The organism is Rhizobium sp. 05N49 (genome assembly GCF_056396805.1).
This window is the reverse complement of the sequence record NZ_JBFTME010000009.1, coordinates 55,258-111,127: the sequence shown is the minus strand read 5'-3', so window position 1 is coordinate 111,127 and position 55,870 is coordinate 55,258. Positions and strand designations below refer to the sequence as shown.

Annotated in this window: 54 protein-coding genes (1 of these 54 cut by a window edge); 17 read left to right on the top strand and 37 right to left on the bottom strand. The window is 60.5% G+C overall.

Translation table 11 applies throughout. The features are described 5' to 3' along the window. Positions 1-789, bottom strand: the 5' portion of a protein-coding gene (locus AC1DF8_RS19320; RefSeq protein ID WP_183890137.1) for a bile acid:sodium symporter family protein. It extends 216 nt beyond the left edge of the window; only the first 789 of its 1,005 coding nucleotides appear in the window; the start codon lies at positions 787-789; its stop codon lies off the left edge, out of view. Between the two features lie 94 nt (positions 790-883). On the opposite strand from AC1DF8_RS19320, the gene AC1DF8_RS19315 reads away from it, so the two are divergent. Further along, a complete protein-coding gene (locus AC1DF8_RS19315) occupies positions 884-1,738 on the top strand; it encodes a LysR family transcriptional regulator (protein ID WP_112544146.1) in 855 nt (284 codons plus the stop codon). A 67-nt stretch (positions 1,739-1,805) separates the two neighbouring features. Here the strand turns inward: AC1DF8_RS19315 and AC1DF8_RS19310 are convergent, their stop codons facing one another. Further along, on the bottom strand, positions 1,806-2,858 hold the full coding sequence (locus tag AC1DF8_RS19310) for a threonine aldolase family protein (protein WP_478154472.1): 1,053 nt from the start codon (positions 2,856-2,858) through the stop codon (positions 1,806-1,808). Positions 2,859-3,404: 546 nt separating this feature from the next. On the opposite strand from AC1DF8_RS19310, the gene gltB reads away from it, so the two are divergent. The 3 genes from gltB (at position 3,405) to AC1DF8_RS19295 (ending at position 10,703) form a co-directional block, all read left to right on the top strand. Continuing rightward, positions 3,405-8,129 carry a glutamate synthase large subunit gene (gene gltB, locus AC1DF8_RS19305; protein WP_478154471.1) on the top strand — a complete coding sequence of 1,575 codons (4,725 nt, stop codon included), beginning with the start codon at positions 3,405-3,407 and terminating at the stop codon, positions 8,127-8,129. Between the two features lie 225 nt (positions 8,130-8,354). After that, entirely contained in the window at positions 8,355-9,809 is a 1,455-nt protein-coding gene (locus AC1DF8_RS19300; RefSeq protein WP_112544481.1) for a glutamate synthase subunit beta, read from the top strand. Positions 9,810-10,064: 255 nt separating this feature from the next. Next, on the top strand, positions 10,065-10,703 hold the full coding sequence (locus tag AC1DF8_RS19295; protein ID WP_478154470.1) for a hypothetical protein: 639 nt from the start codon (positions 10,065-10,067) through the stop codon (positions 10,701-10,703). 39 nt (positions 10,704-10,742) lie between these two features. On the opposite strand, the gene AC1DF8_RS19290 is transcribed toward AC1DF8_RS19295, so the two are convergent. Together AC1DF8_RS19290 and AC1DF8_RS19285 are read right to left on the bottom strand one after the other, a co-directional pair. Further along, on the bottom strand, positions 10,743-11,954 hold the full coding sequence (locus AC1DF8_RS19290) for a DUF459 domain-containing protein (RefSeq protein ID WP_183890129.1): 1,212 nt from the start codon (positions 11,952-11,954) through the stop codon (positions 10,743-10,745). 189 nt (positions 11,955-12,143) lie between these two features. Continuing rightward, positions 12,144-13,367: a lytic murein transglycosylase gene (locus AC1DF8_RS19285; protein WP_478154469.1), complete on the bottom strand. Its 1,224-nt coding sequence runs from the start codon at positions 13,365-13,367 to the stop codon at positions 12,144-12,146. A 204-nt stretch (positions 13,368-13,571) separates the two neighbouring features. Here AC1DF8_RS19285 and galU point away from each other — a divergent pair, with 204 nt between their 5' ends. Beyond that, positions 13,572-14,459 carry a UTP--glucose-1-phosphate uridylyltransferase GalU gene (gene galU, locus AC1DF8_RS19280; protein WP_112544136.1) on the top strand — a complete coding sequence of 296 codons (888 nt, stop codon included), beginning with the start codon at positions 13,572-13,574 and terminating at the stop codon, positions 14,457-14,459. Positions 14,460-14,465: 6 nt separating this feature from the next. Here galU and AC1DF8_RS19275 read toward each other — a convergent pair whose 3' ends face one another. Continuing rightward, positions 14,466-16,010 (bottom strand): outer membrane beta-barrel protein, encoded by a 1,545-nt coding sequence (locus AC1DF8_RS19275; RefSeq protein WP_478154468.1) that lies wholly within the window; start codon positions 16,008-16,010, stop codon positions 14,466-14,468. 143 nt (positions 16,011-16,153) lie between these two features. Between AC1DF8_RS19275 and AC1DF8_RS19270 the strand changes: the two genes are divergently transcribed. After that, positions 16,154-17,149, top strand: coding sequence for a KpsF/GutQ family sugar-phosphate isomerase (locus tag AC1DF8_RS19270; protein WP_478154467.1), 996 nt, complete (start codon positions 16,154-16,156; stop codon positions 17,147-17,149). On the opposite strand, the gene AC1DF8_RS19265 is transcribed toward AC1DF8_RS19270, so the two are convergent. The 13 genes from AC1DF8_RS19265 to AC1DF8_RS19205 all read right to left on the bottom strand — a co-directional run bounded on the left by AC1DF8_RS19265 (position 17,150) and on the right by AC1DF8_RS19205 (position 29,725). After that, positions 17,150-17,605: an NfeD family protein gene (locus AC1DF8_RS19265; RefSeq protein ID WP_112544131.1), complete on the bottom strand. Its 456-nt coding sequence runs from the start codon at positions 17,603-17,605 to the stop codon at positions 17,150-17,152. Between the two features lie 3 nt (positions 17,606-17,608). After that, entirely contained in the window at positions 17,609-18,631 is a 1,023-nt protein-coding gene (locus tag AC1DF8_RS19260; RefSeq protein WP_112544129.1) for an SPFH domain-containing protein, read from the bottom strand. Positions 18,632-18,714: 83 nt separating this feature from the next. Further along, positions 18,715-18,978: a hypothetical protein gene (locus tag AC1DF8_RS19255; protein WP_162728559.1), complete on the bottom strand. Its 264-nt coding sequence runs from the start codon at positions 18,976-18,978 to the stop codon at positions 18,715-18,717. Between the two features lie 156 nt (positions 18,979-19,134). Continuing rightward, positions 19,135-20,166: a ferrochelatase gene (gene hemH, locus AC1DF8_RS19250; RefSeq protein ID WP_478154466.1), complete on the bottom strand. Its 1,032-nt coding sequence runs from the start codon at positions 20,164-20,166 to the stop codon at positions 19,135-19,137. A gap of 126 nt (positions 20,167-20,292) precedes the next feature. Then, positions 20,293-22,203, bottom strand: coding sequence for a 5'-nucleotidase C-terminal domain-containing protein (locus tag AC1DF8_RS19245; RefSeq protein WP_478154465.1), 1,911 nt, complete (start codon positions 22,201-22,203; stop codon positions 20,293-20,295). Positions 22,204-22,377: 174 nt separating this feature from the next. Then, complete coding sequence (locus AC1DF8_RS19240) at positions 22,378-22,698, bottom strand: hypothetical protein (RefSeq protein WP_478154464.1); 321 nt, start codon at positions 22,696-22,698, stop codon at positions 22,378-22,380. Positions 22,699-22,727: 29 nt separating this feature from the next. Next, the gene (gene omp10 / locus AC1DF8_RS19235) at positions 22,728-23,096 is read right to left on the bottom strand and encodes an outer membrane lipoprotein Omp10 (RefSeq protein ID WP_112544120.1); all 369 of its coding nucleotides are present in this window, start codon (positions 23,094-23,096) and stop codon (positions 22,728-22,730) included. A 171-nt stretch (positions 23,097-23,267) separates the two neighbouring features. Next, entirely contained in the window at positions 23,268-24,713 is a 1,446-nt protein-coding gene (locus tag AC1DF8_RS19230; protein WP_112544118.1) for a homospermidine synthase, read from the bottom strand. 132 nt (positions 24,714-24,845) lie between these two features. After that, positions 24,846-25,718: a heme-dependent oxidative N-demethylase family protein gene (locus AC1DF8_RS19225; protein WP_478154463.1), complete on the bottom strand. Its 873-nt coding sequence runs from the start codon at positions 25,716-25,718 to the stop codon at positions 24,846-24,848. Positions 25,719-25,762: 44 nt separating this feature from the next. After that, complete coding sequence (locus AC1DF8_RS19220) at positions 25,763-26,047, bottom strand: YciI family protein (protein WP_478154462.1); 285 nt, start codon at positions 26,045-26,047, stop codon at positions 25,763-25,765. 2 nt (positions 26,048-26,049) lie between these two features. Next, entirely contained in the window at positions 26,050-26,679 is a 630-nt protein-coding gene (locus AC1DF8_RS19215; protein ID WP_478154461.1) for an aminotransferase class IV family protein, read from the bottom strand. Then, complete coding sequence (locus tag AC1DF8_RS19210) at positions 26,676-27,836, bottom strand: aminodeoxychorismate synthase component I (RefSeq protein ID WP_478154460.1); 1,161 nt, start codon at positions 27,834-27,836, stop codon at positions 26,676-26,678. Before AC1DF8_RS19210 ends, AC1DF8_RS19215 begins: the two co-directional genes overlap by 4 nt. A gap of 35 nt (positions 27,837-27,871) precedes the next feature. After that, positions 27,872-29,725, bottom strand: coding sequence for a M3 family oligoendopeptidase (locus AC1DF8_RS19205; protein ID WP_478154459.1), 1,854 nt, complete (start codon positions 29,723-29,725; stop codon positions 27,872-27,874). Between the two features lie 208 nt (positions 29,726-29,933). Here AC1DF8_RS19205 and AC1DF8_RS19200 point away from each other — a divergent pair, with 208 nt between their 5' ends. Both AC1DF8_RS19200 and AC1DF8_RS19195 read left to right on the top strand, forming a co-directional pair. Next, positions 29,934-31,478, top strand: coding sequence for a sigma-54-dependent transcriptional regulator (locus AC1DF8_RS19200; RefSeq protein WP_478154458.1), 1,545 nt, complete (start codon positions 29,934-29,936; stop codon positions 31,476-31,478). Positions 31,479-31,657: 179 nt separating this feature from the next. After that, positions 31,658-33,535, top strand: coding sequence for a peptidoglycan L,D-endopeptidase MepK (locus AC1DF8_RS19195; protein WP_112968801.1), 1,878 nt, complete (start codon positions 31,658-31,660; stop codon positions 33,533-33,535). Positions 33,536-33,688: 153 nt separating this feature from the next. Here AC1DF8_RS19195 and AC1DF8_RS19190 read toward each other — a convergent pair whose 3' ends face one another. The 3 genes from AC1DF8_RS19190 to AC1DF8_RS19180 all read right to left on the bottom strand — a co-directional run bounded on the left by AC1DF8_RS19190 (position 33,689) and on the right by AC1DF8_RS19180 (position 35,152). After that, a complete protein-coding gene (locus AC1DF8_RS19190; protein ID WP_007822869.1) occupies positions 33,689-33,952 on the bottom strand; it encodes a DUF2312 domain-containing protein in 264 nt (87 codons plus the stop codon). Between the two features lie 89 nt (positions 33,953-34,041). Further along, the gene (locus AC1DF8_RS19185; protein WP_112968802.1) at positions 34,042-34,347 is read right to left on the bottom strand and encodes a DUF1244 domain-containing protein; all 306 of its coding nucleotides are present in this window, start codon (positions 34,345-34,347) and stop codon (positions 34,042-34,044) included. Positions 34,348-34,363: 16 nt separating this feature from the next. Continuing rightward, complete coding sequence (locus AC1DF8_RS19180; protein WP_112968855.1) at positions 34,364-35,152, bottom strand: N-formylglutamate amidohydrolase; 789 nt, start codon at positions 35,150-35,152, stop codon at positions 34,364-34,366. 256 nt (positions 35,153-35,408) lie between these two features. Between AC1DF8_RS19180 and AC1DF8_RS19175 the strand changes: the two genes are divergently transcribed. Then, positions 35,409-35,840 (top strand): DUF1036 domain-containing protein, encoded by a 432-nt coding sequence (locus AC1DF8_RS19175; protein WP_246715690.1) that lies wholly within the window; start codon positions 35,409-35,411, stop codon positions 35,838-35,840. Beyond that, a complete protein-coding gene (gene pyk / locus AC1DF8_RS19170; RefSeq protein ID WP_112968803.1) occupies positions 35,840-37,279 on the top strand; it encodes a pyruvate kinase in 1,440 nt (479 codons plus the stop codon). The genes AC1DF8_RS19175 and pyk overlap by 1 nt, the downstream gene beginning before the upstream one ends. 75 nt (positions 37,280-37,354) lie before the next feature. Here the strand turns inward: pyk and AC1DF8_RS19165 are convergent, their stop codons facing one another. From AC1DF8_RS19165 to AC1DF8_RS19155, 3 genes are read right to left on the bottom strand one after another with little or no spacing between them, the layout of a single operon-like run. Beyond that, the gene (locus AC1DF8_RS19165) at positions 37,355-37,906 is read right to left on the bottom strand and encodes a DUF4865 family protein (protein ID WP_478154457.1); all 552 of its coding nucleotides are present in this window, start codon (positions 37,904-37,906) and stop codon (positions 37,355-37,357) included. Continuing rightward, positions 37,903-38,307: a cupin domain-containing protein gene (locus tag AC1DF8_RS19160; RefSeq protein ID WP_478154456.1), complete on the bottom strand. Its 405-nt coding sequence runs from the start codon at positions 38,305-38,307 to the stop codon at positions 37,903-37,905. Before AC1DF8_RS19160 ends, AC1DF8_RS19165 begins: the two co-directional genes overlap by 4 nt. Further along, positions 38,304-38,723 (bottom strand): tautomerase family protein, encoded by a 420-nt coding sequence (locus AC1DF8_RS19155; protein WP_112544478.1) that lies wholly within the window; start codon positions 38,721-38,723, stop codon positions 38,304-38,306. The genes AC1DF8_RS19160 and AC1DF8_RS19155 overlap by 4 nt, the downstream gene beginning before the upstream one ends. Before the next feature lie 106 nt (positions 38,724-38,829). On the opposite strand from AC1DF8_RS19155, the gene AC1DF8_RS19150 reads away from it, so the two are divergent. Beyond that, complete coding sequence (locus AC1DF8_RS19150; protein ID WP_478154455.1) at positions 38,830-39,762, top strand: LysR substrate-binding domain-containing protein; 933 nt, start codon at positions 38,830-38,832, stop codon at positions 39,760-39,762. Between the two features lie 225 nt (positions 39,763-39,987). Then, positions 39,988-40,794: a phytanoyl-CoA dioxygenase family protein gene (locus AC1DF8_RS19145; RefSeq protein ID WP_478154454.1), complete on the top strand. Its 807-nt coding sequence runs from the start codon at positions 39,988-39,990 to the stop codon at positions 40,792-40,794. A gap of 34 nt (positions 40,795-40,828) precedes the next feature. On the opposite strand, the gene AC1DF8_RS19140 is transcribed toward AC1DF8_RS19145, so the two are convergent. Next, entirely contained in the window at positions 40,829-41,773 is a 945-nt protein-coding gene (locus AC1DF8_RS19140; protein WP_113205864.1) for a GlxA family transcriptional regulator, read from the bottom strand. A 129-nt stretch (positions 41,774-41,902) separates the two neighbouring features. Between AC1DF8_RS19140 and AC1DF8_RS19135 the strand changes: the two genes are divergently transcribed. Then, positions 41,903-42,700 carry an SDR family NAD(P)-dependent oxidoreductase gene (locus AC1DF8_RS19135; RefSeq protein ID WP_478154453.1) on the top strand — a complete coding sequence of 266 codons (798 nt, stop codon included), beginning with the start codon at positions 41,903-41,905 and terminating at the stop codon, positions 42,698-42,700. Positions 42,701-42,752: 52 nt separating this feature from the next. Here AC1DF8_RS19135 and AC1DF8_RS19130 read toward each other — a convergent pair whose 3' ends face one another. The 3 genes from AC1DF8_RS19130 to AC1DF8_RS19120 form a co-directional block, all read right to left on the bottom strand. Beyond that, positions 42,753-43,781 carry an alpha/beta hydrolase family protein gene (locus AC1DF8_RS19130; RefSeq protein ID WP_478154452.1) on the bottom strand — a complete coding sequence of 343 codons (1,029 nt, stop codon included), beginning with the start codon at positions 43,779-43,781 and terminating at the stop codon, positions 42,753-42,755. Positions 43,782-43,912: 131 nt separating this feature from the next. Further along, positions 43,913-44,887, bottom strand: coding sequence for a threonine ammonia-lyase (locus AC1DF8_RS19125; RefSeq protein WP_112544084.1), 975 nt, complete (start codon positions 44,885-44,887; stop codon positions 43,913-43,915). Positions 44,888-44,956: 69 nt separating this feature from the next. Then, complete coding sequence (locus AC1DF8_RS19120; protein WP_478154451.1) at positions 44,957-46,018, bottom strand: helix-turn-helix domain-containing protein; 1,062 nt, start codon at positions 46,016-46,018, stop codon at positions 44,957-44,959. A 157-nt stretch (positions 46,019-46,175) separates the two neighbouring features. On the opposite strand from AC1DF8_RS19120, the gene AC1DF8_RS19115 reads away from it, so the two are divergent. Further along, positions 46,176-46,883: a hypothetical protein gene (locus AC1DF8_RS19115; RefSeq protein WP_113117290.1), complete on the top strand. Its 708-nt coding sequence runs from the start codon at positions 46,176-46,178 to the stop codon at positions 46,881-46,883. Positions 46,884-46,892: 9 nt separating this feature from the next. Here the strand turns inward: AC1DF8_RS19115 and ggt are convergent, their stop codons facing one another. Then, positions 46,893-48,635, bottom strand: coding sequence for a gamma-glutamyltransferase (ggt, locus tag AC1DF8_RS19110; protein ID WP_478154450.1), 1,743 nt, complete (start codon positions 48,633-48,635; stop codon positions 46,893-46,895). A gap of 62 nt (positions 48,636-48,697) precedes the next feature. Next, complete coding sequence (locus tag AC1DF8_RS19105) at positions 48,698-49,540, bottom strand: helix-turn-helix transcriptional regulator (protein WP_478154449.1); 843 nt, start codon at positions 49,538-49,540, stop codon at positions 48,698-48,700. Positions 49,541-49,665: 125 nt separating this feature from the next. Between AC1DF8_RS19105 and AC1DF8_RS19100 the strand changes: the two genes are divergently transcribed. Then, positions 49,666-50,382, top strand: a complete 717-nt coding sequence (locus AC1DF8_RS19100) for an SDR family oxidoreductase (protein WP_478154448.1) — start codon at positions 49,666-49,668, stop codon at positions 50,380-50,382. A 5-nt stretch (positions 50,383-50,387) separates the two neighbouring features. Here the strand turns inward: AC1DF8_RS19100 and AC1DF8_RS19095 are convergent, their stop codons facing one another. Next, positions 50,388-50,753, bottom strand: coding sequence for a winged helix-turn-helix transcriptional regulator (locus tag AC1DF8_RS19095; RefSeq protein WP_029868743.1), 366 nt, complete (start codon positions 50,751-50,753; stop codon positions 50,388-50,390). Positions 50,754-50,859: 106 nt separating this feature from the next. Between AC1DF8_RS19095 and AC1DF8_RS19090 the strand changes: the two genes are divergently transcribed. Together AC1DF8_RS19090 and AC1DF8_RS19085 are read left to right on the top strand one after the other, a co-directional pair. Further along, the gene (locus AC1DF8_RS19090) at positions 50,860-51,189 is read left to right on the top strand and encodes a nuclear transport factor 2 family protein (RefSeq protein WP_478154447.1); all 330 of its coding nucleotides are present in this window, start codon (positions 50,860-50,862) and stop codon (positions 51,187-51,189) included. Continuing rightward, on the top strand, positions 51,186-51,989 hold the full coding sequence (locus AC1DF8_RS19085) for an SDR family oxidoreductase (RefSeq protein ID WP_478154446.1): 804 nt from the start codon (positions 51,186-51,188) through the stop codon (positions 51,987-51,989). Before AC1DF8_RS19090 ends, AC1DF8_RS19085 begins: the two co-directional genes overlap by 4 nt. On the opposite strand, the gene AC1DF8_RS19080 is transcribed toward AC1DF8_RS19085, so the two are convergent. The 6 genes from AC1DF8_RS19080 to AC1DF8_RS19055 all read right to left on the bottom strand — a co-directional run bounded on the left by AC1DF8_RS19080 (position 51,941) and on the right by AC1DF8_RS19055 (position 55,866). Continuing rightward, positions 51,941-52,990 (bottom strand): alpha/beta fold hydrolase, encoded by a 1,050-nt coding sequence (locus tag AC1DF8_RS19080; protein ID WP_478154445.1) that lies wholly within the window; start codon positions 52,988-52,990, stop codon positions 51,941-51,943. The genes AC1DF8_RS19085 and AC1DF8_RS19080 overlap by 49 nt on opposite strands. Before the next feature lie 78 nt (positions 52,991-53,068). Then, positions 53,069-53,686: a tetratricopeptide repeat protein gene (locus AC1DF8_RS19075; protein WP_112544069.1), complete on the bottom strand. Its 618-nt coding sequence runs from the start codon at positions 53,684-53,686 to the stop codon at positions 53,069-53,071. Positions 53,687-53,786: 100 nt separating this feature from the next. Continuing rightward, positions 53,787-53,912, bottom strand: a complete 126-nt coding sequence (ykgO, locus tag AC1DF8_RS19070) for a type B 50S ribosomal protein L36 (RefSeq protein ID WP_007826467.1) — start codon at positions 53,910-53,912, stop codon at positions 53,787-53,789. Between the two features lie 175 nt (positions 53,913-54,087). Further along, positions 54,088-55,155, bottom strand: coding sequence for a 5-(carboxyamino)imidazole ribonucleotide synthase (locus AC1DF8_RS19065; RefSeq protein WP_478154628.1), 1,068 nt, complete (start codon positions 55,153-55,155; stop codon positions 54,088-54,090). Beyond that, positions 55,152-55,646, bottom strand: coding sequence for a 5-(carboxyamino)imidazole ribonucleotide mutase (gene purE / locus AC1DF8_RS19060; RefSeq protein WP_112544476.1), 495 nt, complete (start codon positions 55,644-55,646; stop codon positions 55,152-55,154). The genes AC1DF8_RS19065 and purE overlap by 4 nt, the downstream gene beginning before the upstream one ends. A gap of 16 nt (positions 55,647-55,662) precedes the next feature. Next, the gene (locus AC1DF8_RS19055; protein ID WP_029868736.1) at positions 55,663-55,866 is read right to left on the bottom strand and encodes a YdcH family protein; all 204 of its coding nucleotides are present in this window, start codon (positions 55,864-55,866) and stop codon (positions 55,663-55,665) included. Between the last annotated feature and the right edge of the window lie 4 nt (positions 55,867-55,870).

Here is a 55,870-nt window from a genome sequence, read left to right as displayed (position 1 = left end):
GGTGATCTCGTCCGCCTTGTTGAAGCCCAACCAGCGGCTGCCATGCATGGTGATGACGAGGACGAGCGCCAGCAGCAGCATATCGGCGATGATGACGGCGGCGATATCGGCGATCGAAAAGGTGTGCCATAGGCCTTCGACGACGGCCGTCGAGAAAGCCAGGTAGACAACCATCAGGATGGAGCCGCGATCGACGGGCATTAGGATTTTCTTCTTGGAGCGGATCCACTCGCCGATCCAGGGCTGCAGGATCTGGCCGACAACGAAGGGAGCCAGCAATTGCAGCAGGATCTGTTCCAGTGCGTCGAAGGAAAAGCCGCCATGGCCGCCGACCGAGAAGAGCAGGCCGACAAGCAGCGGCGTCAAAAACATGCCGAAGATGTTCGAGGCCGACGCCGAGCAGATCGCCGCGGGGACGTTTCCGCCGGCCATCGATGTGAAGGCGATCGAGGACTGCACCGTCGACGGCAGCACGCAAAGGAAGAGGATGCCAAGATAAAGCGGCTGCGGCAGGATCGAATCCGGGATGAAGCCTATCGCCAGCCCGAAGATCGGGAAGAGGCCGAAAGTAGTCAGCAGGATCATGAGGTGCAGGCGCCAGTGCAGCAGACCGGCAACGACAACATCACGCGAGAGGCGTGCGCCGTGCAGGAAGAACAGCAGCGCGATGGCAAAATCGGTCGCTACCCCGAACCAGCCGGCAAAGGTGCCACTCGCGGGGAAGATCGACGCGAGGACGACGGTGCAAACGAGCAGGATGGTGAACGTATCGGGTAGAAAGCGCCGCATGGCTGTCTCGCCTAACTTAAAGAGTCATTGTTCTGTCGCTCATTATGATCCAGGATGCAAGGAATAACAGTTATTACAAATCTGGATCTCCCCGATGCTAGATCTCTCACAGCTACGCAGTTTCGTCACCGTCGAGCAGATGGGCAGCTTTACTCTGGCCGCCGAAAGGCTGGGGCTTGGGCAGTCGACGGTCAGCCAGCATATCCAGAGGCTGGAAACCTCACTCGGGCGCCGGCTGCTGGAGCGTGATACGCACAAGGTCGTGCTGACCGGCGATGGCGAGGCCTTGCTGACGCATGCGCGGGCGATGCTGTCGATCGAGGGGCAGGTGCAGTCGCTGTTCAAGAGCGGCAGCCTGCGTGGGCGGCTGCGGCTTGGCGTTTCCGAGGATTTTGTGACGAGCCGCTTGCCGGCGGTGCTGGAAGATTTCGTACGCTCGCATCCTTCCGTCGATATGGAACTGACGGTGGCACTTTCCGGTGTACTTTATGAAATGCAGGATGCAGGGGCGATCGATCTCGTGCTTGCCAAGCGAAGGCTCGGCGATGAGCACGGAAAGCTCGTGTACCGGGAGCCGCTGGTGTGGCTGGCGCGTGATCCAGAGCATGTGCTCGCATCCGGTCCACTGCCCTTGATCGCTTTCCCGCCGCCGAGTGTGACGCGCGCCATTGCGCTGGAAGCGCTCGGTCGGCAGGGCGTGGACTGGCGGATCGTCTGCACCTGCGGCAGCCTCAGCGGACTGACGGCAGCAGCACGCGCCGGAATGGGAGTGCTCGTGCAGCCGCGCAGCATGGCGCCCTCGGGGTTGAAGGAAATCTCGCCGGCCCGGCTGCCGGTGCTGGAGGATGTCGAGTTCGTACTGGTGCCGCGAAAGGGAGCCGATCAGGCGCTCGTGGCGGCACTTTCGGATGATATTCTAAAGAAGGTCAGAGGCTTGCGGTCGGCCTGAAGATCTTTAATCAGAAACCCCGCCGGCGACGGCGGGATTTTCCTTCTCGAATCAGGCATTTGCGAAATCAGGCCACCAGGCATTTGAGGAAGCCATCGACATCGGCTTCGGTCGTTGCAAAGCTGGTGACGAGACGGACAAGAGTTTCGCCGTCCGAAACGAGATCCGGCATCCCGGCAGGGATCGGCCACTCGTAGAATTTTGCACCCTTGCTCTCAGCCGTTTTTGCCGCCGATTTCTGAATGACCGCGAAAACTTCATTCGAGGCGGTCGGCCAGGCGAGCCGGGCCGAATTGCTGGCGCCGATGCCGGCACGCAAGCCGTCGGCCATGCCATTGGAGTGTCGGGCGAGATCAAGCCAGAGGCCGTTTTCGAAATAGGCGTCGAACTGGGCGGAGATGAAACGCGACTTGGAGAAGTGCTGGGCAGCGCGCTTGCGGATGAAATGCATTTCCTTCGCTTGTTCCGGATTGAAGAAGACGATCGCTTCCGCACACCAGCAACCATTCTTCGTGCCGCCGAAGGAGAGCATATCGACGCCGCGCTTCCAGGTCATTTCGGCAGGTGTTGCCTTCAATGCAACGAGCGCATTGGCAAAGCGCGCGCCGTCCATGTGCAGGGGTAGTCCTCGCTTCTTGGCGATCGTGGAAATCTCGCCGATTTCCGGCAGCGAATAGACGGTACCGATTTCGGTGGATTGGGTGATGGTCACAGCGGTGGCGCGGCCATGACGAAGGGCATCCTCCGGGAAGTGCGCGATCTTTGCCGAGAGCTTGGTCGGATCGATCTTGCCGGCCTCGCCGTCGACGGCCATGAGGCGGGCGGAGCCGGAGAAGAATTCTGGGGCGCCGCATTCATCCTCGATCACATGGGCTTCTGAATGGCAGAAGGTGATCCCGCCAGGGCGCTGGACGCTCGCCAGCGCCAGGGAGTTGGCAGCGGTGCCGGTCGCAACGAAGAAGACGGAAACCTCGCGCTCGAAGATTTCTGAAAAGCGGGCTTCCACTCGCTTGTCGAGATCGCTGTTGCCGTAAGCGGCGGCAAAACCGGTGGATTCGGCGAGCAGGCGTTCGGCAATGGATTTATGGGCGCCAGCCCAGTTGTCAGAAGCAAAAATCATAGAGAAAACCACTGAAAATGATGGGGCGGGAGTTTCGGGAGTGGACACTACGCCAAAGCTTGACAGGATCAAGGGCGGAAACCTAGATGCATCACAAAAATTGAACTGCGCAATCAATAAACAAAATGATAAGTTGGAAGGTAATTTTATGTCGCCATTTTGGTTGATCTGGCAATCTTCCGTCGCAAATTGACGTTTTTTTAAGATGGCGCTCTTGCGAAGAGGAATTGTTTCTGGCATTGAACGGACGAACTAGGACAGGGTTGCTGTCCTATTTTGGTCTTCACGGCCGAAGAGGCGCCCGAAAGCCCTGGAACAGACCGGCTTTCACGCTATAGTTCTTTCGAGCGCTGAGCCTTCCATATGGCGGCGCACGGAAGCGAATGGCAGGCGCGGAACGCGACGGTTTGCTTTCCCTGAAAGCAGATGTCTGCGACCGGATCTTCATGATGCAACAGCGCTGTCACGCGCCGGACCTATCTTAAAGGTGCGGTGCGCGACGAAAAGCCGCCCGCAGCCCCGCGGGCTTCGACAGGAGGAAAGACGATGACGAAGATGACGCCATCCACGCATATTGACCAGTTCGCAGCAGCAGCCGCGCGCGCAACGGCCAATACGCGTAAATCCGCCTCCGGTCTGCCGAAGAAACAGGGGCTTTACGATCCGCGCAATGAGCACGATGCCTGCGGCGTCGGCTTCGTTGCGCATATGAAAGGGCAGAAGTCGCATCAGATCGTCAAGGACGGTCTCTTCATTCTCGAGAACCTGACGCATCGCGGTGCCGTCGGCGCCGATCCGCTGATGGGCGATGGCGCCGGCATTCTGGTGCAGATTCCCGACCGCTTCTTCCGCGAGGAAATGGCCAAGCAGGGCATCACCCTGCCTAAGGCCGGCGAATATGGCGTCGGCCATATCTTCATGCCGCGCGACGAAAAGCAGATCGAACACTTCAAGAAGGTGATCAAGGACGTCACCGCCGAAGAAGGTCAGGTCCTCATCGGCTTCCGCGACGTGCCGGTCGACAATTCATCTCTGTCAAAGGCGCCGGCGATTGCAGCGACCGAGCCGCATCACGTGCAGGTCTTCATCGGCGCCGGCAAGGATGCCGCGACGAACGACGAATTCGAGCGCCGGCTCTTCACGCTTCGCAAGGTCATTTCCAATCGGATCTATGACGAGTTCGACGGTGAGGAGAGCCACTTCTATCCGGTGTCGCTGTCCAGCACGACCGTCGTCTACAAGGGCATGTTCCTGGCCTATCAGGTCGGCGCCTATTACAAGGACTTGGCGGACCCGCGTTTCGAAAGCGCGGTCGCCCTCGTGCATCAACGCTTCTCGACCAACACCTTCCCGTCGTGGAAGCTCGCGCACCCCTATCGCATGGTCGCCCATAACGGCGAAATCAACACGCTGCGCGGCAACGTCAACTGGATGGCGGCGCGTCAGGCTTCGGTCTCTTCTCCGCTTTTCGGCGAGGACATTTCCAAGCTCTGGCCGATCTCCTACGAAGGCCAGTCGGACACGGCCTGTTTCGACAACGCGCTCGAATTCCTCCTGCGCGGCGGCTATTCGCTATCGCACGCCGTCATGATGCTGATCCCCGAGGCATGGGCGGGCAATCAGTCCATGTCGCCCGAACGCAAGGCATTCTACGAGTATCATGCCGCGCTGATGGAGCCGTGGGACGGACCGGCTGCCGTTGCCTTCACCGATGGCAAGCAGATCGGTGCGACGCTCGACCGTAACGGCCTGCGTCCGGCACGCTATCTCGTCACCGATGACGACCGCGTCATCCTGGCATCGGAAGCCGGCACGCTGCCGGTTCCCGAAGAGAGCATCATCCAGAAGTGGCGCCTGCAGCCTGGCAAGATGCTGCTGATCGATATGGAAGAGGGCCGGATCATCTCCGATGACGAGGTGAAGGCGCAGCTTGCCAACGCGCATCCCTATCGCAGCTGGCTCAACCGCACGCAGCTCATTCTCGAAGACCTGAAGCCGGTCGAGCCGCGCGCGCTTCGCCGCGACGTCTCACTGCTCGATCGCCAGCAGGCCTTCGGTTACACGACCGAGGACACCAAGATCCTGATGTCGCCGATGGCGACGACGGGTCAGGAAGCGATCGGCTCGATGGGCACGGATACGCCGATCTCGGCCATGTCCGAGAAGTCGAAGCTGCTTTACACCTATTTCAAGCAGAACTTCGCGCAGGTGACGAACCCGCCGATCGACCCGATCCGCGAAGAACTGGTCATGAGCCTCGTTTCCTTCATCGGTCCGCGTCCGAACATTCTCGACCATGAAGGCATGGCGAATGCCAAGCGACTGGAAGTACGCCAGCCGATCCTGACCAATGGCGATCTCGAAAAGATCCGCTCCATCGGTCACACGGAAGACCGTTTCGACACCAAGACGCTCGACTTCACCTATGATGTAGAGCGCGGCGCCGAAGGCATGCCGGAAATGCTCGACCGTCTGTGCGAGCGTGCGGAAGCGGCTGTCAAGGGGGGCTACAACATCATCGTGCTCTCCGACCGCCAGATCGGTCCGGATCGTATCGCGATCCCGGCGCTGCTGGCGACTGCTGCCGTGCACCATCACCTGATCCGCAAGGGGCTGCGCACGTCGGTTGGTCTCGTCGTCGAGACCGGCGAGCCGCGCGAAGTGCATCATTTCTGCCTGCTGGCCGGTTACGGTGCGGAAGCGATCAACCCCTATCTCGCTTTCGACACGCTGCTCGACATGCATGCCAAGGGTGAATTCCCGAAGGAAGTCGACGCCAACGAAGTCGTCTATCGCTATATCAAGGCTGTCGGTAAGGGCATCCTGAAGGTCATGTCCAAGATGGGCATCTCGACCTATCAGTCCTATTGCGGCGGGCAGATCTTCGATGCGATCGGCCTGCAGTCGGAATTCGTCGACAAGTATTTCTTCGGTACGGCAACGACGATCGAAGGCGTCGGTCTGGAAGAAATCGCCAACGAGACGGTCATCCGCCACAAGTCTGCCTTCGGCCGCGATCCGATCCTGGCGAGCAACCTCGATATCGGCGGCGAATATGCCTACCGTATGCGCGGCGAAAGCCATGCCTGGACGCCGGATGCCGTGGCTGCCCTGCAGCATGCGGTGCGCGGCAATGCCGAGGATCGTTACCGCGAATTCTCCGAGATGGTGAACACCTCGGCACTGCGCATGAACACGATCCGCGGCCTCTTCAAGATCAAGAGCGCCGAGGCACTCGGCCGCACGCCGGTCTCGCTCGACAGCGTTGAGCCCGCGGTCGATATCGTCAAGCGCTTCTCGACGGGTGCCATGTCCTTCGGCTCGATCAGCCGCGAGGCGCATACGACGCTGGCAATCGCCATGAACCGGATCGGCGGCAAGTCGAACACCGGCGAAGGCGGTGAAGAGAGCGACCGTTACATGCCGCTGCCGAATGGTTCGTCGAACCCCGAGCGCTCGGCGATCAAGCAGATCGCCTCCGGCCGTTTCGGCGTGACGACGGAATATCTGGTCAATGCCGATGTGCTGCAGATCAAGGTTGCGCAGGGTGCCAAGCCCGGTGAAGGCGGCCAGTTGCCCGGCCACAAGGTCGATGCGGTCGTTGCCAAGACCCGTCACTCGACGCCGGGCGTCGGCCTGATTTCGCCGCCACCGCACCATGACATCTACTCGATCGAAGATCTGGCGCAGCTGATCTACGACCTGAAGAACGTCAATCCGACCTCGGATGTATCGGTCAAGCTCGTCTCGGAAGTCGGCGTCGGCACGGTTGCCGCCGGTGTTGCCAAGGCCCGTGCCGACCACATCACGGTCGCCGGTTTCGACGGCGGTACAGGTGCATCACCGCTCACTTCGCTGAAGCATGCCGGTTCGCCTTGGGAAATCGGCCTTGCCGAAACACAGCAGACTCTGGTGCTGAACGGGCTGCGCTCGCGTGTTGCCCTGCAGGTCGATGGTGGTCTGAAGACCGGCCGCGACGTCGTCGTCGGCGCGCTGCTCGGTGCCGATGAATTCGGCTTTGCGACGGCTCCGCTGATTGCTGCCGGCTGCATCATGATGCGCAAATGCCATCTCAATACCTGTCCGGTCGGCGTGGYGACGCAGGATCCCGTCCTGCGCAAGCGCTTCAAAGGCACGCCCGAGCATGTCATCAACTACTTCTTCTTCGTCGCCAACGAAGTACGCGAAATTCTCGCCTCCCTCGGCTTCACCAAGCTCGATGACATCATCGGCGCTTCGGAACTGCTCGAGAAGGATGAGATGCTGGCGCACTGGAAGGCCAAGGGGCTCGACTTCGCCAAGATCTTCCACAAGGTCGATGCACCGAAGGAAGAGACCTACTGGACAACACGCCAGAAGCACCCGATCGACGACATTCTCGACCGCAAGATGATTGCGGCCGCCGAGCCGGCACTGGCATCGAAGACGCCCGTCGCCTTCGAAGTCGATATCAAGAACGTCGACCGCTCAGCGGGTGCAATGCTCTCGGGCGAGGTCGCCAAGCGTTATAACCATCGCGGCCTGAAGGAAGATACGATCAACGTCACCCTGAAGGGTACGGCCGGACAGAGCTTCGGCGCGTTCCTGGCACGCGGCGTCACCTTCAACCTGATCGGCGACGGTAACGACTATGTCGGCAAGGGTCTCTCGGGCGGCAAGATCATTATCCGCCCGCCTGACAATTCGAGGATCGTCGCTGAAAACTCGATCATCGTCGGCAATACCGTTCTTTACGGGGCGACCGAAGGCGAGTGCTACTTCCGTGGTGTCGCGGGCGAGCGTTTCGCAGTTCGCAACTCCGGTGCGATCACCGTCGTTGAAGGCGTGGGCGACCACGGCTGCGAGTATATGACGGGTGGCGTGGTCGTCGTGCTCGGCGCAACGGGCCGCAACTTCGCGGCCGGCATGTCCGGCGGCGTGGCCTATGTTCTCGACGAGACAGGCGATTTCGCCAGCCGCTGCAACATGGCCATGGTCGAGCTCGAGCCGGTTCCGGAAGAGGATGACATGCTGGAGAAGCTGCACCATCACGGAGGCGACCTCATGCACAAGGGACGAGTCGACGTCTCTGGTGACATGACGCGCCACGACGAGGAGCGCCTCTACCAGTTGATCTCCAACCATCTGCACTATACGGGCTCCACCCGCGCCAAGGAAATCCTTGAGCACTGGGCCGACTATCGCCCGAAATTCCGCAAGGTCATGCCCGTCGAGTACCGGCGCGCCCTTGAGGAAATGGAACGCAGCCGGATGGGCATCGCTGCCGAATAATTGCACCGAACAATCCGCCACGCTCCAAAGCGCGCGTGGCGGATGACCGAAATATCTCAATGACTCAACGACGATCAGCCGCAAGCCCGAAGCTTGCGCAACCGCGTGGATGGCGACAAGGGATATGTTCTGATGACGGTCAAGACAAACAACCTGCCTCCGCGATCGAGGCTGAACAGACAACTGGCCGCGGGCGAGGCGGTCATGAGGGTAAGGGACGAAAATATGGGTAAGGTTACAGGTTTTCTGGAAATCGACCGGCAGGTGGCGAAGTATCAGCCGGCGTCGGATCGCATCCGTCATTTCCGCGAATTCACGATCCCGATGTCGGACCCGGAAGTGCAGAAACAGGCAGCGCGCTGCATGGACTGTGGCATCCCCTACTGCCACGGCCCGACCGGCTGCCCGGTTCACAACCAGATTCCGGACTGGAACGACCTCGTCTACAACAACAACTGGGAAGCGGCGATCCAGAACCTGCATTCGACCAACAACTTCCCGGAATTCACAGGTCGCGTCTGCCCCGCTCCCTGTGAAGAGGCCTGTACGCTGAACCTCGAGGACGCGCCTGTTGCCATCAAGACGGTCGAGCAGGCGATTGCCGACAAGGCTTACGAGCTCGGCTTCATCCGCCCGCAGCCGGCAACGATCCATACCGGCAAGAAGGTCGCGATCATCGGTTCCGGCCCCGCCGGCATGGCTGCCGCCCAGCAGCTCGGCCGCGCCGGTCATGACGTGCATCTCTACGAGCGTGAGACGAAGCCGGGCGGTCTGCTGCGCTACGGCATTCCGGACTTCAAGATGGAAAAGAACTTCATCGATCGCCGCGTCGAGCAGATGAAGGGAGAGGGCGTCACCTTCCATTGCGGCGTCAATGTCGGCGTCGACGTCAAGGTCGAACAGTTGCTCGCCGATTATGATGCCGTGCTTTACTGCGGCGGCTCCGAGACGCCGCGCGCAGCCGGTATTCCCGGCACCGATCTCGCCGGTGTTCACGATGCGATGCCGTATCTCGTTCAGCAGAACAAGCGTGTCGGTCGCGAGAATATCGACAGCACCGGCTGGCCGTCCGACCCGATCCTGGCCGGCGCCAAGCATATCGTGGTCGTCGGAGGTGGTGACACGGCGTCGGACTGCGTCGGCACGGCCTTCCGTCAGGGGGCTGTCAAGGTGACCCAGCTCGACATTCGTCCGCAGCCGCCGGAGAAAGAAGACAAGCTCGCCGTCTGGCCGTTCTGGGCCACGAAGATGCGCACCTCCTCTTCGCAGGCCGAAGGCGCGATCCGCGAATTCCAGGTCGCGACGCTCGAATTCGTCGGTGAAGACGGTGTGCTGACCGGTGTGAAGTGCTGCGAAGTCGATGAGCGCCGTCGCCCGGTTCCGGGTACGGATTTTGTCATCAAGGCGGATCTTGCCTTTATCGCCATCGGCTTCAGCGGTCCGTTCAATGACAGCGTTTTGAAGGAACTCGACGGCAAGCTGACGCTCAATGTCGACAAGCGCGGATCGACCAACGTCGTTGCCAACGATCGTGACTACAAGACCTCGGTCGACAAGCTCTGGACGGCCGGTGACGTGCGCCGCGGCCAGTCGCTGGTGGTCTGGGCGATCCGCGAAGGCCGCCAGGCGGCACGCGCGATCGACGAGGCACTGATGGGCTCCACCGTCCTGCCGAGCTGATCCTCTTCGAATAATTCGTCGAGCGATAAAACTCCGCCGTATTCCGGCGGAGTTTTTCGTGGTGCGACCGGTTGACGCGCCGCGGCCTCCGGCAAGCTCCATGCAATTCCCGAACCGCAGGATTCTTGCGTGCGCAGGCCCGAACCGGCCCGCGACGACTGGCCGGATATGCCCCCGTCCGTTCAGTCGTGAGGCGTTTACTGTTGGCCGTGGCGCAGGGACAAGGTTGCTGCGGACCAGATCAAAGGAAAAACCATGGTTTCCGCAATCGATAGTACGCGGCTGGTCTCAGCCCAATATGCCCTGAAGAACCTGCGCGGTTCCGACAGCGACAGTCAGAGTGGCACCGAACCCTCCAGCGCTGCCAGCATTCTCAGCAGCTACGGTCTCGATCCGGACACGTCGTCGCTACTTTCCAACAATGCGCTGGCAAGCCTGCTCGATACGCTCTCGACGCAGAACGATCAGGCCGAGGAGACGACCGACACTACGGGCAAGAATCTCGATGTGACGAGTTCTTCCTTCATGGCCATGCTTAAAAAGCAGCTTGAAGAGGCCGCCCAGCAGGAAGGGACCGATGGTACGGCGCATGACATGCTCGCCGCTCTTGAAAATGGTACGCTGACGGTCTCCGATCCGACGCAGGGCGTTTCCATCACTGCCTGGGACGTCGAAAATCCGGATGAAGCGAATACAGACAGCAAGCCCGGCACCGATATCGATGCCAGCGGCTGGAACGATTTCCTCAACGCGCATCTGAAGCGCGGCGATGATGCGTCCTTCGTCAAGCAGGGTAATCACTACGTGGATCAGTTCGACAACAGCAATGCCTATTTCGGCCAGATCGGCTCGAACTTCTACTATCTGACCTGGCCGCAGGCGGCAGCCAAGTAAGTCCCGAATGTCAATAAGGGCCGCTCAAGCGGCCCTTTCCTATTTCACGGAGACTTCCGCCGTCGTCTTCAGCGTCGGCATGCGGTAATCGTCTATACGCCCCGCCGGCGCCGGCGCCATTTCCCCCTGTTCGACCAAGAGATCGCGCGGCGATTTCGTCAGCGTCACCGGCGGTGTCTTGCTGGCACCGAGCAGTTCCGCTCCGCCATCGAGGTTCGGGTCGGAAAGGCTGATCGGCTGCGTGTGTTCAACCGGATTGTTGGGCAGCGTCAGCGCCGGCAGGTTGCCGGGATCGAGGCGCACGAGATCGGGGCTCGCCTGAGTGCCAAGAAGGCGGCGAGCGGGCTTTTCCACGTAGAAGGCCAGCTTGCGGCGACCTGCCTGCGTCAGGTTGATGCCATCGGTCGTGCGCAAGCGCACCTGTTGGCCGTTGACATCGGAGCCGGTGACGATGAACTTGCCATTCTCGTCCACGAAGCCGTCCCAGATATCGACGAATTCGCCACCGATACTTTCGAGTTGATTGCGGTAGAGCTGGTTCATCTGCACGGCGTCAGCGGTCATCGAATCGGATTCGAAGGCGGGAAGTCCGACCCAGAGCAGCGGAATCTTGCGGCTCGTTACCTCCTTGCCGAAGGCTAGCACGCGGCGCTGATATTCGCTGAACCAGCCATCGGTGCGGAACTTTTCCTTGCCGGCATCCGTCACCATCTGCTGGCGATCGTTGGCGCCGATCATGACGACGACCATAGCCGGTTTCAGCTCGTCGATCATTTTCGGCAATTCGCCGGGCCAATTGTAGTAGTCGTCGCGAACGAGGCCAGAGGAGACGTTGCTGCGGGCTTCTACCACGACACCGGGCGAGGTTTCGAAAGCGGCGGTGAGGCCGTCACCCAGCCCGCCGGCCAGAAAGTCGCCAACGACCAGAATTTTCTGGGCGTTGTCGAGCTTTTGGACCACGGGTTGGCTGGGCGCGACCGGCGCCGTGCGCATTGGTGTCACGGCCTTCTGCGCAGGCGGGCGCCTGCGGGGCTGCTGTTGCCGCCGCGGCTGGTCACGCATTTCGGGCTGTGGATTCTCGTCGATGTAACGGCGGCCTAGAAAGAAATCGAGGATGGAGCGGCGCTGATAACGAAGCTCCTGCGCTTCGGCGTAATGGGCCGGCAGCATCGAACCCAGGCAAAGGGACAACGCGGCTGCGGCGAGCGCAAGCCCACGAATCCATCGGGTCCGGTTAATTTTTCTTGTCATCGGGCAGTTCCGCATCTGCCGGGCATTTTGCATAGGCAGCAGCTTTCCGTCCACTCTACCCGTATTATTTAGGTCAGGCTTTCCCCGCTTCTACAGCATCGGCTCGAAAATCATTATCGATTCCCGGAAGGCACGATGCGTAAATTCAAGGAGTTAAGGCGCCCTTCACATGTCTTAGCGTGCGGCGCTTTAACGGCGCAGTGCATCGAGAAGCGAGAGCGATGGCTCACCATCCGGCTGCATGCCGATGCGCTCCTGAACGGCGGCGATGGCTGCCTTGGAGCCGGATCCGAAATTGCCGTCGACATCGCCGCTATAATAGCCAAGCGTCTTCAGGCGCGTTTGCAATTCGAACTTCTCGGTGATGTCCAGCGCACCTTGGGGACGCGGCCATCGCTGCTGGATGCCGCCAAAGCCGGCGATCTGGTCTGCGAGAAGGYCGACGGCAAGAGCGTAGCTATCGGAGGCATTATAGTTCTTGATGGTGAAGAAGTTCGCCGTCATCAGGAAGCCCGGACCGTCAGCACCCGCCGGCATCTTCAGCATGGCGCGGGTATCGCCGTCCTTGAAAGGCTTGCCATTCGGACGCTTCAGGCCGAGGGCCGCCCATTGGGCGAGTGTACGCGTCTTGCCGGTCTGCTGGGCGGCGGATGCCGGCACCGCAACCTCGTAGCCCCAGGTCCTGCCGGTATCCCAGCCGTTCTTCATGAGAAGGTTGGCCGAAGTCGCCAGCGCATCGGGCACCGAATTCCAGATGTCGCGATGACCGTTGCCATCGGCATCGACGGCGTAGAGAAGATAGCTTGTCGGTATGAACTGGGTGTGGCCCATGGCGCCGGCCCACGACCCGGTCATTTGCTTGGCGGGCACGTCGCCGTTCTGCAGGATCTTCAGCGCAGCGATCAACTGCTTCTTGGCAAATTTGGCACGCTTGGGGTCGGCATAGGCAAGTGTTGCCAATGCGCGCGGCACATAGTGAAGGCGCTCATCCTTAGCGAGAACTGCGCCGTAATTTGATTCCATCGACCAGATGGCGAGCAGAATCGATTTGTCGACACCGAATTGGCGCTGGATCTGATCCAGCGTCTTGGCATACTTGGCGGCCATCTTGCGGCCGATTTCCACAGTATAGGGATTGACGCGGGAATCGACGTAATCCCAGATTTTGGATGTGAATTCAGGCTGATAGGTCGCCTTTTCCAGTACCGTCGGGTCAGGCTCGCTTACCCCCGAAAAGGCTTTCTGATAGGTTGCCTTACTGATGCCACTCTGCGCGGCAGTTTGGTAGAAGTCCGCGATCCACTTCTGGAACCGGGCATCTGCTTTTGCGTTATTGGGGGCCAGTCCGGTCGCTGTGGCGACAACGAGGGCGAGAGCAAGACCACGAAGGGAGTTTATATATTTTTGGGTCATCGGCAGTCGTATCCGTCATCTTCAGTTTTAGCCTGGGCGGTACGTCATGCCCGTCCTACACTGAAATTACAGGAACGGAGTCAACAAATTCTTTACCATGGGCGGCCGGTCCAGTCACCATTTGCAAAACGGTAGCAATTCTATACTAGTTCAAATCGATATAGCGTTGAATTAAAAGCGGTATAGTCAAAACAGGAGGTCGGTGTGGCTCTGAATAAGAAAGTTCGTAAGGCAGTATTTCCGGTTGCAGGCCTGGGAACGCGATTCCTTCCAGCCACAAAAGCGGTTCCGAAGGAAATGTTGACTGTCGTCGACAAGCCAATCATTCAGTATGTCGTCGACGAAGCACTTGAAGCGGGCATTGAACATCTGGTTTTTGTTACTGGTCGTAACAAACATGTCATCGAAGATTACTTCGATATTCATTTCGAACTTGAGCAGACGCTCAAGGAGCGCGCCAAGAAGGCGGAAATCACCCTCCTGCAGCAGCAGCTTCCCAAGGCAGGCACGGTGAGCTTTACCCGTCAGCAGGAGCCGCTCGGCCTCGGCCACGCCGTCTGGTGCGCCCGCGAGATCATCGGCGACGAACCTTTCGCCCTGCTTCTGCCCGACATGATCATGAAGGATCAAAAAGGCTGTATGAAGGGCATGATCGATCTCTATGAGCATAGCGGCGGCAACATCATCGCCGTCGAGGAATGCGCTCCCGACCAGGCACACAAATACGGTATCGTCGGCGTTGGCGAATCCGTCGGCGAAGGTTTCCGCATCACCGGCATGGTCGAGAAGCCGGCCAAGGGTACGGCTCCGTCCAACTTCTTCATCAACGGCCGTTACATCCTGCAGCCGGAAATTTTCAAGATCCTGGAGACCCAGGAGCGCGGCGCCGGCAACGAAATCCAGCTCACCGACGGCATGCTGAAACTGCTGAAGGAACAGGATTTCGCCGGCTACCACTTCAAGGGCGAGACATACGATTGCGGCGCAAAGGACGGTTTCATCCTCGCCAACGTTGCTTTTGCTCTTGAGCGCGCGGATATCCGCCCGACCGTCGAAGACGGTTTCAAGAACCTGCTCGCCCGCCTGAAGTAAGGCTGTTCAGCGCTTCAATTTGAGACCGACGCCGGCTCGCCATTGCTGCGAGTCGTCGCCTTCCTTACGGGTCGTCAGCTCGTAGCCAAGCGTGCTGGTGAAATCGAGGTATCGGTTAATATTCCAGATAAGACCAGTCGAGGCGGTGTAAACCGTCTCGTCGCTTATCGTGCTGCCGCTTGGATAGTCGCGCAGCGTCACCCCGCCGATAACCGTCGTTACCAGATTGTCGCGCAGCTGATGATCGACCGTTGTCGTCAGCTGATGCGAGACATAGCCGCTTTCGCCCGCCGCCGTCGACGGCTGGATGCTGGTCTGCAGATCGAGATTGACATTCGTTCCGCGGATCGGCGACCAGAGCAGGCTTGCATCGAGTGTTGCCGTGTCGATCGATTTCAGGCGGCTGTCGTCGAAGTCCGCCGTCGCATAACCGACTGCGACCTCGCCCTTGAGTTTTTCGCCCATATCGACCTGCACGCCGCCCTTGCCGCCGTAGCTGTCTCCCGAACGCCGGTAACCCGATGAATCGGTGCGTTCATCGTAATTCGTCTTGCCGATAGACGCTTCGATAAACGGAATGAGGGCGGGTGACAGTTCATAGCCGATGCGGCCGCGCACGGTCCCCGTAGTCTCGTTGCGGTCGCTCATCGAAACTGTCGTACCGTTCGAAAGCTCGGCGTCCGAATAGATCGCGCGGGAGAGTGCGAGAGCGGCGGTTCCGCGCAAGATGCCGAAGTCGTGCTCGATGGACGCGCCGCCGGTAAACTCCTGTACATCGGATTGCTGATCGGCGTTGGTGATCGCATCCGGATCATCCGTGTCTTCGCGGTAGAAATTATAGCCGCCGGTGATATGGCCGACGGTGTCGCGCGTCAGATCCAACCGCAGGTCGCCATCGATCTTGAAGGATGGCTGTTCTTCACCCTCACCGCTGATGTTCTGCTGCCAGGCTCCTTCGGAGGTCACGGTCAGCTGATGCCGGCTCCAGTCGGAGGTCAGCGTCGCGCCCATGTCGGTTTCGAGAAAACCGCGGCTTTTTTTCGTGCCGCCATCCTTCGTGGTTTCGGTGTTGATCGTTTGCGTGACGCTCGGGCGTAGTACAAAGCTGCCGAGCGGGATCCCCGGCGTCTGCTCGGTCGAGACGCTCTCAGATACCTTGCGTGCCTGTGTCTCGTCGAGGCGGGGCTCGCGGGTGTTCAGCCTGCGCATATCCTCGTCCAGGATCGAACCGGTGATGTCGTCGTCGGGCAGCGGTGGTCGAGCGGATGCTATTGCGCTGTCTGCGTCCTGTGCCTGCGCCGAGGTGTTGGCAGGGGTGGTCGTATCATCGCCCGCGCCACCGCCGTCCGGCGCCGCGTTGCCCGCGCCGCTGCGCTGCGTGGCTGACGTGGCCGTGGTGCGGGAATTTGCCGTGCCTGCCGATTGTTGCTGCGACGTGATCTGCTGCGCGAAAGCTGAGGGCACGAGCAGCAAGCCGATAGCCGTGATGGAGACGGCACGGCTCATGGCGCGGAGCGGCGTCACACTGCTCGTCTGTTTTCCCTGGCCCATTCAATCCGCGCCTGAAATGCTTCGAAGTCTTACCCAAGCGTAAAGCCTTGTGGTTAATCATTCGTTGCCGCGCAGGCTGCGTGTTCATACATGGGAAAGATTGTCGGGTGGACAGGTAAAGTGAAAAGGTCTAACGCATTGCCATGATCAGAAGAGCGGTAAAACTCGTCGAAAACAGCGTTCTGGAGTCGGGCAAGCGCACCGTCAGCATTGAAAGGCGCGCCCTGGAAGCACTCGAGCGTGCTTTCGATGATGGGCTGGCCGGACCCTTTACCCGAGCGGTCGAGGTGATTGGCGAGAATACCGGCCGCGTGATCGTGACCGGCGTCGGCAAGAGCGGCCATATCGGCACGAAGATTGCTGCCACCTTCGCTTCAACGGGTACGCCAGCCTTTTTCGTGCATGCGGCGGAAGCCAATCACGGCGACCTGGGCATGATTGCCGGCGACGACGTCGTGCTCGCAATCTCGAAGGGCGGCGAGAGCGCGGAGCTGAAAAGCATCATTTCCTACACGCGCCGTTTTTCCATTCCGCTGATCGCCATGACCTGCAGCCCGCGGTCCTCGCTGGCGACTGCTGCGGATATTGCTCTCGTAATTCCCAATGAGGAAGAGGCCTGCCCCAACGGGCTGGCGCCGACCACGTCGACAATGATGCAGCTCGCGCTCGGCGATGCCCTCGCGATCGCGCTTCTGGACGCGCGCGGCTTTACTGCTACGGACTTCCATGTCTTCCATCCCGGCGGCAAGCTGGGTGCCAGCCTGATGCATGTCGTCGACGTCATGCATACCGGTGACCGCCTGCCGCTCGTCTCCAAGGGTACGTCCGTGCCTGACGCAATCAGGGTGCTGTCGCACAAGCATTTCGGCTGTGTCGGCGTTCTGGATGCGGAGGGCCGGCTTTGCGGTATCGTCACGGATGGTGACATGTCCCGCAATCTCAACCGCAATCTCGCAGAGCTGATAGTCGACGACATCATGACGCAGGCACCGAAGACTGTGAGGCCGACGATCCTGGCAACTGCGGCCCTGGCGCTGCTCGAACAATATAAGATCGGTGCGCTTATCGTTGTCGACGACGATCAACGGCCGATCGGGCTCGTTCATTTCCACGATCTCTTGYGGATCGGAGTCGCCTGATCAGGTCGGTTCCACCGTCAGGTCGCGGCCGCTGCTGGAAACGACCCTGACCTGTGTTCCGGCCGGAAGATTCGGCCCCATGACCTGCCACATCGTGTCGTCGAGACGAATGCGGCCGCGGCCTTCGCGGATCGGTTCGTGTAGTGTCGCGGTACGACCAACAAGGCTCGCGCCGCGCTGATTGAGGAACGGCTCGTCCGTCCTGTCGTTACGCAAAGTCAGCCGCCTTCCAATAAATGTTGCAGCGACCGCCAGGATGGCGAAGAGGATCGCCTGAAGTTCCCAGACCCAGAAGGCGGCATCCCAGAAGAGAAGCGACAGAACGCCGACGGCAAGTGCCGCAAGCCCGATCCAGACGAGGAAGAAGCCGGGCACGACCATTTCGGCGGCGAGCAGCACGAGACCTGCCACCCACCAGCTCCACGGTCCAAGTTCGCCGACGATCTTCGCCAACATCGCTCATCGCTCCGAACTGGGATTGAAGGGACTGGGCGGAGGTGGGGCGACCGGAGGCGTCGAACGCACCGGACCAGGACGCGGGCGTGGCGGCGGCGGATTGTTGCCGTCGCCAAAGACTTCGCGGGCGATCGAGCCGATACCGGCAAGCGAACCGAGAATGGAGGAAGCCTCCATCGGCATCAGCACGACCTTGGCATTGTTCGCCTGGCCGATCGATGCCAGCGCTTCCGTATATTTCTGTGCAACGAAATAGTTGATCGCCTGTACGTCGCCAACGGCGATGGCTTCGGAGACCATACGCGTCGCCTTGGCCTCGGCCTCGGCCAGGCGCTCACGGGCTTCAGCGTTGCGGAAGGCGGCTTCGCGCTGGCCTTCGGCCTCGAGGATGGCGGATTGCTTGGCGCCCTCGGCTCGCAGAATCTGCGCGTTGCGCGAACCTTCGGCTTCCAGCACCTGAGCACGCTTCTCGCGCTCGGCTTTCATCTGGCGGGCCATCGCGTCAACGAGATCGCGCGGCGGCTGGATGTCCTTGATCTCAACGCGGGTAACCTTGATGCCCCAGGGATGCACAGCTTCGTCAACAACACGCAGCAGCCGGTCGTTGATTGCATCGCGATTGGAGAGCAGTTCGTCGAGGTCCATCGAGCCCATGACGGAGCGGATGTTGGTCATGGTGAGGTTCAGGATTGCATTTTCCAGATTGGAGACCTGATAGGCGGCCTGAGCGGCATTCAGCACCTGGTAGAAGGACACGGCATCGGCTGAGACCGAAGCATTATCCTTGGTAATCACCTCTTGGGTTGGCACGCTCAGCACCTGTTCCATCACGTTCATCCTGGCGCCGACACGCTCAATGAAAGGGGTGATCAGGTTGAGGCCCGGTTCCAGCGTGCGTGTGTAGCGGCCGAAACGCTCGATCGTATAGCGATAGCCCTGCGGAACCGTCTTGATACCCGCAAAGAGCACCATGATGACGAAAATCACCAATACGATCACGACGATATCGAAGCCGCCCAGCAGCATGTATTCCTCCCTAAGCCCACCTAACTGACGTGGTGAGTTAGCACGATATTTGCAAGGAAGGAATGACGGCTGCGCCTGTCAAATCAGGGTGATAGGCCGACGTCGTCAAGGTCGCTCTTGGTGATGTAGCCGCCCATGAGGCAATTGGTGAGAAACGGTTGATCGTCCGGCCTCAGATTGCTGGTTTTGACATCTCGGAGGCGGAGTTGACACGCGACCTGCCCGACGATGCCTTTCGGAGGGGTGCTGGCAGAGATCCGCTGATAACGCTCCCAAACGAAATAACCGCCCCCTGCGATAACGAGCAAGCAGGCGAAGACAATCAATTTTCTCAAACCCGAAGTCATCAAATGCGTCCAGATCAATAAGGCACGAGGCTGTGAATGTGCGGGATGCAGTCGCGTCTGCGACGCGATTGCAATCGCCTGCCGGCCATTCTTTAGATCTGGGGCGCAGGGCGCTTTTATCTATTGCAGGCGCCAGAAAATCTGGCGCCGCAGGGATCAAGCCCAGCCGAGCAGCTCGCGGCGCACGACTTTTTCCAGCACCTGCATGCCGTCTTCACTGTCGTTCAGGCAGGGAATATGTGCGAACTGCTCGCCGCCATTGTGCTTGAAAGAATGGGCGGCCTGCTCCGCGATCTCTTCCAGTGTTTCCAGACAGTCGGAAACGAAGCCGGGGTTCATGACGGCGATGCGTTTGACACCGTCCTGCGCCAGCTTCTCGACGGTCTTGTCGGTATAGGGCTGCAGCCATTCTTCCGGCCCGAAACGGGACTGGAAGGTGACCATGAAGTTCTCCTTGGTGAGCCCCAGACGCTCGCGCAGCAGGCGCCCTGTCTTCTGACACTGGCAGTAGTAGGGATCGCCCTGCTGGAAATAGGAGAGCGGGATGCCGTGGAAGGAGGCGAGCAGCATCTCCGGTTTCCAGTCGAGGGTAGCGAGATGCTGCTCGACGGATTTTGCCAGGGCTTCGATATAGGTCTCGTCGTCATGGTAGTCAGGAACCGTGCGCAATGCCGGCTGCCAGCGCATGGTGAGCAGCTTCTGGAAGGCCTTGTCATTGACGGTTGCCGTGGTGGCGGCCGCATATTGCGGATAAAGCGGGAAGAGGAGGATGCGGTCGCAGCCTTCATCCTTCAGCGCTTCGATGCGCGAGGGGATCGAAGGGGTGCCGTAGCGCATCGCCCAATCGACCTTGACGTTTGGCAGGTCCTTCAGGCGTTCAGCCATGAAATCCGACTGATTGCGGGTATAGGTGCGCAGCCAGCTTTCATTCAGCTCCTTGTTCCAGATCGTCTCATAGGCCTTGCCAACTTTCTGCGGGCGCGTGTTGAGTACGATGCCGAACAGGATCGGATACCACTTCCAGGGCGACCACTCGATGACGCGTTTGTCGGTCAGGAATTCGCGCAGGTAGCGGCGCATGGACGTGTAATCGGTGCCGTCAGGCGTGCCGAGATTGACCAGCAGGACGCCGACCTTGCCGAATTTGACGGCGGGATGATCCGCCGGGCGGAGTGAAGTATCTGTCATTCTGGCCCCAACGCGCTTTCGTGCCTCGCCGGCTCATACGCAGCCGGCCGCTCACGGTTCACCCTATAAGAAGAAAAGCCGGCCCGGGGAACCCCGGACCGGCTCTCATGATCGGGACAAATCGTCTTACTTGGCGGGAACCTGGATTTCCTCGCCGATCCGCAAATGGCGCGGGTTCGGGCTGCCATTGGCTTCCGACAATTTGCGCCATTCGGCGCCGTCGCCATAGAAGGCCTTGGCGAGATCCCAGAACGTATCGCCAGCAGCGATGACGTGGGTCGAGGGTGCCGCGGCTGCGGAGGCTGCCGGAGCGGGAGTGGCAGGGGCCGGTGCGGGTTCTGCCGATTGAGCCGGCGCAGCAGGCGCCGGAGCCGCGGGTGCAGGAGCAGCGGGAGCCGAAGCTGCCGGAGTCTGCTCCGTGGAGGGAGCAGCCTGCGCAATTTCAGTGATGCGGCCGTCCGTGTAGGGCTTATAGGGCGAGTGTGCGGCGACATATTCGGCCGTCACATCGGCCAGATCCGGACCGAAGTCATAGGCATTCTGGCCGTCCTTGAAGGCGACATAGCCATCGCCGCCGGCGCGCATGAAGTTGTTGGTGGCGACGCGATAGGTCTTGGCATTGTCGATCGGCACGAAATTATCGCCGTCCTTGACCAGCACGTCGCTGACGCGGCTGCCGACCGGCTTCGACTGGTCGAACGTGAATTTCAGGCCGGCAACCTGCGGGAACCGGCCGGCGCCCTGGTCAATCTGACTGACGCCGTTTTCGAGTGCCTTGACGATATCGGCACCGGTCAGCTGAAAGGTTGCGAGCGTATTCTGAAAGGGCAGCACGGTGATGACTTCGCCCTGGGTGACGTCGCCGCCGTCGATGGAGGCACGCAGGCCGCCGCCGTTCTGGATGGCAATGGTCACGCCCTGGTTCCTGCTGCGGTCAAGTATGGCATCGGCGACCAGGTTGCCCATCGAGCATTCCTTGACGCGGCAGACCTTGCGGTCGCCCTCGATCGGGCCTTCCGAGGATCCGATCACCTTCTTGCGCAGCTCTTCGATCGGCTTTGCCAGTTCGACAATGCGTGCCGCGACGGCCGGGTCGGGCGTGAAGGAGGAATCGATCAGGATGGGGTCGCCCTTGGCTTCCTTGACGACGCCGTTATCATCGAAATTGACGACGAGATCGCCGAGATATTTGCTGTAGGAGGCGGCCTGCACCACCGGCACCTTGTAGCCGCCGGGATTGTCGACCATCGTCGGATAGGGGCCCTCGGCTTTCGGATCCGTGTTCGACAGCAGGCTGTGCGAATGACCGCCGACGACCACGTCGACATCAGGGATCTTGGCGATCATGGCGAGATCGCGCGGGTAGCCGACGTGGGTGAGCGCAATGATCTTGTTGACGCCTTCGCTCTTCAGCTTCTGAACTTCAGCCGTAATGCTCTGGACGTCGTCGGCAATGGTCACATTCGGGCCGGGGGAGGAGAGCTCGGGCGTGTCGTTGGTGACAGCGCCGACGATGCCGATCTTCTGGCCGCCGACATCAAGAACCAGCGAAGGCTTGACACGGTCGCCGATCTTGGAGGCAGCACTTGCCTTGACGTTTGCGGTGACGACGGGGAACTGCACCTTGTCGAGGAAGGTCGCGAGCCCATCTTCGCTGTCGTCGAATTCATGATTGCCGACGGTCATCGCGTCGAACTTCATCATGTTCAGCATCTCGGCTTCGGCTGCGCCCTTGTAGGTCGTGTAAAACAGCGAGCCTTGGAAATTGTCGCCGGCGTTGAGCAGCAGCGTGTTTTTGCCCGTCAAAGCCTGGCGGCGCTGGTCGATCGCGGTCTTCAGGCGCGCGGCACCACCGAAGCACTCATTCTTGCCCTCTTCCTCGGCAGAGCAGGTGGAATCGAACTTGTTGATCGATTCGATGCGCGAGTGGAAATCGTTGATATGAAGAATATTGAGTTCGTAATCCGCAAATGCGGCGCTCGTACTCAGCGCCAGAATAGACGCGGTCAAAAGACCGAAGCTGAAAGACTTCGTCATCCCTGTTCTCCTGATTAGGGGCGAAGATCCCCCTGATCCTCGCCAGCCCCTTCCATAATCCACCGGGGCGGTTTCCCGGCTGGCGGATGTTCCATCGGACGATGGATAGCCGCAAGGGAAAGCTGGACCAGGGGAGCCGCTTTCCAAGGGGAGCCAGGCAAAAAAGCCGGCCGGTTACCCTGCGCAATCGCCGGCTGCAGCGTTTCGGTAGAGTTCCTGTGTGGCCGCTGCAATATTCGAAAACGTGGCGAGCGCACCGATCAAGCAAAGAAGGGAAAGAATGCGGTGAACGCGTCGGCGGGCCCGATAGGCGACGAACGCGCCTGCACCGTAGATCAGGACAGCCGGCAGGGCAAAGATCAGAACCTGCAGCGGACCGTCGCAATCTGGGGCGGCGATGCCTTGGGCACGATAGACATTAGCCGGCAAAATGACCGCAAGTGCGGCAAGCGGCGTTGCGAGCAACAGGACGAGGTAACCGGCGAAAGCTCGCATGGCGCCTGGCCTTCGCCCTGCCTGCTCTTTTAGCTGCGGCGGCTCAGGACGAACTGTGCGCCGGCATCCGAGGTGCAGTTCAGCTGGCTCGTCGTGACGAGCGCGCAATTGACCTTCGACTGGGTGTTGCGAACAAGCGAGGTCATGTTGATTTCAACCAGCGTCGGCGACTTATTGGTATAGGTGCCCGAGGCCAGAAGCTGGTTGCTGTCTGTCGTGCGCGTCGTGAAGGTGCCGGACTGGAAGGTGGAGACGATCCCGTTCGGATCGGCCCAGGTGCCCTCGACACCGGCAGGAGCGGGTGCCGATGCGACGGGAAGGGGGCGTGGGCCGGAGGAAACACAGGCAGCAAGGGCTGCCGATGCAACCGCAAGAACGAGACCAGTTCTGACTTTCATAGGGCTTCTCCCGGCGAATCTAGGCGGAGACTATCCGCGACAGTCCGCCAAAAACATGGCGCGGGCCTTCCACGAAGGCAAGCCTTCGACGGAGGTCGGCCGGCATTTAGACAGCAGGCGTTACAAAAATGCCCGCCTGACAGCGGGCATCTTCGAAGACGTATGACAGGTTCAGCGAACCAGGATGTTCTTGAACTGCCACGGATCCTTGGTGTCGATGTCTTCCGGGAACAGGCCCGGGCGGCCGTCGAGCGGGGTCCAGTCGGTGTAGTGACCCTCAACCGGGCCGAGATAAGGCAGCTGCACTTCGAGGCAGCGCTTGTAATCCATTTCGTCGGCTTCGACGATGCCGGCCTTGGGATTTTCGATCGCCCAAACCATGCCCGCGAGAACGGCAGAGGTTACCTGGAGGCCGGTTGCATTCTGATAGGGCGCGATACGGCGGGTCTCTTCCAGCGACAGGCGCGAACCGTACCAGTAGGCGTTCTTGTCATGGCCGTAGAGCAGGACGCCGAGCTCGTCGACGCCGTCGACCAGCTCGTTCTCGTCGAGAACGTGGAGAACCGGCTGTGCCTTGCCGCCATTGCCGAACATCTCATGCAGCGACAGAACCGCGTCGTTGGCCGGATGGTAGGCGTAGTGGCAGGTCGGACGATAGGTAACGTCGCCGTCCTTGTCCCTGACCGTGAAGAAGTCGGCGATCGAGATCGACTCGTTATGGGTGACGAGGAAGCCGTATTGCGGGCCGGGCGTCGGGCACCAGGTGCGAACGCGGGTGTTGGCGCCGGGCTGCTCGAGGTAGATGGCGGCCTTGTTGCCCTTCTTGTGCTTCTTGGCGTTCTTCGGCATCCAATTTTCATGGGTGCCCCAGCCGAGTTCCGCCGGCTGCAGACCTTCAGAGATGAAGCCTTCGACGGACCAGGTGTTCCAGAAGACGTTGAGCGGCTTCGGATGAATCGTGCGCTGGGTGTCGCGTTCGGCGATGTGGACGCCCTTGACGCCGACCTTCTTCATGAGCTTTGCCCATTCTTCGCGGTCGTCCTGGCCCGGCTCGTCGAACTTCAGGCCCATGTCACGCGCAAGGTTCAAGAGCCCCTGCTTGACGAACCAGGAGACCATGCCCGGGTTTGCGCCGCAGGTGGAAACGGCAGTCGTGCCGCCGGGGTTCTTGGCCTTTTCCTTGCGAACGGTTTCGCGAAGCGCATAGTTGGTGCGGTCTTCGTTCTTCATGTCCTTGTCGAAATAGAAGCCGAGCCAGGGCTCGACGACGGTATCGATATAGAGCACGTCAAGCTTGCGGCAGAGCTTGATGATATCGAGCGAGGAGGTATCTACCGAGAGGTTGACGCAGAAACCCTGGCCTTCGCCTTCAGTCAGGAGCGGCTTCAGCAGCTCCTTGTAGTTGTCCTTCGTCACATGCGCCTGGATGTGTTTGACGCCATGCTTTTCCAGAATGTGGGCATCGTCCGTGCGCGGGTCGATGACAACCATCCGGCTCTTGTCGAATTTGAAGTGGCGCTCGATCAGGGGCAGCGTGCCGCGGCCGATGGAGCCAAAGCCGATCATGACGATCGGACCGGTAATTTCGCCATATACCGGATAGTTCTGTTCCGTCATTCTTTTCTCCTGTTGGAAGGGAAGGAAGGCCTTCAGCCTAAAGAATTCATGTGAAGATGCCGCGAAGCTCGCGAGGTGACCGGCTCTAACCACAAAATGGCGTCACAATAAAGAGTGTTCCCCCCGCAAAGGTCAAATATCGGCGCTGCAAACCGCGCGCAATTTCCGCACGAGTTCCGTCCGCTGCAGGCTCAGCCCTTTGTAGGCCGTCTGCTGGTCGTCAAGCGCCTCCAGCTGATCGGCAAAGCTTGATGCGAGCTTTTGCGCCTGTGGATGGCGGGCGATGACGGCGATCGGATCGATATAGATGCGGATGGTGAAGAGAATGTCGCCCGACACAGGCAGCTTGCGAAGGGTCTGGCGTTCGACGCGGACGAAGCGCTCTTCAAGCGTGAAGGCCTCGGCATAGGGCGACCGGCGATGCTTCGAGACGGGGAGGAAGAGATCGGCGGTGGCGTTGACCGACCAGTTCATCCGCTCGACCGGCTGGGCGATCTGCAGGCTGTCGAAGATGCGGGTAATCAGTGTCGCATTGCGGGTGCCCTCGCCGAAGCCCGGCACATCTGCGTGGATTTCATGCATCGGCCGTCCAAATTTCTCGCGCAGCGACCATGAGGAGGGAAAGGCGACATGGGCGGCGACGAGATGCCAGCCATCTGTCTTGCGGCGCATCAGAACGAGATCGTCCTGGATGAGCGAACCGGCCTTGAAGAGCGGCGGCAGATTGGAAGCGTCAGGCTGGAGCATTCCGGGATGCTGATCGGCAAGGTGAGCGAGGAGAATATCCAGCGCCTCCTGCTGGGCAGCTTCCGTCCCATCCTCTGCGACGAAGACGGCGTCGAAGCAATCATCCGCCAGCCGCGTCTTTTCCTTGATATAACGTTCGAGCTCGTCGTCAGGCTCGATCCAGCGAGCGGTATCGAGCGGCATCAGGCCGATCGTGAAGGGTCGGGCCGAGCCGTCATAGGGTGTATAGGTTGGGGATGTGCAGGTCGGACGTTTCATCGCCGTTCCTTTTCGAGCCTGACGATTGGCGTGCGGTTTGCTACTCAGCGCTTGAGAGCCTCCAGTCCTTCCGTCACTGTCGTCAGCGCGACTTCCACAATGTCATATTCGGCAACACCGTGGATGGTGAAGGGATCGGCCGCAACGTAGGCTTCGATCTCCGCGCGCTCGCCAACGGCGAGAATGACGCCACCGGTGCGGGGCACCTTGCGGCCGGAGGCGAGGAACCAGCCCTTGGCATATCCCTCCTTCACCCAGGCCATATGCGGCTCCATATGCTTGTCGGCCTCTTCGTTCGGCTTCACATAGGTCAGGGCGAGGATCAGCATGCTCAGTCCTTTTGCAGCGAGGCGCGGATCAGCCCGCGCAACGAATTTCCAACGAAAAGCGTACCTGCGTCCAACTCGTCGGGCGTGATGCGGCCGACGCGGGCCTTGCGCTGGCAGATGAGTTCGGTGCGCAGCACACCAGCGAGCAGGCCGCAGGAGATTGGCGGAGTCCTGAGGATGCCGGAGCCGTCATCAAGGAAGACGGACGTGATCGTTCCCTCGCATACTTCCTGCCGCTCGTTGAGCATGATGACTTCATCCGCCTGCTGCTGCGAGAACTCGCCACGCGCCGCTTCATACACAGCCCGGCGCGTGGTCTTGATGCGCAGCAGCTTGTCAGTGGAATCGAGACGTGTGCCGGCGAGACGGAGTTTCCAGATTGTATCTTGCGGCAGTGGCGTGAAGGGGGCGGTGGTAACGTCGATCCGACCCTCTCGATCGAAAGTCAGCCTGATACGGCGAGGTCCCTTTTCTTCGATTACCGCCGCTTCCAGCTTCGCGACCACGTCCATCGGCTCGGGAAAACCGATGCGACGGGCGGAGCGGGAGAGGCGGGCGAGATGAAGACGGAGGCGAATGAAGCCTTCGTCCGGTTGCCAGCGCAGGGTTTCGATCAGGGAAAAATCTGTCATCGGGCAATCCATTGGTCGCCGACCGCAAAGCGGGCCTTGAGCAGGCATTCCTCATATTCGGCTTCAGCTGTGGAATCGAAGACGATGCCGCCGCCGACATTGAAGACTGCTTTGCCGCCGTCAAACAGCGTCATGGTACGGATGGCGACGGAGAAGCGCATCGCGCCGCCGGGCGAGATCATGCCGATTGCGCCGCAATAGGCATCGCGCGGACCGTCCTCTAGGTGGTGCAGGATTTCCATGGCGCGGATCTTCGGCGCACCTGTTATCGAGCCGCAGGGAAAAAGGGCGGCAAAGATGTCGCGGATGGAAAGATCGGGCAGGAGCTTCGCCTGAACGTGGCTGACCATCTGGTGGACGGTCGGATAGGTCTCGATTTCGAAGAGTCTTGGAACGTCCAGCGTGCCGACTTCGGTGATGCGCGAGATATCGTTGCGCAAGAGGTCGACGATCATGCGGTTTTCCGCTTGCGTCTTGATATCGGCCCTCATCGCTTCAACGATTTCGGCATCTTCGGCCGGTGTCGCGCCGCGTTTGGCCGTACCTTTCATCGGATGCGTCTCGATCCAGCCATCTTCGTCGGTGCGGAAAAACAGCTCCGGAGACCGGGAAAGAATGATGGGGCCGCCGAGATCGGCAAATGCGCCATATTTCACGGGCTGGCGATCGATCAGCGACCAGAAGGCGGCCAGCGGATCGCCGCTCCAGCGGGCCACGATCGGCATGGTCAGGTTGGCCTGATAGATATCGCCGAGGCGCAGATGCCGGTGCAGGCGGTCGAAACGCTCTTTATAGATATCGAAATTCCAGCCGGCCCTCGGTGCGGTCAGGAATTCCTCGTTTTCGTGCCGCTGCCGCGGCCTTGCGAGAGGATGACCGTCCGGCTGAGGAGCATCGAAGACGCCGAACACCAGCAGCGGTGTCTTGCGGTTGTCCCCAGCGAAGGGAGCAAGCTTTTCTTCGAAGAGATGACCGGCTTCGTAAGCGATATAGCCGGCAAGCCATTTGCCTGCCTGTCGCGCCTCTTCCATCCGCTTGAGCGCCGGCAGGAATTCCGCCTTCGTGCGGGCGATGATCATGCTGGTCGGACCGGCGAAGAGCATAACTTCGCCGGTCGTGTCGTCCCGGAACAGGATGAAAGGTTCAGAGGCTGCCATTGCCTTTTCCAGCGAAACTGCAGGTTTCGGCGGTCTTATGCTTTGTCCAGTGCCTCAAGTTCGTCGATCAGGCCTTCGATCATCGACAAGCCCTTGCTCCAGAAGGAAGGATCCGTCGCATCCAGGCCGAAGGGCTTCAGCAGTTCGGAATGATGCTTGGTGCCGCCGGCCTTCAGCATGTCGAAATACTTGTCCTGAAAGCCCTTCTCGGCCTTCTGATAGACGGCATAGAGCGAGTTCACCAGGCAGTCGCCGAAGGCATAGGCGTAGACATAGAAGGGCGAGTGGATGAAGTGGGGGATATAGGCCCAGTAGGTCTCATAGCCCTCGGAAATCTTGATCGCCGGGCCGAGGCTTTCCGACTGGACGGAAAGCCAGAGTTCGCCGATATCGTCGGCGGTCAATTCACCGGCCTTGCGGGCGGTGTGGACCTTGCGCTCGAACTCGTAGAAGGCGATCTGGCGTACGACCGTGTTGATCATGTCCTCGACCTTCTGGGCAAGCATGGCTTTGCGCTCGCGCTTGTCGCTCGTGCGTTCGAGCAGCGCGCGGAAGGTCAGCATCTCGCCGAAGACGGAAGCTGTTTCGGCGAGCGTCAGTGGCGTCTGACACATGAGGGCTCCTTGCGCGCCGGCAAGAACCTGATGAACGCCGTGGCCGAGTTCGTGGGCGAGCGTCATCACATCGCGCGGCTTGCCCATATAGTTGACGAGTACATAGGGATGGGCCGACGGAACGGTCGGATGAGCAAAGGCACCTGGCGCCTTGCCGGGGCGAACGGGGGCGTCGATCCATTGTTCGTCAAAGAAGCGCTTGGCGATTTCAGCCATTTCCGGCGCGAAATTGCCATAGGCGGACAGCACCGTGTCCCTGGCCTCTGACCAGGAAATGACAGCACCAGAGGTTTCCGGAAGCGGCGCATTGCGATCCCAAAAGTTCATCTGCTCCATGCCGAGCCATTTCGCCTTCATCTTGTAGTAGCGATGCGAGAGGCGCGGATAGGCTTCCTTGACGGCGGCTGCAAGCGCGTCGACTACTTCGCGCTCGACGCGGTTCGCCAGGTGGCGGCTGTCGGCAATGTCTTCGAAGCCGCGCCAGCGATCGGCGATATCCTTGTCCTTGGCGAGCGTATTGGTGATGAGCGTAAAGATGCGGATGTTGGTCTTGAAGGTTTCGGTGAGCGCCATTGCCGCCTTGCGGCGCACTTCCGGATCCTTTTCCTGCAGCATGTTCAGCGCCACTTCCAGCGGCAGCTTCTCGCCGTCGATCTCGAAGCGCAGTTCCGCCATCGTCTCATCGAAGAGACGGTTGAAGGCGGCAGCTGATGTCATCGACTTTTCGAGGAAGAGCTGCTCAAGCTGGTCTTCGAGCTGGTAGGGCTTGTCCTTGCGCAGGTCGACCAGCCAGGGGCGGTAATGGCCGGCAAGCGGATCGTTCGCCATGCAGGCGTCGATCGCCGCATCGTCGATGCGGTTGAGTTCGAGAGCGAAGAACAGCAAGCGGCCGGAATAGTCGGTAAGCTTGGCCTGGACGTCGCCGTAAAGCTTGCCGTTTGCCGGGTTGGACGTATCGGAGAAATAGGTAAGGCCGGCGAAGGAGCCGAGGCGGCCCATGATATCGTCGAGCGCCTCATATTCCTTCAGCGCCTGGCCGATGCCTTCCTCGCCCTTCTTCGCGGCTGCTTCGGCAAGTTTGCCCTTCCATTTGTCTTCGAAAGCGGAAGCGGCCTTGCCGGCCTTTTCCATATCGGCAACGAAGGCGGTGGAGGTGGCCGAGGGGTAGAGATCCTGCAGCCGCCAAGAGGGAAGCTCGCCCAGAGCCGGGTCCGATGCTGCAGCGGGAGCCGTTGCCGAAAGGTGAAGATCGGCATGCGCAAGCATATGTCTCATGGGGCGGTTCCTCTTCCTCTTTTATGACAGGTCTGACTGTCTAAGCGTCGTAACGCCTGTCAGCAAGGGTTTTTCGGCGCGAAAAAGGCCCTGTTACGGCACGAAAGCGGCCTGTCACAATCGTTAAAATGCAATTGTTTCTCAAAACAGGATGTTCAAGCCTTTCTGTCAGAGTGCGCTTCATGGTTTCGCATGAAGTGAGGCGACAATGACCGGTTACAATGAGCTCAAAGGGGCAGGGCAGATCCTCGTGGTCGAGGACGATCCCGTGCAGCGCCGTCTGCTCAAGAACGCGATCGAGCGTAGCGGCCATGTGGTGCATCAGGCCGAGAACGGCCGCATCGGGCTGGAGATGGTGAAGCGTGATCCCGCCCTTTTCAATGTCATCGTGCTCGACCTGATGATGCCGGAAATGACCGGCCTCGAATTTCTCGAAGCTCTGCATGATTTCGGCACGCAGATCCCGGTCATCGTCCAGACGGGGCAGGGCGGCATCGAAACGGTCGTGCAGGCCATGCGCGCCGGTGCCTTCGATTTCGTCGTCAAGCCGGTCTCTCCGGAGCGCATCAATACGTCGATCTCCAATGCCATGAAGCTCGACCACCGCGAGGTGAAAGCCCGCGCCGGCCGCCGTTCGCGCTCGGGTTCCGTCGGCTTCGATGATATCGTTTCGGCAAGCCCGGCGATGATCCGCGTGATCGATCTGGCGCAGCGCGCCTCGCAGTCCAACATCCCGGTCGTTCTCGAAGGCGAATCGGGCGTCGGTAAGGAATTGGTGGCACGCGCCATCCAGTCGGGCGGCGATCGTGCCAGCAAGCCATTCGTGACGGTCAATTGCGGCGCCATTCCGCACAATCTCGTCGAAAGTATCCTCTTCGGTCACGAGAAGGGTGCGTTTACCGGCGCGACCGAAAAGCATATCGGCAAGTTCATGGAAGCCGACGGCGGCACCATCTTCCTCGACGAGATCGGCGACCTGCCGCTCGAGGTGCAGGTGAAGCTTCTGCGCGCGGTTCAACAGGGCGAGATCGAGACCGTTGGTGCGCGCACTGCACACAAGGTCAATGTTCGCCTCATCTCGGCGACGAACAAGGATCTGATCGAAGAGGTCAAGAACGGTCACTTCCGCGAAGACCTCTACTATCGCCTGAACGTCTTCCCGATCACCATTCCGGCGCTGCGCAAGCGCAAGGAGGACATTCCGCATCTGGTGCGCGTCTTTGCCGAACGCTTCTCAAGCGAGCAGAAGAACGGCCGGCGCATGACGGTCAATGCCGGCGCGCTGGCACTGCTGACCGCCTATGACTGGCCTGGCAATATCCGCCAGCTCGAAAACGCGATCTTCCGGGCTGTCGTGCTTGCAGAGGGTTCGGAACTGACTGAAGCGGATTTCCCGCAGATCGCCGCCCAGCTTCCAAATTACGAGGTCGTGGATCACCTGGCGCTCGTTGCCGACAATTCGCACCTCGATCCGGACGCAGAATTTCCCGAGGATTATCCGGCGGAATCCGTCGCCGAAACGATGCGCCGTGGGACTGACGCTTCCGACAACGCAATATCGAGTGTCAATCCATCCGGTGACGTTCGGCGTCTTGCCGATGTCGAGGAAGAATTGATTCGTTTTGCCCTGAAGTTCTACCGAGGGCAAATGAGTCAAGTGGCAAGAAAGCTAGGTATCGGGCGATCCACACTTTACAGAAAGCTCAAGGACTACGGCATTGACCCCGACAATCCTCAGAAAGATGCGGCATAAGCGCCTTTTTATTAAGAATGGGGCAACCATATTTCGTTACCATCCATAAACCACTTGTTAGCGGCTCGTTCACTATGTAAAGAAAAGGTTGATCATGTGTGGCATTTTTGCCATCGTGTGACCGCAATTGACAGCCATTTGAGACAGCACGGGACATTGACTGTCTGACGGGGATCGAGTTGCCGAATTTGAATGGGAATACCAAGCTTTCGCGCTTGAGTTGGCGCTTGTGCGCCAAGATTGGCGGAAGGGCAGTTAGGACGGCAGCGGCCGCCCTTCTTGCGCTCGCGGTTTCCTCACCTGTATTCGTAAGCACACCGTCTCAGGCTGCAGGTGATACCCGCAGCCTGAAGCTCTATTTCATCCACACCGGTGAAAAGGCAGTCATTACCTACAAGCGAAACGGCAAGTTCGACCCCAAGGGCCTTGAGCAGCTCAACCGCTTCCTTCGCGACTGGCGCAAGAATCAGCCGACGAAGATGGACCCGCGTCTCTTCGACCTCATCTGGGAAGTTTACCGCCAGTCCGGCTCAAGGGATTACATTAACGTCGTCTGCGGTTTCCGCTCTCCCGGTACCAACGAGATGCTGCGTGGACGTTCGCGCAATTCCGGCGTCGCCGAAAAGAGCCAGCATATGCTCGGCAAGGCTATGGATTTCTTCATTCCCGACGTGAAGCTCGCCACTCTGCGCGGTATCGGCATGAAGATGCAGGTCGGCGGCGTCGGCTTCTATCCGAAGTCCGGTTCGCCTTTCGTCCATATGGATGTCGGTGGCGTTCGCGCCTGGCCGCGCATGAGCCGTGACGAGCTGGTCAGGCTCTTCCCCGACGGCAATACCATTCATATTCCTGCCGATGGCAAGCCGCTGCCGGGCTACCAGCAGGCAATGGCCGATTACAAGCGCCGCGTGGCGAACGGCAGCCAGATCATGATGGCCAGCGCCGGCGCTTCCGTTTCCGATGACGAACCTCGCAAGCAGAAGACGCTGTTTGCCTACCTCTTTGGCGGTGGCGCCGACGAGGAAGAGGATAATTCGGAGGACAGCACGCCGGTGGCCGTCGCCAAGGCAACGCCGCCGAAGCCTGAGGCAGTCCCGGCAGCTGATGAACCTCAGCAGCAGACCGAAGTCGCAAGCGTGAACGCACCGGTGCCGCAGGTTCGTCCGGCCTTCAGCAACCAGCTTGCCGGCAACGAGGTTGCCAATGCACTGGTGCCGCCGTCTGCAGGTAACGCTGCCCAGCAGGCCCTTGCTGCGATGCCGGCCGGCCAGCCGCAAGAGCCTGAGCATTTTGCCGATCTCAGTGGTTACAGCATTCCGGTTCCGTCGCTCCTTGGGCAGCGCCGTTCCCCGGGTGACGCCGAACTTGCCTCTGTCGATCCGAACCTGATGTCGACAGGCGTTCCGATGCCAGCCGAACGTCCGGCCGTTGCCGAAAACCTGCTTGCTGCACAGGATGCCGATCCTGAAGCGGGTGAAGACGAAGCCGATCAGGATACGCTTTCGCCCGCCATGGCGGCGGCGCTGGCAAAACAGCAGGATCAGAGTGGCGCTGCTGAGGTCGCTATGAACGCGTCTTCCGAGCCGCAGACCGTGGAGCAGGCAATCAATGCTGCCGCCCCGAAGAACCCGCCGGCACTCGACAAGCCGCCGCTGCAGCTTGCAGCACTTGCTCCGATGACGAAGTCAGCAAACTTTGCTGCTCCCGTCGCGGCGCCGAAGCCTGTTGCCGTCGAGAACCCGGTCGCACAGGGCCTGCCCACCAAGGGCGGTCGTCCGACGAAGCAGGAAGCGGTGGCCGCCGATGAAAGCCGGCAGACCGTTCGTACGGAACCGAAACTGACGCAGAAGATGATCTCGCAGTGGGCTCTGACCAATGCGCGCCTCGAAATGGCGTCGAAGAAGGTGCAGGCTCCGCGCTTCGTCAGCCAGGAGCTGCGCGCTCAGCCAACCTCGGTCTATGCCGAAGGCTTCCAGAAGACTGCTTCGATCGATCCTGGCCGCTTCAGCGGTACGGCTGTCAACTTCATGGAAGTGCGTAAATTCAATACGCGCTGATCCGCTAGATCTTGGAATAACAGAAGCCGCTGGATCGTCTCCGGCGGCTTTTTGTTTTAGGGCAGCGGCAGGGCGAAAATGCGCTGGCGTTTGAAGGAGCCAAAAGAAAAGCCGCCATGAAGGCGGCTCTCTGAAAATATGGCCGGATCGCCCTCAGCCTTCCGGCGGAGACTCGATCATGCCGAGCGCATGCAGATAGGTATCGAGGATCGCATCCTCTTCCATGCGTTCCTGCTCGTCCTTCTTGCGCAGCGCAACGACCTTCTTGAGGATCTTGGTGTCGAAGCCCATGCCCTTGGCTTCGCCATAGACGTCCTTGATGTCGTCGGCGATGGTCTTCTTTTCTTCTTCCAGGCGTTCGATACGCTCGACAAAAGCGCGAAGCTGATCGCGAGCGACGCCATGTGCATCAGACATCGTGTTCTCCTGATTTCGGGATATGCATCGGGTTGCCAGTGACTGCCGCGAAGTGTCGCCAGCGTCAAGGCGCTTTGAGACCGTATGGCCTATTTGTGCGGGTTGTTCACCTCAAAAGCTGCCTTTTGCACAGGCGATGCTTCGGACTGGTGAAGGTTCTTCCAATCTTCATAGGGCATGCCGTAGACAATCTCGCGCGATTCGTCTTTCGTCATGGGAACGCCTTCAGCTTCCGCAGCCTCGCGATACCAGTTGGACAGGCAGTTGCGGCAGAAGCCGGCGAGATTCATGAGATCGATGTTCTGCACGTCGGTTCGTTCGCGAAGATGCGCAACGAGCCGGCGGAACGCGGCCGCCTCGAATTCCATCTGCTGTTCTTTGCTGAGTGTGGTCATGGTCAGGTCCTTTCACTCAATAGGGGCCGGTGCGTGACGCGTGCACGCTGTATGCATGAAGGGCCGGATCGGCGTTCATCTCCGCAAAGATCGCGGCCAGGCGCACCGCCCATTCCTCGATCCCGGCCTCATCGCTGATGAGGTCCTGACGCACTTCCAGAAGCGCGTGCGGAATGCCCGTTATCATGCAATGACGATACATAGTGTCGCCCTTCAGGGCGCCGTCATAGGGCTCGTTGTCGCCGATGACGAGATCGGGATCGGCCCGCAGCTTTTCAAGCAACGGGGCGACGGCGCGGTGGTCGCTGTCCCAGAGCACTGCTGCATGCCAGGGGCGGGGAACACCCTTCCAGGCGGGCGTGAAGGAGTGGAGGGACAGTACCAGCGGCGCCTTTCCGGTCGCGTTCGCCGCCCTGTCGATCGTCTCCGACACGGCATTGTGATAGGGCCTGTGGAAGGTTTCGATCCGGTAGTGCCACTCCTCTTCGGATATCGGATGGTTGCCGGAGATGATGGCGCCGTCGGAGATTTTCATGATCAGGGTCGGGTCATCCTCACCCCTGTTGGGGTCGATCAGCAGGCGCGAAAAGCCGCCGAGCACGCCCGGCACGCCCAGTCGTGCGCACAGCTTGCGGCCAAGGCCCTCGATGCCGATGTCGTAAGCGATGTGCCTGGAGAAGGCGCTTTCCGGCAGGCCGAGCCGGCCATAGGATTCCGGCAGGCGGTTCATGGCATGATCGCCGAGGATCACCATGCCTTTGTCATGTTGACCGGGTAGGGTTTCGAAAGATTGGAAGTGGTCCATCAGGAAATTGCCGATTGTCATTTCGCGTCTTCGCCCAGTGATCGCATGCGCGTTCCGCCGGTTCAAGCGCGATGGGCGGGCCGGCGCGACAAGATGCGCCCGATAGGCGGTTATGAAAGGAAATATAATCGATTAGCATTGCGTTGACTTTCGCTTGACGGCGGCGCAAGAAGACACGGATAACGAATAACCGTGGAGCTATTTGGGAGCCGTGTTGATCCAAGCTGCGCCAAGTTTCCTCACGCGGTCCGGACCGATGGTTCGTCTCGCATTGTTCGCTCTTGCAGCCGTCTCGCCGTTCTTCATTGCAGATGCCGCGCGCGCGGATTTCCGTGTATGCAACGGCACGCAAAATCTGGTTGGCGTTGCGATCGGATACCGGGCGAAGGAAGGTTGGGTCACAGAAGGTTGGTGGCAGGTGCCAGCAACGACCTGCGCCACGCTGATCGAGGGAGAATTACAGTCGCGTTATTATTACCTCTACGCAGAAGATGCCGCCCGGGGAGGCCGATGGACGGGTGATGTGCAGATGTGCGTAGCGGAAAACGAATTCAAGATCGCGGGCGTGCAGGACTGCTATGCTCGGGGTTATCAGAAAATGGGATTCAAGGAATACGATACGGGCCGCCAGGGAAGCTGGATGGTTCAACTCTCCGACACCCCAGGGACGCAAGAAAGCCAGAATTGATGAAGCGTAACCGCAAAGTTAAAATCCTCGCCACCCTCGGACCCGCCTCTTCCGAGGAATCGATGATCGAGAAGCTGCACCAGGCCGGTGCGGATATTTTCCGCATCAACATGAGCCATGCAAGCCATGATGTGATGCGCACACTCGTGCAGCGTATCCGCGCCGTCGAGGCCCGTTCGGGCCGGCCGATCGGCATTCTGGCTGACCTCCAGGGCCCGAAGCTGCGCGTCGGCAAGTTTGCCGATGTGAAAGTGGAACTGAAGCCTGGCCAGACCTTTACGCTCGATAACAACGACACTCCCGGCGACAACACCCGCGTTTTCCTGCCGCATCCCGAAATTCTCGAAGCCGTGCAGCCGGGCCATCGCCTGCTGATCGATGACGGCAAGCTGGCACTGCGCGCTGAAAAGTGCGACGGCAAGAGCATCGTAACCACGGTTATCGCCGGCACCAGCATTTCCGACCGCAAGGGCGTCAGCCTGCCGGACACACTGCTCGGCGTCGGCGCGCTGACCGACAAGGACCGTGTCGATCTCGATGCTGTTCTGGCAACCGACGATGTCGACTGGGTGGCGCTCTCCTTCGTTCAGCGCCCTGACGACCTCGCTGAAGTCCGCAAGATCGCCCGCGGTCGCGTCGGCATCATGTCGAAGATCGAAAAGCCGCAGGCTCTGGAGCGTATCGAGGAAATCATCGAGCTTTCCGACGCCCTGATGGTCGCCCGCGGCGACCTTGGCGTCGAAATGCCGCTCGAAGCCGTCCCCGGCATCCAGAAGCAGCTCATCCGTGCCTGCCGCCGTTCGGGCAAGCCGGTGGTTGTTGCCACGCAGATGCTGGAATCGATGATTTCTTCGCCGGTTCCGACCCGTGCCGAAGTCTCCGACGTTTCCATCGCCGTCTTCGAAGGCGCCGATGCGATCATGCTTTCGGCCGAATCGGCTTCCGGTGCTTATCCGGTTGAAGCCGTCTCGATGATGGCCTCGATTGCGAGCACGGTCGAGAAGGATCCGCACTATTCGGGCATCATCTATGCGCAGCGCGCCCAGCCGGAAGCAACCGGTGCGGATGCCATCTCGCTTGCCGCCCGTCAGATTGCCGAGACGCTGAAGCTGTCGGCTATCGTCTGTTACACCTCGTCCGGTACGACGGGTCTGCGCGCTTCGCGCGAGCGCCCGCAGGTTCCGATCATTGCGCTGTCGCCGATCATCAAGACGGCCCGTCGCCTCTCCGTTGTCTGGGGCATGCACTGCGTCGTGACGCATGACGCGACCGACCTCGATGACATGGTCAACCGCGCCTGCCGTATCGTCGCTTCGGAAGGCTTCGGCAAGCCGGGCGATCGCATCATCATCTCTGCCGGCGTACCGCTCGGCACACCGGGCGCGACCAATATGTTGCGCATCGCCTATATCGGTTCCGATGGCCAGAGCGGCATCTGATCGCTTTCAAGTCTGAAAAAAAGCGCTCCTCGAAAGAGGGGCGCTTTTTTGTTTTGCGAATTTGCCTGTGCTGCCTCAACCCCGGGCGAGGTGGCCGACGCGATAGATCTGGTTGGTGCTCGAGGCAGGCGGAGCTTCTGCGTGGAGCCCGAAACGCACCGTCGCCCAATCATACGGATCGAAGGCGACGACACAGGCAAGCGCGTGGCTGTCGCGGGTGGCTTGTTTTGCCAGGTCGACCTCCTGCTGTCGCAGGTCGGATAGAGAAGCATGCGGTTCGATCGCGACATGTTCGCTGTGAGCAAAGCGGGTGCCGGCAAGGTCGGGTGAGACATGAGCATGCCAGACAATCCAATGGCGAATCCGCGGCCGGCCGAAGGCGTCGCTCAGTGCGGCAAAGCCCGGCCCGCAGATGAAGCTGCTGGCGCCTTCCGGCTGATCCCAGAGATAAAAAGGTGCGTACAGGTTTTCCCGACTGCCGTATTCCCCCTGACGAGCACTGAGAAAGGCCTTGAAACCGAGCTGTGGGAAGCCATTCATCGCCGGGCCTTTGTCGCGTATGCGGCGATCGATGATCTCCATGTCGTAATCTGCGGGGAGGGTGAAGGAATATTGCATGGCTATCATGGTTGCGGTTCCCCATTGTCGTGCCAGTCGACGAAACGTCCGTTCTCAAATCCCTGGATGCTGAGATAGCTGAAGGGACTGTCGGCTGACGCGCCATGCCAATGAAGCTCATCGGCGGCGAACCATATTGCGTCACCGGTTCTGACCTCCTCGGCAGGTTCGCCCTTCCGCTGCACGAGACCGACACCCGAGAGGACGTAAAGAAGCTGGCCGCGGGGATGCCTATGCCAGTGGGTGACCGTGCCGGGATCAAGCGTTGCGCGCATGGCGGTATTCTCTCCGTCGATCTCGCTTTCGAGCAGCATTTCAACCCAGAAGGACCTATTGGCAATGCCTTCGGGAGAGCGGACGGCACCGCCGGGACGGCGGACCGTCATCGTTTTCGGGTTGCCCGTGCTCATGCCGGAACTCCCCTGGCACGCGCTTCCCATCCGGGCTCGGCCATCTGCGCCAGGCCGTCGCCGAAGGACCATTCGTCCGGTTCGCTGGTGGAGATGACGATCATGACATCTTCCGGGCGCAAGCCGGGGGATTGATGCAATAGTTCAACGGTTCGGCGGAAGAGAGCCTTGCGCATTTCCGTCGTGCGCGGCTTGCCGGTCGTGATCGAAATCAGCACGAAATCATCGGAGCGCGGACCGGCAAGGTAATTGCGATCGAAGATCAGTTCACCCGGTTCATGCTGGTGGATGATCTGGAAGCGATCGGCCGGCGGCACATTGAATGTCTCGACCATGGCCTGATGGATGCTGTCCGAAAGGGCGCGCAGGTAGTCCGGCGATTTGCCCTTCAGAAGAGAGATACGAGCGAATGGCATTGATGCCTCCTTGTTCTTTGTCTTGACAGGAGAAGCATGCCACGACACCATGGTGCGAAAAATCAGAATTTTATGAATTGATCATCCTGAAAATCGGGATTGTGTGATGCGGCGGATAACATTCGACCTGGACGTGCTGAGGACCTTCGCGACTGGCATGGATCTCGGCAATTTCGCCAGGGCGGCGGACCGGTTGGGGCGCTCGACCTCGGCGGTCAGTGCGCAACTCAAGAAGCTGGAGGAGCAAGCCGGCACGCCGATTTTCCGCAAATCCGGGCGTGGATTGGCGCTGACGGAAGCCGGAGAGACGATGCTTGCCTATGCCAGGCGATTGCTCGATCTGAACGACGAGGCAGTCGCCGCAGTGCAGAGTGTCGAGCTGGAAGGCTGGGTGCGGCTCGGCCTGCAGGAAGACTTCGGCGAGAATCTGCTGCCTGAAGTGCTCGGACGCTTCGCTCGGGCGCATCCGAAGGTGCGGATCGAGGCCCGTGTGGTGCGCAATGCCGAGCTTCTCGAACGGGTGACGACGGGTAAGCTCGATCTTGCACTCGCCTGGAGCACCGGCACCTTGACGGCGCATTGCGAGCACATTGCCGACGTGCCTATGCGCTGGATCGGCCCGGCGAATGGCCTGCCGGCATGGGCGGCTGGAAGCGGCGAGCCGATGCCGCTCGCCTCGCTCGAGGCTCCGTGCCTGCTGAGGAACGCCGCGACGAAGGTGCTGGACGAGGCCGGCATCTCCTGGCGCCTGTCCTTTATCAGTCCGAGCCTCGGTGGCCTCTGGGCAGCGACTGCCGCAGGATTGGGCATTACGGTGCGCACGCCCATCGGGCTGCCCGCCAAGGTGCGGATGCTGGCGCCAGGTGAAGCGGGCCTGCCGGAGCTGCCGAAACTCGGGCTGGTCTTGCATCGCGCAGAGGCGGAACCGGATGCTGCAACGGCGCGACTGGCGGAGTTGGTGCTGCAATCCGTGCATGACGCAGTACGGGATTTTTCCACGCCCGCCGATCAGGAAAAGGGATTGAGGCGAGCCGGGTGAGGTGTTGACCCTCCCTGCGGAAGCCGCTAGCTTTTTCTTCGCTATGAAAATGATCACTCTCAACATCGCTACGGTCTTCTTCTTGAGCCTCTAGGCTCTGCCATTGGCAAAAGGAGATGCGGCCGCTTCACCAGCCGGTTGGCTGGAGTGTTGCCGTGGACTGTAACCACCCTGCGTCAGGCGAATGAATGGTGCCGGCAGGGTCTGGCGATAGAGAGATTTTTCATGACATCCACTGATTACCCGCCAGCGCTCAGCGCGGCGCAGATCGAGCAATTCATCGAGGACGGCTTCGTACGGATCGATGCTGCTTTTCCCCGCGACGTAGCCGAAGAAGCCCGTGCCATCATGTGGCGGGATATTCCCTTCGATCCCCATGATCCGAAAACCTGGGTGCGGCCGGTCGTCCGGCTTGCCGGCTATGGCGGCGGGCCGTTCGAGACGGCGGTCAACATGCCCGTGCTGCATTCTGCTTTCGATCAGCTCGTCGGCAAGGGGCGCTGGGAGCCGCGGAGCGGTCTTGGCAGCTTCCCGGTCCGCTTTCCACATCCGGACGATCCCGGCGATGCCGGCTGGCATGTGGACCTGAGCTTTTCGGGAGAGGACGGAAATCCCGACGAGCAGCGGGATTTTTCCGCCTGGCGGGTGAATATCAACTCACGCGGACGGGCGCTCCTGATGCTCTTCCTGTTCTCGGATGTCGGCGAAGGAGACGCGCCGACGCGTATCCGGGTCGGGTCGCACAAGGATATCGCAAGGCTACTGGAGCCGGCTGGTGAGGCCGGCATGGCGCATCTGTGGCTGGAGCATGTGGGCGAGGACAGGCCGCTTGCTCTGGCGACGGGGCAAGCGGGTACGGTCTATCTGTGCCATCCGTTCCTCATCCATGCAGCACAGATGCACCGCGGCGAGGAACCGCGGTTCATGGCGCAGCCCGGCCTCGCACCTTCCGAGCCGCTAAGGCTTGTGCGTGATGATGGCGCCTATTCGCCTGTCGAAATCGCCATCCGCCAAGCGCTTCAGGAGCGATAGGCCAGAGACGATGCATCCGGCCCTGCCGGGTGCATCACGCTTGCAGTTCCTGCTGTGCGGCCCTGCGGATTGCTTGCGGCGGTTGTCCGAAGGCGCGCAGGAAAGCGCGGCGCATGCGTTCACGATCGGCAAAGCCGGTTTCGCGGGCGACGGTATCGATCGGATGGCGGCCCTGTTCCATCATCAGGCGGGCCGCTTCCAGCCGCAGGTTCTCGACAGCCTTGGCCGGCGACTGACCCGTTTCGGCGCGGAAGGCGCGGCTGAACTGGCGGGGGCTGAGATGTGCGGCTTCGGCCAGTTCTTCGACGGAGAGCGTCGCTTTCAGATTGCTGCGCGCATGGGCAAGCGCCTTCTGGATGCGGTCGGATTTCGGCTCCAGTTCCAGAAGGGCTGAAAATTGCGACTGGCCGCCGGCGCGACGGTGATAGACGACGAGCTTGCGGGCAACGGCGCGGGCGATCTCCAGCCCGTGATCCTTCTCGACCATGGCGAGCGCCAGATCGACGCCGGCGGTCATGCCGGCAGAGGTCCAGACGGAGCCGTCGATGATGTAGATGCGGTCTTCTTCCATCCGGATTGCCGGGTAGCGGCTTTGCAGGTCACGGGCGAGGTACCAATGGGTCGTGGCGCGGCGGCCGTCGAGAATGCCGGCATCGGCGAGCAGGAAAGCGCCGGTGCAGATCGATGCGAGGCGACGGGTGGCGGTAAGTGCGGCGCGAATGAACTTTGCTTCCGCCTCGTTGGGAAGCTTGATGTCGGGCGCACCCGTAACGATGAGCGTGTCGAAAGCGGGATCGCCGAAAGCCTCTGTCTCGACGATCATGCCGAGAGAATTGGCAATGGGGCCGCCGGTCTCCGAGAGATAATGGATGTCGTAGACCTTTTCGCCGATCTCGAGATTGGTGAATTCGAAGGCCGAGGCGGCAGCGAGGCTCATGATCTGAAAGCCGGGAAAGAGCAGGAAACCGATTTGCTGCATGGTCATCATGTCCTGAAAAGTGGATGTCCTAAAAGGTGGTATATATGACATTTGGGACGCGGGCAATCGGGCGTAAAACTCTTCTCAAGCGCAAGGCATCGGGCCGGCGTACAAAATGGAGAAACGATCATGGCACATCAAGACAAGGGTACCGCACTGGTCACCGGCGCATCCTCGGGCATCGGCGCAATATACGCACATCGTCTGGCAAGGCAGGGCTACAATCTCATCCTCGTTGCCCGCAATGGCGAGCGGCTGAAGACGCTGGCAAATCGGCTGGCCGATGAAACGGGCCGCACGGTCGAGACGCTGTCTGCCGATCTCGGCAAGAAGGACGATCTCGCAAAAGTCGAGAAGGTACTGAAGGAAGACCGGAGCATCACCATGCTCGTCAACAACGCCGGCTTCGGCGGCACCGCACCGCTGCTTGGCTCCGACGTCGACAAGATGCAGGAAATGGTCGATATCAACGTGAGCGCAGTGATGCGGCTGACTTATGCGGCCGTGCCCGGCCTCGTTGCTCGCGGCGGCGGCACCATCATCAATATTGCCTCGATAGTCGCGATCGCGCCTGAAATCCTGAATGGTGTCTACGGCGGCACGAAAGCCTTTGTATTCGCCTTCAGCCAGTCGCTGAAGCATGAGCTTGCCGACAAGAATATCCGCGTTCAGGCCGTGCTGCCGGGCGCTACAGCCACCGAATTCTGGGGCATTGCCGGCACGCCGGTCGAGCATCTGCCAGGCGAAATCGTCATGTCGGCCGAAAACATGGTCGATGCGTCGCTGGCAGGTCTTGCCGAGGGTGAATTTGCAACGATCCCGGCGCTTGAAGATGCCGGCCTGCTCGCTGCTTATGAGCAGGCCCGTCAGGCACTGATGCCGAACCTGTCGCGTTCGGTGCCGGCTCCGCGCTACAAGGTCGCCTGAGCGCGAGAACAGAGAACGCCAATGTCCGCAGCAGGTGCTGCGGACATTATTTCTATTGCGGGAGATCGCTGCGGAAGGCTGCCGCCACCATCTCCGCCAGACTGTCGTGGATAGCCACGCGGTTTGTTCCTTCGGGATCCTGGCAGAGAGGTTCTTCACCTTCCTCGCGAAGAATAGAGGCGCATGCTGGCTTGCACTCGCTGAAGGCGCTGTATTGCAAAGCGTTCACGATCAGATCGTAGCGTGCACCGGATATTGCGCTTTTCAGATCCGATGCGCGCAGCCCCGGCCAGACGGTTTTCGGTGTGCCGAGATTGATGAGCCGCACCGGGATCGATATCTGCGCGAGGCTTTCGGGTGTGAAACTGGCGCCGAACTCAGGATCGATAACAACGGCTGCCTTCACCCGTGGGTCGAGATGAGAGCGGGAGAGTTTCTGCCTGTCGACGGAATGGAGATCGATTCCGGCGGTGGCGAACTCTACACAGTCGATACCGGTGCCACCGGGATCGCAGGAGCGCGCAAAGCTTTCCGGGTCGATGTTGCCGCCTGCAATCGAAAGCGCGGATGTTCCGCCCACCAGAAAGCCCAGAACGCCGATGCGGTTGCGGTCTATCCCGCGGGACAGCGTGTCGTCCCTTTCGATTGCCGTCAGGGCCGCGGAGAGATCGGCAGGTCGCAGCCATATCTCGCGGATGCTCTCCTCGCTCGTCATCGTCTGCGGATCCGGCTGTCGCATCATTGCCACCACGAAGCCCTTCGAAGCGAGGCGCGATGCCATCCAGGCGCCAATGAACGGACCGGATTTCAGGCCGCCATGAGAAAGCAGGATCAATGGATGACTGCCGGCAGCTTTAGGTGCGTCCTGCCGAGCGATACCGCCTTTGAAAAGCGGGCTGTCGCCGATCAGAACGGGAGTACCGCCTTTTGCCGCCGGATACCAAAGCGTGACGTCCATGATGCCGTGCCGCTCTGCCACGGGGACCGATAGAAAGGAGAGGCCGACGGCATTGGCTTCATGTGCCGGCATATCGGCGGCAAGAAGCCACGCCGATAGCAGCAGGATGAGAAGATGTATCATGAAAACCTCGGAACGATGACCGCCACATGGCGGCACGGGAGGTTTTGCTGCTTTTTGGTGCCGAGGAGACCCCGATCATGATCGAGGTCGTCACCGATCGCGATCAGGGTCTTCAAGAGCGTTGTCGAGCCTTAGCCGAAGCGCTCCAGTGCATTGGTGAACACATCGGCGTCGATATTGCCGCCCGAGGTGACGACGACAGCCGTATCGCTGTCGAGCTGGTCGCCGTGAAAGAGGGCTGCAGCCAGTGCAACAGCCCCGCCCGGCTCAACGACAATCTTGAGACGGTTGAAGGCGAGGGCGACAGCGCGTAACGCCTCGTCATCCGTCACGACGATACCCTGTCCGGCAAGACGCTTCAGGATCGGGAAGGTGATGTTGCCGGGCTGCGGCGTGATGATCGCGTCGCAGATCGAGCCGGTCATTGCAGCGTTGCGCTCGATCTTGCCTGATGCAAGCGAGCGGGTGGTGTCGTCGAAATTTTCCGGTTCGCAGGGACGGACACGGAAGCCCGGCGCACTTGCTTCCAACGCGAGGGCGATGCCCGAACTCAGACCGCCACCACCACAGGGAACGAGGACTTCGGCGTTCTTGACGCCTTCCTCTTCCGTCTGCTCGGCGATCTCCAGCCCGGTCGTACCCTGGCCTGCAATAACCAGCGGCTCGTCGAAGGGCTTGATGAGCGTCAGGCCTCGCTCGGATGATAGCTTCGCGCCGATCTCGTCGCGATCTTCATTGGCGCGATCGTAGAGCACCACTTCGGCCCCGAAGGCGCGGGTGTTGGCGATCTTCAGCCTGGGCGCGTCACTCGGCATGATGATGACGCTGGGGATGCCGTGCATGCGGGCGGCAAGTGCCACACCCTGGGCATGGTTGCCGGAGGAGAAGGCGATGACGCCCTTCTTGCGCAGTTCCGGATCGATGCCCGAGACGGCAGACCAGCCGCCACGGAACTTGAAGGAGCCGGAATGCTGCAGGCATTCGGCCTTCACGAACAGCCGCCGGCCGGCGATTTCATCAAGGAAGGGGGAGGAGAGAAGCGGCGTGCGCCGCGCATGTCCGCGCAGGCGGGCCCTGGCGGCAACGATCATTTCAATGGAGGCCATGGGAATCTCTTCTGCTTTAATGCCGCTCATGCATAGAGCGCACATCTTTGCTTGTGAACGGCGACTTTGTCACGGTGACATGAATATGACATTGGACGCCGCGCCACCCGATTCCCGCGGGACACGCCGCTTTCTGAACTGTGTCGGGCTTTCGCCATTCATGCGCGCAAATTCGCGATTGAAGTTGGACTTGCTGATGAAGCCGGAGTCGAACATCACCTGCGTTATCGGATGATCGGTGCCGACCAGCTGCTCGCAGGCCGCGCGGATGCGGAAGTCGTTCACATATTGCGAGACGCTCATGCCGTGGATGCGGTTGACGGCCGTGGAGACGCGCCGGGCGGGCAGGTTCATTTTGCGGGCGATGCGGGTCAGGTTGAGTTCGGGATCGCGGTAGAGCTGGCGGGCGCGCATCAATGTGTCGAGTGCCGCAGCGACCGCTTCGTCTTCCTCTGTTGCCGGTGGTGGTGGAGGTGGCTCCACTGATATCGCTTCGACCGTGCTGCCGCTGCTTGCCACGGAAGCGGCCGTGCCGAGGATCAGGAGCGCGATGACGTTGCCGAGTGCGACGATGGCGCCTGCATGGATGCCGCCTGTCCTGGTGAAATCGAAGCTGATGATGACATCGGTGAGAGCAGAGGCGATGAGGGCGAAGCCGGTGATCTGCAGCGAGCGATAAGAAAACACTGCACCATCGAGCCTGGAGGCGACGAGCGCATCCGGGCCATGCCGGGCAAGCCAGAGCAGTGCGGCGCCATAGCCGAAGAAGATCAGGATAATGGCGAGGCTGATCGGTTCCGGGTAGAGAGCTATGAAGATGGCGATTGTCGCAGTCGGCAGAAGGTGCGGCCAGAAACGGGAAAGAGTGGGCTGCTCTTCCTCGGTCAGCCCCTTGAAGCAGACCCAGGCAAGCGCCGCAATCGTTGTCGCGATCAACGATTGGATCGGCATGATCTCGATGACGTCGTAACCCCAGCGGATACCGATCACTATGGACTGCAGGGTGTAGAAGCCGATCAGCAGCAGGAAAGGCCGCCTTTCGGCGAGTGATCCGTCTCCCTGCCGCAGCATGCGGACAAGCAGGATGGCAAGCAGCAGGGCCACGACGAAGGGCAGGGGAACGAAGATCATCGGCGATATCCGGACTGCAACAATGAAGAATGGTCTCAGAATGAACCCGATTGCGTTCGCGGTCGACCCGGATCGCGATCGAGGTCTCGAAATAGAGCCTGAGAAAACATCCTGAAACTGTCCTCGACGGGAGGGCTTCATTCATGGACGGATTTCGATGACCATTCTTCTTGTGATGCCGGTGCTTCTGGCAGCTACCGCTTCCGCTCTGCCCGACAAGGTATCGACCACAGCAATTCCCGATCTTTCCGGCGTGCGTGCGGTCGCCATCAGTGGTGACGCCAGCTCGATCAACATCACCACGCGAAGCGACCAGCCCTATGGCGCATCGCTCAGCGGGCGACGGAAGGGCTGGTTCTCGTCCTGGTATTCGAGCTGGTACTTTGCCGATTGCCGCGACAATAGCGACATGCGGGTTGATGGTACGGTGCTGCATATCGATATCGCTGCATCGTCCTGGCTGGATCCATCCGACTGTGTGATCGAGATCAATGCCAATGTGCCTGCCGGGGCCGCTCTCCGGATCGATCAGAGCGCCTTTAGCGCGAGGCTTATTGGTCGTTTTTCCGAGCTTGCCATTGCCGGAAAGGCGGCCGACGTCACGCTCGACGGTCATGCCAGCGGCATCGATATCCGCGGGGATGCCGTGAGGGCCTCCCTCGACTTCGACAGGGTCGAAGCGGACGAAAACGTGTCGATCCGGGCTCGCGCGCTCGACGCCTATCTTGGCTTCGGAGACAATGTGCCGGTCGACTACACTGTGGCGGCGCAGGCCTCCTGGGTCGATGCCCGGCAGCCAAGTGTGCCGGGCGTAAAACCGCATGTCGAGATCGACGGCGATTTCGTTCGGGTGAGAATCCGCTGAGGCGCCTGCTCAATAACCGTTGGCGGAGCCTTCGGTTGCGCGACTGTCCATCGCGCCGTTGTAACGGGCGCCGCCGCCCTTCTCGATCGCCGCAAGGCTCTTGCCGCCGACGAGAATACCGGCCGCTTGACCCCAGACGGGCGTATTATTACCGCCATCGAACTTGTAGCCCATGGCGGCCAGCGCCTTTTCGGTATCCGGCGAGAGGGCGTAGGGTTCCAGGTAGACCGTGTCCGGCTGCCACTGGTGATGAATACGCGGAGCATTGACCGCCTGACTGATGTCCATGCCGAAATCCACGACATTCAGAATTGCTTCCAGTGTGATGGTGATGATGCGGGAGCCGCCGGGGCTTCCGATCACCATGAAGGGCTTGCCGTCCTTGGTGACGATGGTCGGACTCATGGAGGAGAGCGGCGTCTTCTTGGGGGCGATGGCATTGGCCTCACCCTGGACGAGGCCGTAAAGGTTCGGCACGCCCGGCTTGGAAGTAAAATCATCCATCTCGTTGTTGAGTAGCACGCCGGTGCCCGGTGCGACGACGCCAGCGCCGAAGGAGCCGTTCAGCGTATAGGTCACCGCGACCGCATTACCCTCGTTATCGATGACTGAATAATGCGTCGTCTCGGTGCTTTCCTTGCCGCCGAGCGGCTTCAGGTTGGCGGACGTGCCTGCCCGATACGGATCTATCTTGGCACGAATTGACGCGGCAAAACTTCTGTCCAGCAGTTTGGAGACGGGATTGTCGATGAAGTCAGGGTCGCCGAGTGCGGCGTTCCGGTCTACATAGGCATAGCGCATGGCCTCGACCATGATGTGCACGGCCTCGGCCGATCCGTAGCCAAGATAAGAGAGCGGATAGCCTTCGAGGACGTTCAAGATCTCGCAGATGATGACGCCGCCGGAGGAGGGTGGCGGCGAGGAAATGATGTCATAGCCTCGATAATTGCATTCGATCGGCTTCAGTTCCCGCACCTTGTACTGCTCGAAATCCTCCTTGGCGAGGATGCCGCCCTTGGCCTGGCTGGCCTTGACGATCGCCTCAGCCGGTGCGCCCTTGTAGAAGGCGTCGGGGCCTTTCTCCGAGATCGATTGCAGGACGGCGGCGAGATCGGGCTGCACCAGTTTCTCACCGGACACATAGGGGCTGCCACCGGCTTTCAGGAAGATTTTTGCTGCCTCGTCATCCTTGGCGAGCCGTTTTGCGCCAGTCGCGAAAGAGGCTGCATCGCCCTGTTCCAGGGTGAAACCCTCCTTCGCATATTTCAAGGCCGGGGCGATCAGCTCCTCACGCTTCCTGGTACCATATTTCTCGCGAGCCGTTTCGAAGCCCATGACCGAACCGGGGGTTCCGACGGCCAGATAGCCGTCGAGACTGGCGCGCGGCACGATATCGCCCTTGGCATCGAGATACATGGTCTTGGTGGCGGCAAGCGGTGCGCGTTCGCGGAAATCAAGGAAGGTCGTTTTCCCATCCTTCATCCGGATCGTCATGAAACCACCGCCGCCGAGATTGCCGGCTGTCGGATAGACGACCGCCAGCGCATAACCGACGGCGACTGCGGCATCGACGGCGTTGCCGCCGCTTTTCAGCACGTCGACGCCGACATCGGTTGCCAGATGCTGGGCAGTCACGACCATGCCGTGCTCGGCTTCGACAGGTGCCGGGGAGGCGCCAAGAGCCGGCAGGGGCGCGAGGCAAAGCGAGATGGCGGCGAGAATGCTGATGGATTGTCTGGGACGGCGGTCCATGAATTTCCCCTCGAAGGACGGCGATGGGAAAGATATGGCGTCACTTCGGCAGCAGACAATGATCAGGCGAGAAGCTCGGCGAGTTTCCTGTTTGTGTCGTGCTCGTCGAGAGGCGTATAGACGATCAGCTTCATGTCCGGCTGGGTCATCAGCGCAAGGCCTGTATGTTCGAAGGCCATCAGGCCCTTTAGCGGATGATTCACACGTTTCACGCCGGTGAGCGGGGCGACGATCTCATGGCGCGGCCACCAGGCGCGGAATTCCGGACTTTGCTGCTTCAGCAGGGCGATGAGCCGCTCGAAGTCGGGATCGCCGGCATAACGGGCGCTGTCGGCACGGAACATGGCAAGCGAAACGCGGGCAACCGCCTCCCAGTCGACCAGCAAGCTGCGATGAAAATCGTCGGCAAAAAGCCGGTGCATGGTGTTGCGTTCGTCCGGGCCAAGCCGGTCATAACCGCCGAACAACAAGTCTGCCGCGCGGTTCCAGGCCAGCACATCCCAGCGGCGACCCAGCACGTAGGCGGGCTGATGGGTCAGGTTGTCCAATATCCGGCGAAGCGGCTCGTCGACGAGTTCCGGGGCTGAGGAAAACGGCTGCGGCGATTGCCGGCTGTTCAGCGTGAAGAGGTGCTGGCGTTCGGCGTCATCAAGACGAAGCGCGTCTGCCAGTGCATTCAGAACCTGCGGGGAGGGGCGGATGTCGCGTCCCTGTTCCAGCCAGGTATACCAGGTCGTGCCGACACCGGCGATCATGGCGAGCTCCTCGCGCCTAAGTCCCGGCGTGCGGCGGCGGAACCCGTCAGGCAGGCCGACATCGGCAGGGCGCAGACGCTCACGACGGGAACGCAGGAAGGCCGCGAACTCGCGGCGGCGGGCTTCGAACGTGTCCAGCTTCTGATCCATGGAGCAATCATATCAGTATCGATACCAGGATAAAATCAGGCCTGTTTGCGATTTTCGGAGACTTCAAGATGAAACCGCTGCCGGCAACGACAGCCGGAAGTTCGATCATCCAACGGAGTATTCTCATGTCATCGCAGCATGCAGTCATTATCGGTGGCTCTTCGGGCATCGGCCTTGCCTCTGCCGAACTGCTTCTCGAACAAGGGTTTCAGGTCACCGTCGCTGCCCGCGACGAGGCGAAGCTCAAGGCAGCCGCTGACCATCTTTCCGGCGAGGTCGGAACAGTCGCCATCGATGCCCGAAATACCACCTCGGTGAAGCAGGCTTTCGAGAGCCTCGGATCCTTCGATCATCTCGTGCTGGCGCTCGGCAGCGGCCATGGGGCTGGTCCCTTTGCCACGCTCGACATGGCAGACCTGCTGGCCGGCTTCCAGACCAAGCTTATCCCGCATGCGGCGGCGGCGCAGGTGGCTTTGCCGTTCCTGCGGCCAGCCGGCAGCATCACTTTCGTGTCCGCCGTCAGTGCGCAAGCCGCGATGCCGGGAACCGCAGGTCTTGCCGCCATCAATGCGGGGATCGAGGCGATGGTGCGGGTGCTTGCTGCCGAGTTGAAGCCACTACGCGTGAATGGCGTCTCGCCTGGTGTGATCGATACGCCGTGGTGGGATTTTCTGCCTGCGGAACAGCGTCAGGCTGTCTTCCGCGACTTTGCCGGGCGCACGCCGGTCGGCCGTATCGGCGAGCCAGTCGATGTCGCCAGGGCAGTCGCCTTCCTGGTTTCGAACGGTTTCATGAGCGGTCATGTTCTAACCTGCGACGGCGGCATTCACCTCGCCGCTTGAGCGCGTCAGGCCGTCCCGCCGGCGGTTTCTTCCGGCGCGAAAACCATGCCGGTCAGGTCCTTGTCCTTCAGCGCCGCCCACTTCAACAGGGCGTCCAAAGCGGGACAAAGGGCCTGGCCCCAATCGGTCAGGCGATACTCCACCTTCGGCGGAACCTGATGATGGACGATGCGCAGCACGATGCCATCGTTTTCCATCTGGCGCAGTTGCTGGATGAGCATCTTCTGGGAGATGGCAGGAATGGCGCGCTCCAGATCGGAGAAGCGGAGCACCTTGCCGCCGAAGAGGTGGAAGAGAATGATGAGCTTCCAGCGTCCTTCCAGGATCTTCAGCACATTTTCGACGCCTGATGCGGCTGAATAGGGTGTCATCGCAGTACCTTACTTTCAGGTAAGTACCTGACTTTTTTGTAGGTTCTTGTCATCTGGAAAGCCTATGCCCATTCTTTTCGGGAAGCAACCGAAGAGGAGTTTGCGAATGAGCATAGAGCTTCCGAAGCCGCTGGCGGCCTATTACGCGGCGAAGAACCAGAAGGATATAGAGGGCATGCTTGCCTGTTTTGCTGCCGATGCCGGCGTGCGCGACGAGGGCGAGGACAGGCGTGGTCGGACTGAAATCCGCGAATGGATGGAGGAGACGACACGCAAATATGGCGTGACGGTCGACCCGAGGAAGATCTCCGGCGAAGCCGACAAGCCGGTCGTGGCTGCATTGGTGACCGGTAATTTTCCCGGCAGTCCGGTCACCCTGCGTTACCGCTTCACGCTTGCCGGCGGCGCCATTACCCATCTGGAGATCGATGCATGACGGCTGCAGCGGCTTTTCCGTTCGATCCGAACGAATTCAACGGCAAGCGCGTTCTTGTTACCGGCGGCACGAAGGGTATGGGCGAGGCGATTGTGCGGCGGCTTTCAGCAGCTGGCGCGAGGGTGGCGACGACTGCGCGCTCACCCCTTCCGGAAGGCCAGGCGCCTGCGCTGTTCGTCCAGGCTGATATCAGCACGGCGGAGGGCGTCAACGCCGTCGCCTCGAGCGTGGCGGAGGCTTTCGGCCGCCTCGATATCCTCGTGAATAATGTCGGTGGTTCGTCTGCGCCGAGTGGCGGTTTTGCGGCTCTGACGGATGCGCACTGGCAGGCGGATATCAATGCCAACCTGCTCGCGCCGGTGCGGCTCGACAGGGCATTCCTGCCCGGCATGATCGAACGTGGCCACGGCGCCATCATCCATATTTCCTCGATCCAGAGACGGCTGCCGCTCTATGAAGCCACGCTTGCTTACGCTGCGGCCAAGGCCGGATTGTCGAATTACAGCAAGGGATTATCCAAGGAGGTCGGGTCGAAGGGCGTCCGGGTGAATGTCGTTGCACCCGGTTTCATCGAAACCACGGCTGCGACCGCCCTGATCCAGCGCATTGCTGCAGAGGCCGGCACCGACGAGGACGGCGGCCGCAGGCTGTTGATGGATTCGCTTGGCGGCATACCGATCGGCCGGCCGGGCCGTCCGGAAGAGGTGGCTGAACTCGTGGCTTTCCTCGCCTCGCCACGTGCCGCCTCCATTCATGGTGCGGAATATACGATCGACGGTGGCACCGTTCCGACCGTCTGATCGACGGAAGAGCCGGCAAGCCGCTCCTCCGCTTTGCGGGCTATCGCCGCAAGGTCGCGCGGCTGGCCGGCAATCTTCTCGATGGCCGCAATGGCAACGTCGGTCGCAAGATAGTCAGGCTTGTGGCCGACGCCTCTGACGGTAACGAGTTCCGATCCGCTGATATCCCGCGCCAGGCCACGCGAATGCAGATGTTCCCAGACGATCTCGTCCTGGTCGCCGGTGATGATGACTGATGGCGCTGAGATCTCGGAATAGTGCGGCGCGTTGGCCGTCAGATATTCATGAAGCCGTTTGAAGTCGGTGGCGTTGTTGTAAAAGGCGCGCGGTCGCAACACCAGCGACGGTCCGGTTCTGGCGACGTAGTCAAGGGGCCGGGGATTGGGGCGGAAGACATTCAGCGTGCCGCGCTCCAGCCGCCGTAGGCCGAGGGGGACGACGACTGCATGATTGAAGAGCCAGCCGATAACAGGTGTTGTCGCGACATGGTAATACCAGTCGATGCCGCCGGGCCATGGATGGGAGGCAGGTGCCAGAAACAGCAGGCCGGCTGTCTTTTCGGGATGGCGCACGCCGAAGGCCGCAGCGATCGCGCCGCCGAAGGAATGGCCGACGATAACCGCCTTTTCAATCCCACGCTTTTCCATCAGTTTGGCAATGGCGTCGGCCTGGCCCGATGGCAGCGCGTTTTCCGGCCCGCCCCGCTCGGAGTAGCCGTGACCAGGTCGATCGACGAAGAGCATCTCGGCGCGGCCCTCCAGTGGTTCGCGAAAAGCGCCGATCTGGTCCAGTAGATTGCCGCTTGCACCGTGAATGAAGACCAGGGGCGGAAGATCGGCGGCATCCGGGCGCGGAACATGCACTGCGTTCATGTGATAGCCGCCAATATCGGTCAGTTCTCCGATATTGGGATAGGCATGCTCGAATTGACGGGCCTTGTAGGAGGAATAGCCGATAGCGGCGGCGATGGGAGCGAGGAGGGCGGAGACTTCGGCAAGCATAGCTTCAACTGCACAGTGACGATATCATCAAGCTAAGATTGTGCGTCTTCTTACGCGGTCAAGCCCATGCCGGATTTGTCACGTGCGGTTGCCGGCAAGCTTTTCCGAGAGCGTATTGACCTGCTCCTGTGCGGCACGATCCGCAGGATAGACGTCCAGAACACGCTCCCAGGCCTTGAGTGTAATCTCGTCATTGCCTGTGGTGGCGAGGATGGCCGCCATGCCTGAGAGGGCGCCGAAATGACGGGGCTCGAGCTTCAGCACCTGTTCGATGTCGGCCATCGACTTACGATAGTTGCCGAGCACGAAGTTCAGCGTTGCACGACGGTTCCAGCTTTCGGCATAGGTCGGTTTAAGCGCGATGGCTTCATCGAGAAAATCGAGCGCTGCCGGATTACGCTTGTCTTCGATCGCCTTGTCGGCCCATTGCATCAGGAGATTGATCGTCGCGCTGTTGGAATCGTTCCATTCCATGCGGATCTGATTGGCGATGCTGCTTGCCTTTTCGGGATCGCGCTCGCGTTTCAATTGACCATAGAGTTGGTCGAGACGCTGCTTCGGCGACGAATCGGCATTATCAGGCTGTTCGACAATAACATCCTTCTGCTGTGCGACAGCAGGAAGGGCAGGAGCAAACAGGATGAGGGCAAGCGGCAGCGCCGCTGAGGTCATAGCAAAAAAGCGCATGGCGGACATATTAGCCCGCCACTGCTGAAGATCAAACAAATTTGACGTGATCACCGAAGCGACCCACCGATATGCGCGCCCGTGGGCACGCAACCGGATATGCGTACAATCAGCCCTGACGAGCCTTGTAGCGCGGGTTCTGCTTGTTGATGATGTAGATGCGGCCCTTACGGCGAACGAGACGGTTGTCACGATGACGCGCCTTGAGCGACTTGAGCGAATTCTTGATCTTCATTTTTCTGATCCGCGATGTTTCTGGGGGAATTCACATTCGCCCGTGTCTTTTAACAATCAAAAGCGCGCCGGCTGGGCGCGCTCTTTAGGTGGGGGAGCAGATAACCCGACCTCTGCCCTGTGTCAACCACGTGAAGGCTTTTTTCCGTGGGTTTCAGGCGCTGGGGGGCACCAGTTCAGGAGGCTTTACCCGTCAGCGTCGTCACATGACCCATCTTCCGGCCAGGCCGCGACTCTGTCTTGCCGTAGAGATGCACCAGCGTATCGTCGCGTTTCAACCAGTCCGGAACAGCAAGGATATCTTCGCCAATCAGGTTCTGCATCACGCAATTGGAGTGGCGGCGCGGGTTGCCGAGAGGCAAGCCGGCCACGGCACGAATATGTTGCTCGAATTGCGAGACGATGCAGGCCGCTTCCGTCCAATGGCCGGAATTGTGGACGCGCGGTGCCATCTCGTTGGCGACGAGGCTGCCATCGGCAAGCACGAAGAACTCGATGCCGATGACGCCGACATAGTCGAGCGCGCCCAGAATTCGTTCGGCCGCCTTGCGCGCCGCCTCGGCGGTGGTGGCGGAGATTGTCGCCGGAATTGTCGAAGTGTGCAGGATGCCGTTGCGGTGGACGTTTTCGGCCGGGTCGAAGCAGAGCACGGTACCGTCGGTAGCGCGCGCTGCGATGATCGAGACCTCGCGTTCGAAGGCGATGAAGCTTTCGAGGATGAGCGGCACAGAGCCAAGTTCCGCATAGGCGCCGTCAGGATTGTCGGCCGGCGAGCGGAACACCTTCTGGCCCTTGCCGTCATAGCCCAGGCGCCGGGTCTTCAATACGCCCTGGCCGCCGAAATCCTTCAGTGCCTGCTCGAGATCGGCCTGGCTGTCGATGGCGTGGAAACGGGCTGTCGGAATGTTGCAACCGTTGATGAAGAGCTTTTCGACCAGCCGGTCCTGAGCAGCTTCCAGCGCCTTCGGGGGCGGGTAGACCGGCACGCTCTTTGCCAGCGTTTCGGCAGCGGCGACGGGCACGTTCTCGAATTCGTAGGTGACGACGTCGCAAAGCCCCGCCAGTTCGGCGAGCGCTGAAGGGTCGTCATAGGCGGCGGTGATCTGGCTGTTGGCGAGCTGCGCGGCGGGGCTATCGGCTTGCGGTTCCAATATCACCGTGCGGAAATTCAGCCGTGCTGCGGCCATGGCAAGCATGCGGCCGAGCTGGCCGCCGCCGATAATGCCTATCGTCCTTACCATCAGAGATCGTCCATCGGATATTCGGCGACGGAGGCGCTCTGGCGCTCGCGCCATTCGTCGAGGCGCTCGGCGATCTCCTCGTCGGAAAGGGCGAGTACGGCAGCGGCAAGAAGGGCCGCATTGATCGCGCCGGCCTTGCCGATGGCAAGCGTGCCGACGGGGATACCGCCCGGCATCTGGACGATGGACAACAGGCTGTCCTGGCCGGACATGGTCTTGGACTGCACAGGCACACCGAAAACCGGCAGCGGCGTCATGGATGCTGTCATGCCAGGAAGGTGAGCCGCGCCGCCAGCGCCCGCGATGATGATCTTGAAGCCCTCGGCGCGCGCGCCCTTGGCGAACGTCACGAGCCGGTCAGGTGTACGATGAGCAGAGATGATGCGTGCATCATACTCGATTTCCAGCGCCTCCAGCGTATCGGCAGCATTCTTCATGGTCTCCCAGTCGGACTGGCTACCCATGATGATGGCGACTGGCGGTCTGTCTGTTATCGTCACAATCGTTCCTTCAGGCGATGATGTCAGGGATGATCTGGTCTTCCAGCTTGGAGAGCTTGTCCTTGATGACCAGCTTCTTCTTTTTCATGCGCTGGATGCGGAGGGCGTCGCAGCCCGTCTCAATCATGGCGTTGATCGCGGCGTCGTAATCCTCGTGCTCCTGACGCAGACGCGCCGCCATGAGCCTGATTTCCGCCTGTTCCTGATCGGCCATTTGC

Bases quoted from the DNA above. Each gene is read 5' to 3' on its own strand.
- AC1DF8_RS19240 (WP_478154464.1), bottom strand. From the start codon at position 22,698: ATGCGAGCTTTCGCCGGTTACCTCGTCCTGTTGCTCGCAACGCCGCTT.
- AC1DF8_RS19205 (WP_478154459.1), bottom strand. From the start codon at position 29,725: ATGAGACATATGCTTGCGCATGCCGATCTTCACCTTTCGGCAACGGCT.
- AC1DF8_RS19295 (WP_478154470.1), top strand. From the start codon at position 10,065: ATGGTTTCCGCAATCGATAGTACGCGGCTGGTCTCAGCCCAATATGCC.
- AC1DF8_RS19165 (WP_478154457.1), bottom strand. From the start codon at position 37,906: ATGATAGCCATGCAATATTCCTTCACCCTCCCCGCAGATTACGACATG.
- AC1DF8_RS19155 (WP_112544478.1), bottom strand. From the start codon at position 38,723: ATGCCATTCGCTCGTATCTCTCTTCTGAAGGGCAAATCGCCGGACTAC.
- AC1DF8_RS19310 (WP_478154472.1), bottom strand. From the start codon at position 2,858: ATGATTTTTGCTTCTGACAACTGGGCTGGCGCCCATAAATCCATTGCC.
- AC1DF8_RS19210 (WP_478154460.1), bottom strand. From the start codon at position 27,836: ATGGCAGCCTCTGAACCTTTCATCCTGTTCCGGGACGACACGACCGGC.
- AC1DF8_RS19255 (WP_162728559.1), bottom strand. From the start codon at position 18,978: ATGACTTCGGGTTTGAGAAAATTGATTGTCTTCGCCTGCTTGCTCGTT.
- AC1DF8_RS19125 (WP_112544084.1), bottom strand. From the start codon at position 44,887: ATGGCCTCCATTGAAATGATCGTTGCCGCCAGGGCCCGCCTGCGCGGA.
- omp10 (WP_112544120.1), bottom strand. From the start codon at position 23,096: ATGAAAGTCAGAACTGGTCTCGTTCTTGCGGTTGCATCGGCAGCCCTT.
- AC1DF8_RS19175 (WP_246715690.1), top strand. From the start codon at position 35,409: ATGGTTCGTCTCGCATTGTTCGCTCTTGCAGCCGTCTCGCCGTTCTTC.
- AC1DF8_RS19300 (WP_112544481.1), top strand. From the start codon at position 8,355: ATGGGTAAGGTTACAGGTTTTCTGGAAATCGACCGGCAGGTGGCGAAG.
- AC1DF8_RS19225 (WP_478154463.1), bottom strand. From the start codon at position 25,718: ATGAAACGTCCGACCTGCACATCCCCAACCTATACACCCTATGACGGC.
- AC1DF8_RS19260 (WP_112544129.1), bottom strand. From the start codon at position 18,631: ATGCTGCTGGGCGGCTTCGATATCGTCGTGATCGTATTGGTGATTTTC.
- AC1DF8_RS19055 (WP_029868736.1), bottom strand. From the start codon at position 55,866: ATGGCCGATCAGGAACAGGCGGAAATCAGGCTCATGGCGGCGCGTCTG.
- AC1DF8_RS19190 (WP_007822869.1), bottom strand. From the start codon at position 33,952: ATGTCTGATGCACATGGCGTCGCTCGCGATCAGCTTCGCGCTTTTGTC.
- AC1DF8_RS19215 (WP_478154461.1), bottom strand. From the start codon at position 26,679: ATGACAGATTTTTCCCTGATCGAAACCCTGCGCTGGCAACCGGACGAA.
- AC1DF8_RS19085 (WP_478154446.1), top strand. From the start codon at position 51,186: ATGACGGCTGCAGCGGCTTTTCCGTTCGATCCGAACGAATTCAACGGC.
- AC1DF8_RS19115 (WP_113117290.1), top strand. From the start codon at position 46,176: ATGACCATTCTTCTTGTGATGCCGGTGCTTCTGGCAGCTACCGCTTCC.
- ggt (WP_478154450.1), bottom strand. From the start codon at position 48,635: ATGGACCGCCGTCCCAGACAATCCATCAGCATTCTCGCCGCCATCTCG.
- AC1DF8_RS19120 (WP_478154451.1), bottom strand. From the start codon at position 46,018: ATGATCTTCGTTCCCCTGCCCTTCGTCGTGGCCCTGCTGCTTGCCATC.
- AC1DF8_RS19265 (WP_112544131.1), bottom strand. From the start codon at position 17,605: ATGTTGGCGAAGATCGTCGGCGAACTTGGACCGTGGAGCTGGTGGGTG.
- AC1DF8_RS19135 (WP_478154453.1), top strand. From the start codon at position 41,903: ATGGCACATCAAGACAAGGGTACCGCACTGGTCACCGGCGCATCCTCG.
- AC1DF8_RS19090 (WP_478154447.1), top strand. From the start codon at position 50,860: ATGAGCATAGAGCTTCCGAAGCCGCTGGCGGCCTATTACGCGGCGAAG.
- AC1DF8_RS19315 (WP_112544146.1), top strand. From the start codon at position 884: ATGCTAGATCTCTCACAGCTACGCAGTTTCGTCACCGTCGAGCAGATG.
- AC1DF8_RS19105 (WP_478154449.1), bottom strand. From the start codon at position 49,540: ATGGATCAGAAGCTGGACACGTTCGAAGCCCGCCGCCGCGAGTTCGCG.
- AC1DF8_RS19220 (WP_478154462.1), bottom strand. From the start codon at position 26,047: ATGCTGATCCTCGCCCTGACCTATGTGAAGCCGAACGAAGAGGCCGAC.
- AC1DF8_RS19200 (WP_478154458.1), top strand. From the start codon at position 29,934: ATGACCGGTTACAATGAGCTCAAAGGGGCAGGGCAGATCCTCGTGGTC.
- AC1DF8_RS19130 (WP_478154452.1), bottom strand. From the start codon at position 43,781: ATGATACATCTTCTCATCCTGCTGCTATCGGCGTGGCTTCTTGCCGCC.
- AC1DF8_RS19275 (WP_478154468.1), bottom strand. From the start codon at position 16,010: ATGGGCCAGGGAAAACAGACGAGCAGTGTGACGCCGCTCCGCGCCATG.
- AC1DF8_RS19145 (WP_478154454.1), top strand. From the start codon at position 39,988: ATGACATCCACTGATTACCCGCCAGCGCTCAGCGCGGCGCAGATCGAG.
- hemH (WP_478154466.1), bottom strand. From the start codon at position 20,166: ATGACAGATACTTCACTCCGCCCGGCGGATCATCCCGCCGTCAAATTC.
- ykgO (WP_007826467.1), bottom strand. From the start codon at position 53,912: ATGAAGATCAAGAATTCGCTCAAGTCGCTCAAGGCGCGTCATCGTGAC.
- AC1DF8_RS19160 (WP_478154456.1), bottom strand. From the start codon at position 38,307: ATGAGCACGGGCAACCCGAAAACGATGACGGTCCGCCGTCCCGGCGGT.
- AC1DF8_RS19185 (WP_112968802.1), bottom strand. From the start codon at position 34,347: ATGACCACACTCAGCAAAGAACAGCAGATGGAATTCGAGGCGGCCGCG.
- AC1DF8_RS19100 (WP_478154448.1), top strand. From the start codon at position 49,666: ATGTCATCGCAGCATGCAGTCATTATCGGTGGCTCTTCGGGCATCGGC.
- pyk (WP_112968803.1), top strand. From the start codon at position 35,840: ATGAAGCGTAACCGCAAAGTTAAAATCCTCGCCACCCTCGGACCCGCC.
- AC1DF8_RS19080 (WP_478154445.1), bottom strand. From the start codon at position 52,990: ATGCTTGCCGAAGTCTCCGCCCTCCTCGCTCCCATCGCCGCCGCTATC.
- AC1DF8_RS19180 (WP_112968855.1), bottom strand. From the start codon at position 35,152: ATGGACCACTTCCAATCTTTCGAAACCCTACCCGGTCAACATGACAAA.
- AC1DF8_RS19140 (WP_113205864.1), bottom strand. From the start codon at position 41,773: ATGCAGCAAATCGGTTTCCTGCTCTTTCCCGGCTTTCAGATCATGAGC.
- AC1DF8_RS19075 (WP_112544069.1), bottom strand. From the start codon at position 53,686: ATGTCCGCCATGCGCTTTTTTGCTATGACCTCAGCGGCGCTGCCGCTT.
- AC1DF8_RS19230 (WP_112544118.1), bottom strand. From the start codon at position 24,713: ATGACGGAACAGAACTATCCGGTATATGGCGAAATTACCGGTCCGATC.
- AC1DF8_RS19245 (WP_478154465.1), bottom strand. From the start codon at position 22,203: ATGACGAAGTCTTTCAGCTTCGGTCTTTTGACCGCGTCTATTCTGGCG.
- AC1DF8_RS19150 (WP_478154455.1), top strand. From the start codon at position 38,830: ATGCGGCGGATAACATTCGACCTGGACGTGCTGAGGACCTTCGCGACT.
- AC1DF8_RS19095 (WP_029868743.1), bottom strand. From the start codon at position 50,753: ATGACACCCTATTCAGCCGCATCAGGCGTCGAAAATGTGCTGAAGATC.
- AC1DF8_RS19290 (WP_183890129.1), bottom strand. From the start codon at position 11,954: ATGACAAGAAAAATTAACCGGACCCGATGGATTCGTGGGCTTGCGCTC.